Raw genomic sequence first — 56,458 nt, 5'->3', positions numbered from 1 at the left:
CCCGTTCGTGAGCCGTACATCCTTGCGATCGAGATCGAGGAAAAGCACTCTTCCTCCCAACCGCGTTGCCGCCAGCGCCAGGCTCCATGCCAACTCGGTCTTGGCATCGTCCTGGATGCTGGACGTCACGAGAATGATGTGCGGCGGCTGCCCCTTGCCTTGAGTCGGCGCCGCGGCCACGAGCAGCGATGTCACGGCCCGGCTGAACGGCAAATTCTGCTGGCTCAAAACCAGATGCCGCAGCTTTTTCGCATGAAGTCCCGAAACCCTGGGAAGCAGTCCTATGCACGGGATCCCAAGCTCGGCTTCGGCCTCGGCTTCACTGCGCAAGGTCTGATTGAAGGCGTTTCGGACTAGAATGAAGACCGCCCCCATCAGACTAAACACGATCATGCTGGGGGGAATGAGGAAAATTGGCGGCAAAGTGATGGGATTCGACGGCGGCCAGGCAGTCGAAAGGATCGCCACGCCTGGCGAAGGAGCGGCGATGCGCCGTGTCAGGTCCTGCTGCCCGCTCAGGAGCTCGTTGTAGTGCTGCGTCACGATGGCAACCCGCGGCTCAAGGGCTCGCAGCCCGGAAAGTTGGTTCGCCGTGTCGGCTACGGCCGCGTCGAGCATCGCTTTGCGGCCCTCGAGAGCCGCAGCCTGCGACCGGTAGACATTTGCCTCGGCAGCGATGCGGGCAATGCTTTGCTCGATTTCTAGGGTGATCGCGTTGCGCAGATCGCCGTCGGCGGCGGCACCCGACTGGCGTGTCACAAGGTCCGTCAACACGGGCGATCCGATTTCTTCAGCGATGGCCGTGACGGGGGCGCCCGCCTTACGCAGGTCCTCGATACGGCGAAGGCGCGATTCCGACGCGGAAAGACTGGCTTTCGACAAGAAGATCTGCCGGCCGAGCTCCGCAGTCTCACTGGCTGCGTTGTTGGCCCCAGTCTGATCGACGGCGCCATGCGTGAGCCGGTATGTTTCCAGCCGATCCGTCGCTTCGACCAGATCCCTTTGTACTTGCGGAAGGCTGGCGACTATCGAATCCAGATGAACCTGATCCGATGCCCGGCTCTTTTGTATGAGATCTTGAATGTAGACCTGGGCAAACGTGTTCGCGACAAGTGCCGCACGCGCGGGACTTGGATCGGTGAAGCCGATGGTGATGACGCGCGATCGCAGCTCTTGTCCGACCCTCATTCCGTTGCGGAGCGCCTTCAGCTCGGGCGCGTCCGCTGCGTCCGGACTTTCCGCAACTATCTTACCTTGTCTCCAGGCCCTGCTCAGGAGATCGCTGAGGAACGAGCCAGCCGCGGGCGGGACGGCGCTGACGCTCTTTCCGGTACCGTCGACTGTTTGGGCCTTGCGCAGTGCTGCCAGAATCCGACGCAGGTGGCCTTCTGAGGAGAGCATCGTCAGATGATCATCGATGCTCGATTCCAGCGAGTCCTGGGCGATTGCCATGCCGCCCGAAGCACTGCTGCTCGGGGCGTCGATAATGACCTGCGTCGTTGCCTCGAACAGCACCGGGCGGGTGAAGCCTGCCAGTCCGGCCAGGATGCCGCCCAAAAGGGCCATGGCAAGCAAGAACCATTTTCGCGTCGTCAGGATGATGACGAGCTGGTGGAAGGGTGACGATTGCGTTGGCTCGCGTGGCGGCCGCATCAAGCGCAGATTGGTTTCAAGTGTCCCAACTTCCATCTGCTTGGCGCGCGGACGCCGGGCGCGGTTGGCTATGGAACCTTCCATTTCAATCCCCTGTCAGTTCGATATGGTAAGAAGGGTGCGTGGCGGCCGTCGATGGCCGCATGGCTTCGTTGCGCCACGCCTGAAACATGAGCACCGGCCACAGGTCGCGCAAATTATCTTGGCTTCCATGCAGATGATTGCGCCAGCATGCGTCAACCTTCTCACGGTCGATGACCCCGTCCCCGGAGCGGCCGATCGTGGCAATGATATCGGTTGCCCAGCCGCGCAAGGGCCCTTTCAACCAAGTCCCGACCGGAACGTCGAACCCTTGCTTGGGCCGGTCGACCAGTCGGCGTGGTACATAACGATCGAGCAGTCGGCGAAGCAACCATTTGCCCTTCCCGTTTCGGACTTTGGCACGGGCTGGCAAGCGCCAGGCGAATTCAACGACGCGATGGTCCAGGATCGGGCATCGCCCCTCGAGGCTGTTGGCCATGGTGGCTCGATCGAGCTTCACCAAAATGTCGCCCGGTAGATAGCCTGTCATGTCGGCGAATAGGAGACGCGAGAGCAGGCCGTCGAGCTTTGTGGTGTCGGTAGCTGCTGTCGACGGCTTGCGATGAACAAGGTCGTTGGCTGAAGATCTGGTCAGTTGCAGAAGGAGTTCGTCCTCATCTCGCGCCGCGAGCAGGCGGGCAAGGCGAGCCAGGCGGTCACCGCGCAAGCCATGCCGCATATTCGCCGAAAGCGGCAGATTGCCGAAGATATCTTTCTGAGAGGCTTGGGCCAGCAACCCAGCCCCCGATGCCAACAGCCGGCGAAAGGACAATGGTAGCTCATGCTGCTTTGTGAGGCGGGTTACCAGGAAGTGTCGAGAATAGCCTGCGAAGCACTCGTCGCCACCATCTCCTGAAAGCGCCACCGTTACGTGTTGCCGCGCGAGGCGCGACACCAGCAGCGTCGGTATCTGCGATTCATCGGCAAACGGCTCGTCCCAAATCCGGGGCAACTCCGGAATGACCTCAAGCGCGGCGGCCGGCGAGAGATGAAGTTCCGTATGATCGGTGCCCAGATGCCGAGCCACCGCGGCCGCATGGGGAGCTTCATCAAACCCACCTTCGCCGAAGGCTATGGTGAACGTACGAACGGGGTTTCGGGACTGTGCCTGCATCAGGGCGACGACAGTCGAGCTGTCGATTCCGCCCGACAGAAAGGCGCCCAGCGGCACGTCTGCAACCATTCGTTCCTTGACGGCCAGGCGGAGCAGGCTGTCGAGCTCGGTCGCGAGGTCCTCGTCGCTGGCGGCTATCGGATCGCGCTGTCCCTTGCGGGCGACATCGGCCAGCGACCACCAAGGGTGAATGCGATGCGCAAGCGAACCGGTGCCTCGGGCGTTGGCGAATTGCGCCGCAGTGACCGACAGGACTGAACCAGGCGGCAGCTTGAACACGCCCTGCCAAATGCAACGGTCATCCGGCACCCAGCCTTTGGAAACCATAGTCGTCGCCGCATCGACATCGAGTTCCGGGGTGAACCCTGGGAAGCAAGTGATCGCCTTCAGCTCCGAGGCGAAGACAAGCGCGTCACGTGTCAACGCGACATAGAGTGGCTTCTTGCCCATTCGGTCGCGGGCAAGCTGAAGCGTTCGGTTCTCCAGGTCCCACAGCCCGAAAGCGAACATGCCAGCGAAGCGCGCGAGGGCTGCATCAAGGCCCCAGCTTTCGATCGCGCACAGCATGACCTCCGTGTCACTGGCGCCGCGGAAATGATGGCCCGCCCCTTCCAGTTCACGGCGCAGATCGCGAAAATTGTATATCTCGCCATTGAAGGTGATGACATATCGACCGCTCGCGGAGCGCATTGGCTGGCGACCCGCTTCGGACAGGTCGACGATGGCCAGTCGCCGGTGGCCGAAGGCTACCCCCCCTTCACGGCTCACCCAGAAGGCCTCACCGTCAGGTCCGCGATGACGAAGGGCGGAGGTCATCTGTCCAATTGCCCTGAGCGACCTCGTATCTGCGGCGTTGGGTGCCAGGAGAATTCCAGCGATCCCACACATGCTAGCGCCCTCGCTCCCGAATGGGCGCCGAAACCGCCCCGGCTGGAATTCGCCTGGTCAAGGGCGCGATCCTGCGCGTCAGGAAAAATTCGCCCGTTCGCAATCCCGGACCGGGGGGCTGCGTCGCATGAGACATCGCGACGGCCAGCGCCGATATTCCCTCGCGGGTCATTGCCTCGCCTCATCCAACCGTCGGCTTCCTTCCTGCGCCATCAACACAGCGGGCGCCGAATGTGAAGCACTGCTGTGCGTCCGGCCGTCAAGAACACTCAGATACAGATCGCAATAACGGTCGACGACGCGCGACAGCGCAAATTGCTCCCGAACAAATCCGATCGAACGTTCGCCCATGACTTTTGCGAGGGCGCGATTGGACAGAACTTCGATTATTCTGGATGAGAGGGCTGCCACATCGCGCGGCGGGACGAGATAGCCGTTCCATCCGTGTTCGACCACGTCGTTGCAGCCGGGCATCCTCGAGGCCACGATAGGCAATCCAGCCAAACCGGCCTCCAGAAGGACGCGCGGGACGCCCTCGCGATACCGGGTGGGAAAGGCGAACAAGTCTGCCATGCCGAGGAGCGCTGGAACGTCTGGCCTCGGGCCCAGGGCGATTACATGAGGAGAGTATCGGTCGATATCCGCTTTGTGGACGGCAAACGGGCCTTCCGATTGCCACGGGCCGACAAGCACGAAACGTGCGTTCGGCCTCTCGCGCAGGACGTGTGGTACCGCTTCGAGGAGAGCCGGGATTCCCTTCTGGCGGGTCAGTCTGCCCACAAAGATCACGACTTCGGCCGACTGGAGCCCAAGTTCTTCGCGCATGGCCGTTGCGGAATGACCGCGATCCCGCGCTCTCGCAAACGCATCGGGGTCGATTCCAGAACTGCGGATCAGCCGCCCCTTGCCGCGTCCGACCAGCCGGTAACGCGCGAAGAAAGCCTGGTCGTCTCGGTTTTGGAAGACGGTCGCGGCTGTCCAGAATGAGGCCAGTCCCTGAAGGCAGCAGAAAATCGGACGCAGGGCCAACGCTCTCGGCTCTAGCGAGGAGAATGTCCAGCCAAGCCCATTGATGGTGCGGACGACCGGAACCTGCCCTCGTAACGCAATGGGTGTCAGGAGATTCGGCTTGGTGTCGAAACTCTGAATAATGTCTGGCCGGATTTTCAACAGCAATTTGCGTGCCGCGCGCAAAGTGCCCCACTCTGCGCTGCCGCTGGCAAACCGGTCGAAACTCAATTGGTGATGTGGAATGCCGTGAGGCGCGAATGCGGCACCATCACCGCTCGACACAGCCGTAACCCGGAAGCCCCTTTCGCGCACGGACAGCAGGAAGGGAATTCTCAGGAGGTGATCCTCACCTCCGACGCAAACCAGGTGAGGTTTCATGCCGCCCTTCGGGAACATGCGCGGCATCTCGGTCGCGCAATGTTGCTGGCTTTTGGAGTCTTCTTTCACAGCCTCGGCTTCATCTTTTTTGCTCGCAGGACGAGAAGCCAACGCTAGGAGGAGGCCTGCCTGCTGTCCTCGTCTGTTCGAATGAAACAAGCCGTGTTCTGGCAACGAGCCGGCGTGCCGAAGGTCAGATACCTACGCACCGTTTAAAATGGTCCACACTGCTTGGTTACCCAAGCACGAGAGGCCCACCGATCTATCCCGCGGCACATTTTCTTTCATGTGCTCCCGTTGGATTGCGGTCTAAGTTCTTCGGCTCGGGGCACTGGGGTTGACCGCCCTGCAGGTGATCGCTCGCGCCTCCGATCTCAGCATAATCGGAATGCCGTCGCGGATCGGGTAGGCAAGTCCCGCGGCTTTCGATATGACTTCATCGTTGTCTGAATCCCAGGCAAGCAAGCCCCTGGTCATTGGACATACCAGCCAGTTCAATAGCCTGAGATCGAACGAGGTATTTTCTTCCTCTCGTCTGTCGGCGTCCATCTGCTATTCCTTTCCCGGCCAATGTACTAACGCTCAACCCCGAAGCGAGCGCGCTTCCCGACATAGAAGCGATCGCTCGAGATTCGCGTTGCTGCTGTAGTTCGTGAACTCTCTGCAAAGAGGCAAATGATCAGGACAAACCACACGATCGGATGGCGTATGATCAAATGCGGGATGCTGAAGATGACGATCGAACCCAAAAGCGCTAGCAGGGCGTCGAATTTCGCGCGCCAAGCGGATACGGCGGAGGAAATGATGATCCACACCAGCGCCAGAACTGCAACAAACCCGCCTTGACTGTACAGATCAAGAAATGTGTTGTGCGCTTCGAATGGGCGGGGCAGAAATTGCTGATCGCCGACAGGGGGGCGTTCCATGTGCGGACCTGGACCCAACCCCAGCGATCCCGATCTTAGGCCCTTGTCCACTGCTTCAGCCCAGAGATAAAGGCGAAGCTCGACAGTATCCTCGGTTGCTTGACCGCCCTTGTCCTTCGTAAGGCTCTTGGCGAACGCTTCGGCGCTGTCGAACCCGGTGAGGATATAGGGACTCATTGCCATTCCCAGCGGCAGTAAGCCGATAATGAACAAAAGGCCGATTTGGCGGGAAAGACTTGCATTTCCATCGCCGGTCTTGAGCCAGGTCCGCGCCCGCAAACCCAGGAACATCAGACCCGTCACGATCGTAGTATATAGATAGGTATCACTCTTCGTCAGCCTGCCGACATAGAAAGGCAGGATCAAGGCGCACAGCCCCAAGAGCCTTCCCCAGCGGCTGTCGGAGGTCGTTGCAAGATGCAGAGCCAGAGGTCCAAAGACCGCGCAGTAAAGCGCAAGCTGGTTTGGATTGTCGGACCAGCCGCAGAAGCGATCCCAGTACCAAGGATTGACGCCGGACTGGCTGATCCACCCCCAGCCAAGTCCCACTTGAATAGCAAGGCCAACATTGGCGATCGCAACAATCCACCACGCACAATCGCGAAGATGGCGACCGGCATCGGGCTCAGCGGCGGCCAGGCAGGTGACGCTGGCCAGCAAAAGGTAGGCTGCCAGGTCGTGCAGCAACGGGGACAAGTACAGGACGGTGCTCAGATATCCAACGACGGCGCCCATGCTCAGAGCAAACGCCATAAGCGCCCAAAAGCTCGCCAGCATGGCGAAGACGGATGAGGCTTCCATGCGGCCGCCGCCCAGGATACGTCCAATCGAGAGCAGTATCCAAAGCACGAGGAATGTTTCGCCGTAACCGGCGTGCAATAGCGGTACGGTGAGTTGTGTCGCGTATGACATCACGACGCCGCAGGCCAGGAGCACATTTCGGATTACCATCTGAGCCGTCCAGGCGAAGTGAATAGTTCCATATCTCCAATCTCAGACATGATGGTGGGGCGCCGTTTGATTGAAAGCCGAGTCTCTCTCAAGACCCGTGACGAGGAACGTTGCCTGTGACACGTGCCGTCTTTCGCGCACCTGCTGTGCAACAGCTTCGGCAGCGGTTGTGAGGCCACTTCGGTCCAAGCTTTCGACGCAAATCATGGGAAGTCGGCAAGATTCAAGCTGCTCGACTACGAGATTGACCTGATCAATGTGATCAAGGCTGCTCTGTAGATCGACCTCGAGAAGCTGTTGGATGATGCCAAGGGAACGGCGGCGTTCCCGAAGGCGCGCCTCCAGAACTTCTCTCGGCGCTTGCAATCGGATGAGCAGGTCCGGTTTAGGCATCATGTCAAGAGCGCGCGCCAAACTCGCGCGATCGGTTATGCCGCTTAGCAAGACGAGTGAGGAGACGGATTGAACCGTTCCCTGGTCGAAAATTGAAATTACGTCATCGGACGCCTGAGCTATGCTCCAAGCTTTGATAAGAATCTCAAGATGCCACTTCAGACGAATGGCCCACAGTTTGTTCCTAGGCGGAAAAATAGCAAGCATGGCTGCAATCAGGGAGCGCTGTTCAATCCATCTCAAATACAAGCTTGAAAATAGCTTGAGGGCCGCTCTTTTAATCGGATGCCGGCGGTCGCCAAGCTGTAACACGACGGTGTATCCCTGGCTTTGAAGAACGTGCACCAATTCGGCAGCGAAGGTCGTCTTGCCGGCAGCAGAAGGCCCAAATAACTCAAGGATCATTGTTCAATCCAAACCAGAAGATAGCCTTCAACACGAACAACATCGTACAGATTTCGTTCCTAGATAGTCTTATTTCGGATAATTCCTCTTTCCGTCGCGTTGATCGGCCATCACGCCTTCGCGTACATTTCTAATCGCCCAGATCAATCCGGGGTGAATACCTAACCGGGAGCGGATATAGACCGCCTGACAAATGCTCAAGAAAACCACCGTGGCGCTGGTGGCAATGGCTGCTCCAACCGTGTCGTCCAACGAAATACCCAGGATGCAACCCGGGACATTAATGATCGCCGCGATGGACATCATTATAGCGGAGGCGCGCTCGTGGCCTGTCATTGTCAAAAGTTGCTGCTGCGGCCCGACAGCGGCCGCGGATAGCTGCCCAACTACCAGAATCCGAGCTATGAGCACCCCCGAGGTGAATTCACTGCCAAATGCACGCAACACCGGTTCGGTAAACACAAGGAGTGGGAGCGCCAGCGCCACGCCACCCGCAAAGGACAATATGGTGGCTCTTGCGAACAATGCTTGGAGCCCTGTCATGTCCTTGCGCGCGAACAGGCGCGAGATAGCGGGGGCGAATGCGGTGCTCACGGCCACCCGCGGCAAAGTGAGAAGCAACGCGATGTTCGACCCGACCGCGAATATCCCGGCCCCCTTTATGAACCCGATCTTTCCGAGCAGCATAACCGCCGTGCGGTTCATCAGGACGTCCACAAATGTCATGATCATGATGGGAAGAAGCGAAGGCCACCAATCCCGGAAGGCATAGGTCGGCGGCGCGGCACTCAAGCCGGAGGGCCACAGGCGCCAGACACTGAAACCCGTTATCATGGCTGCGACGGCTGAACTGATCAGCAGCATCCACATCACAGTCGTCGCGTCCAGCCGCCACGGCGTGAACAAAACCGCGAGGCCGAGCAGGGTGAGCATAAATCCGTCGCGTACAATGCGTTCGGGAAGGAGCGCGGAAATTACGCCTCCAAAGGCTCGCACGACACCTGCACCAGTGAGATAGATTGTGATCAGCGGAAGCGTCGCCAAGCCTATCAACACACTGATGGCAAGTTCCGGATCCAGATGGTGAGGCCACCGAATCACGATCAGCGCGCCAACAGCCGCGATCAGAAATGCCACTGTGATGCAGGCCCTGGATCCAAAATGGATGAATCCAAGCGCCATCGGAAATTGGTTTGTTGCCTCGTACGCAGGCACGAATCGCAAAACTGCCACGTGAAAACCGAGAGTGGAGCCATAAGACAAGAGTGTGATCCACGCGAACACGTACGTGAAAGTTCCAAAGCTCTCCACGCCCACCAGGCGAGCGATGACGATCTGGGTTACGAAGGTCAACCCGGCACCCGCCGCGTAAATAAACAAGGCCCAAACGCTTGCGTGAGAGAGCCGTCGGGTCAAACCACGGCTGCCGGTGCTTCCCTTGGCGGACGGTTGCTGGCCAAGTGGCTCGAAAATCCCTTTGAAGCCGTTCAGCTCGAAATCGTCAGGCGCCAAATCGTGGAAAATGGGTATTGCTGACGTCGCGCGCTGGCGTTCCAATCGCATCGTCTCCGTCACCGCCTTTCTGGATTCGTCCCCCATCCGCTTTCCGTTCCTCCCACTTCCGACAAGGCCGATCGGGAGCTCGCCGCGGTGCATCTGTGAGGGGAGCACGGTAACGTCACCTTCGGGTAAGTCTTCATCCATTCGAGGGATGCAAAACGTTGCGACGTCTGGAAGCCTCGCTTTCGCGATGGACGCGTTCGGTCGGATGAACTTCCGAGCCGCGAACGGTCGTTTGGACTTTGGCTAAGCAGTTACGAGTTCCGGGCAAGTGAAGACAAAAGCGAAAGTGAGCCGATGACCGCGGATTTGAAGATTGCTCAGGCCGTATCGAGGGCACCGACCATTAAACCGATCGATCACGACACCGACGTCGCGGCCTATGAGAGCGCGACAAAATACAGGTATCAAAATCCGAGCTTTGCGAGCCGATACCTTGATGGATATGCGGGTCGCCTCAAGCTGTCGACGTTAGCATCCTATGTCATCGCGCGACGGGAGCAGAATTGCATCGCCAAGGCGCTGGAAAGGTGCTCCCCGCTTCCGGCTCGGGTGCTCGATATCCCATGCGGAACCGGGAAGCTGGCGGAAGTGTTGGGTCGGCACGACTGTCAGGTTCTTGCCGCGGACATCTCAATTGAAATGATGGCCTTGGCCAAGACAGCATATGAGAGCCAGTCTGGATTTCGGGGTTTCATCCGGTGCGACGTGACCCAGTTGCCGTTCGGCGACGAAAGCTTTGACACGGTGATCTGCCTACGCCTAATGCACCTCATCCCGCCACATCTCAGGCGTGACATCATCAATGAACTGGCGCGCGTTGCCAGCCGGCGCCTAATCGTTTCCTACGGCCTTGCTTCCCGATTCCAGAGAATACGATTAAGGCTGCGAAAGATGATCACCGGAAAGATGTCAGCGCCTCATCCGGTCAATTTCAATGTCGCACGACAGGATTTCGCGGAGGCACGGCTCAGCCTGGTAGGTTCTTTCAGTGTACTCCCCATCCTGTCTTGCGAGCACTTGTTCATACTCGAGAAGACAACGGCCTAGCGTGGAATTTTAGCATTACTGATTGGCGCGCCAAGGAGTGGCCCGAGAGGCGACAATGGAACTTATCAGCAAGGTCAGTTCGTCACGCATGGCATCACTTGACCTGCTGCGCTTGATTGCAGCTCTGGCAGTCGTGCTCTATCATTACCTTTTCCGCGGCGCGATAGCCGGAAATCTCGACGTGAGTTACCCTGCCGCCGAGCCATACGCCATCTATGGGAACCTCGGTGTCAATCTGTTTTTTCTGATCAGCGGTTTCGTCATCGCCTGGTCGGCCGAAGGCCGTACGTGGCAGGAATTCGCGGTCGCGCGTTTCGCCCGGCTTTATCCCGGGTTTTTAGTCTGCATGACAGCAACGTTTGTTGTTCTCGTCATTGCCAATGACCAGCGTCTTCCAACCGATGCAACGACCTACGTCGCCAATCTCTCCATGTTCGCCCGTATCTTCGGCAGGAAGTCCATGGATGGCGTCTACTGGTCGATCATGCTCGAGATCCTGTTCTACTGCTGGGTTGCGGTGCTGATGCTGGCGGGTGCCTTTCAGCGCTGGAAACTACCCATCGCTGCCGCATGGCTCGCAGTTTCGGTAATCAACGAGTTCTTCTTCGGGAGCACGGTGATACGCCTTGTCTTGATTACAGACTACGCACCCTTTTTTGCTGCCGGCATCCTCACCGAAGACATCGTGGCAAGAGGCCGCTCGCCACTTGCGTTCCTTCTTCTTGCCTTCGCGTTCGGGGTGTCTTGCCGTACGATCATGCTCCCCCATGCGTGGATGCAGGAGCACTATGGAACAGCCATTTCGTATCCTGCTCTTTTCACGGCTAATTTGGTGGTCTTCGGAATCTTCGTCGGCTCCATACTGCTTCGCTACGTTGTCGCACCTTCCAAGACTGTCTTGATGCTCGGTGGATTGACCTATCCGCTTTACCTTTTGCATCAGTACATTGGTTACGTTTCGCTAAACGCGTTGGCGCCGCATGTCGGCAAAAACCCCGCATTCTTCGTCGTGTTGGCTGGGGTTCTCTTTGCCTCCTTTCTCATTTGGCGTTTCATCGAAGCCCCGATACGCAAGCCGCTCATCCGCGGCTTGACGTCCGCAATATATCGCCTCGCGCCGGCCTCGCAGCACATGCGGCCGACCTCGCCCGCACATTAGTTCGACCGCGCTGCATGGGTCTGCTGGGCTCTGATGCAATGACGCAAGCAGAGCCCGGCGCTCAGTGAAGACTCTTTGTCGCGGCTGCGTCGAACGGCGCGCTGTGCGTACAGCGACGATCAAAAAATCTCTCAGGGGATGCATGTATGTGATTTGTCGCTAATGTGTCCCTCAAGTACGTAAACGAGGGGGGAGGCGTCGAACCATTTGAAGGAACGCGCATGACAACTCTTCACTACACGTCGGGTGGATCAGGCGCGGACATCGCGACGGCCGGCTTCAATCTGGCTGATGTTTCATCCGTTGACCAGCTCAATGCACTGCCGGCCGGCATGAAAGGCTTGGTCTGGCTAGACGAGGTCAACGGGGCATCCTCGTCCTTTATCCAGAAAGTCACGCCTTTCATCGGGAATTCGAAAGTTTTTGGTTTCTTCCTCGTTGACGAGCCGGACCCGACCGGGAAATGGGGTACCTACGCCAGCGCCGCCAATCTGAAGGCGGAATCCGACTGGATCCATTCTCATGTGCCGGGGGCCAAGACCTATATCACCATGATGAGCTTGGGGACGTCCGCGAATCCTGATTTTACCAATACGTACAATCCCGGCAACACGCATATCGACTATTACGGGGTGGATGCCTATCCGGTGCGCACTGGTGGCGTCGCCGACTACAACATGATCGACCGGTACGTCGCTGCCGCCAAGGCTGCGGGCATTCCGGTGAGCCAGATGATCCCTGGCTACCAAGCGTTTGGCGGCGGCAACTACAAGACCGACACGGGTGGCCAATATGTCGTACCAACGGCGGCTCAGGAACAGACCATGATGGACCATTTTGCCAAGCTGATTCCATCACCGGCCTTCGACTACGCCTATGCTTGGGGCTCCCAGCAGGGCGATACCGCGCTTGGAAACTCGCCGGCGCTGAAGGCTTTTTTCCTGCAGCACAATCAAAGCGCTGCAAGCGTGCCGCCGACCGGCGATGGCACGCCGCCCAGCAGCGTGCCGCCGACCAGCAGCGGACCCCCGCCCAGCACCGTGCCTTCGATGACCCACCACATTTTCTACGGCACGGGTAGCGCGGATGTACTTCACGGCACCACTGGCGCGGACACGATGAACGGCCGGGGCTATAACGACACCTATTATGTCAACAACGCCGGCGACAAGGTGGTGGAACTGCGGCACAGCGGCAACGATAGCGTGCTGGCATCGGTCAGTTACGCGCTGTCGGCCGGTTCGCAGATCGAGCATCTTGCGACCACGAGCAAGTCGGGCACTACCGCCATCAACCTCACGGGAAACGAGTTCGCCCAAACCATTGATGGCAATGCCGGGAGCAACACTATCAACGGCGGTGGCGGGAGAGACGTCCTGACGGGACATGGCGGCAACGACGTCTTTGTCTTCAATTCCGCTCTCAAGGTCGGCAATGTCGACAAGGTCACCGATTTCAACGTGGGCCAAGACAAGATCCAGCTCGACCACACTGTGTTTGCCGGTCTGCATACCGGCGCCCTTCCTTCTTCGGCATTCCATGCCGGCAGGGCTGCGCATGACAGCAGCGATCACATCGTCTACAACAGCACGACCGGTGCGCTTTCTTTCGACAGCGATGGCTTGGGCGGCGCACATCATCAGATCCAATTTGCCACTCTATCTCCGCATCTGGCTCTGACGGCGTCCTCGTTCATCGTAACGTGACCTCGGGAACTTCAGGCCTGATCCAGACGGCCTGACGTTCTCTTGAATATAGCTCGATGGAACCAACAAGCCCCGCCGAGCTTGTACTTGGTATGAGCGCGCGCGGCATCGAATTCCTGCAGAAATGGGTGGAAGATAAGATCCCGCTCTACACCAAGGCCGATCCGGCTCTGGCAGCGAAACTTGCGGACCAGGCAACGGCGGATGCCCTCAGGGCGGGAATCCGCCCCGAGGAAATCTCCGAGGAAGTCGGAAGCATGTTGACGACCATGCTCGAAGTGCTCGATCAGCGCGATACGACATGATTGCGCGTTTTGCGGCAGATGCTGCCCCAGCTTGGCGCCAAACGTAATGCACAATGCGTCATGGGTCAGCCGGGGCTGCATTCCGAACATGCTCTCCCAGGACGCGCGCGATGACCCTGTCCACGTCGTGAGCTTCAGCATCATTGACTTGTATCAAGGGCCATCGGTCCTGGCGCAAGCACTCGCCGACCTCTCTTGAGATCTCGGCCTGCCGCAATCCCCTGGCCACGCCGAGTTCGAACAGGATAACCTCGAGGAGCGGTTGATGCGCATACCGCTCCTCGAGACGGCGGCGCAAAGTTTCCTGAGGCGCGTCGAGCTGCACGACGAGGTCCGGCCGCGGCAGGAACGCCAGGCACTTGCGAACCGCGTCGAGCCTTGGAGTTCTAGCCAGCACGCCCAGCGCACACAAAGCCTGAATCATGCCCTCTTCGAAGATGAAGCAACCGGACGACTCCCGCGCTTGGCGCCAGGACTGGCACAGTTGGGCGATGTCGACCTTCATGCGCCATGACCACACGCGGCTTCGAAGAGGGATTGATGTCAGAAGCCGGGCCGCGACACTGTCCTTTGGCAAGGTCGACAGCAAGACAGGAGCGGATGTGGCAATTTTTTTGCCAATTCGCCCTATGCCGTGGCGGATCTCGGGACCGTCATCCTGAGCTGATCCATGTTCAATCAGACGGTACCCGTTCACTGTCTTCACGTTGATACCGTGTTTCGCCAGGCCCTGGCAGAGGCCGCGAAGAAGCGTGGTCTTGCCGGCACCAGGCGGTCCAAACAGCTCGATGATCATAGCGGAATGCCTAAGCGCCTTCGAAAGAGCAGTCATTCACCTGCGGATCAAAGCTTATCCAGATTTCAGATCACACCAACGTTCATTTGAATGACCGTTCCAGTCGTGAATATATGGGCCCCGGATCCTCGCGGCGCCTGCCGATTCATCGCGATTGCGCTAGGTGAGCCGTTGCAAAACTTCTGAAGGACGCTCGGGAAGCGCTGGCTAGGCAAGATCGAGGCATCATCCGAATGATTGATGAAAAGATCTCGGCGGCGAGCGATGTTCGACCGTCAGCTTGGCGGGGCCCTGAATGTCCTCAGCGTGTTTGCATTCGGAAGTGGCAAATCAAAACCTGCAGGTGGATCTGCGACCCATCCGAAGGTGGTCAGTCGTTCCCGAATATGATCTTGACCAAGGGGGGCCAGTCTGGCGCCGTTACCGACAGATGGGTGCCCAATTTGCGGACATTCCAATCTTCGACCACCTTGGAGATGTCGCCAGCCATTATCCTGACAAGCTCGCAATCAGCGACGGCGCCAACCGCCTGACTTTTTCTGAGCTTTTCCGGGCGGTCGAGACGCTGGCAACTCATATCGCTGCCGTCGTCCCCGAAGGGCAGGCCATCGGCATCCTGCAAGCAAACTCCGCTTGGTATCCCGTGGCGATGTTGGCGAGCATGACGGCGGGACGGCCTTCGGTTCCGCTCAACACAAGAGATCCCGCCTCTCGCATTTTCGATATAGTCAGTGCCGCGCGGCTCGGCGCGATTATAGGCGCCGAAAATGTTCGCCCCGTCGAACTGGCCCAAGAGATCGTCTGGATCGATATTGCCGCCGCCGTGGCGCCCAACGATCAACACCCAGAACAGCAGCCCAAGCCCCCTATCGTTTCGGTCGATGCGCCTGCATTGGTGCTTTACACTTCAGGTAGCACCGGGCGCCCCAAGGGAATCGTCAACAGCCAACGCAGCCTGCTCTGGCGGGTCGGGCAATATGTTGATGCGTGCCATATCAGCGCGGATGACGTTTTCCTGCCGCTGACCGGGCCAGCCACGATCGCCGGTTGCCGGGAGATCTTTGCGGCGCTGCTGACGGGCGCCACATTGCATCTTCTCGAGGTGGAGGCTGTCGGCCTGCGCGCTACGCGCGCTCGATTGCAGTCCGAAGGTGTGACGATCACCTATCTTGTGCCGGCACTGCTTCGAGCCCTCCTGGCCGAGGCGCCCGCCGACGCTTCCTGGCCGCTCAGAGTGGCCCGGATCGGTGGGGAGAAAGTGTCATGGACGGACATCGCTTTGCTGCGCAAAGCCGTTTCGGACCAGTGCCTGATCCAGATCGGCTACTCATTGACTGAAACCATCGGTTCGCAATGGTTCTTGCCGCCTGACTGGCCCGAGCAAGACGCGTCGGTTCCCGTCGGCAGGCTGCTCCCTGGTATGACATTCGCTATCGTCGACGAAGCCGAGTGCAATGTAGGGCCAGGCGAGAGTGGAGAGCTTCTGATCAAGAGCCGCTATGTCCTGCTTGGTCATTGGGAGAACGGTGTGGTCGTTCCCGCGCAGCCGGACCCCGACGATCCCGAGGCTCGGCTTTTTTCGACCGGGGACCTCGTTCGGCTGGACGATGATGGCATCTTGAGGATCGTCGGCCGCAAAGGGCGCCAGATCAAGATCAATGGTCGACGCATCGAGCCCGCCGAACTCGAACGGGTCTTGCGTTGCGCGCCTTCAGTGGCGGATGCCGTAGTGATCGTGACGGCCGCGCAGGAACTCATCGCCTTCGCGGTCCCCCATCGCTTCGCGGGCGGCGCTTTTGCAGACGACCTTCGCCAGCTCCTCAGAATGACGTTGCCGGCACCATTGCGTCCCTTGCGATTGCACACCGTTGACGCAATCCCACGCCTGTCGGGAGGTAAGGTCGATTTGGCAACACTGGCCGAGATAGATCGTTCGGACGGAAGGAGGGCGCGAGCCGCCCGGTCGTCTACTCTCCATGCTCCGCCCGCCGGAGGAGCAATGGACACGCGTCAAATAGTGCAGCACGCGTGGATGCAGGTTCTCAACACAGGCACTGCCACGGGAAACTGGGATGATGCTGGAGGAGATTCGCTGCAGCTGCTGCACTGCGTCATGGCGATCGAAAACGCCATCGGGCAAGAGCTGGGCCTAGAGGCATTCACCGTCGGCATGAGCTTGGACCAGATGGTTGAGGCGGTCGTCTCTGCACGGTCGGGCGAAGGGCGCGAAAAGAAGCACCACCCCCCGGTTCTTTTCCTGTTTCCAGGGTCCGTTGGCTATGGTCCGAGCCTGGCTGCGTTCGCAGCCGCCATGGGGAAAGTCGCCCGTGTAAACCCCATCCGATATCCGAGCCTTGCGGCGATACTGGACGGACACAACACCCTCAGCGCCATGGCTGGCGCCGCACTCGAGCAGATAAGCCGCATCCAACCTGCGGGCCCCGTGCGACTTCTCGGCCATTCTCTGGGTGGCGCGGTTGCATTCGAGGTTGCCGCCCGGCTCATGAAGGCCGGGCGAACGGTGCGGTTCCTGGGCATCCTCGACACGAGCCTTCTGGACGAGCCGAGCAACCATTGGGAGACACTTACCCGTACGTTCTATCGTATTCGCACCAACCGCATATCCGCGCACCGGATGGCTTGCAGAGCCCTTGCGAAGATCACCGTCGCCGTGGGCGGCGAAGCGCGTCTGGCCAGGATTCTGGACAGATTTGCCAATGGAGAGTTCAACCCGACGATCTTCAGGACCAAACTGGAACTGCAGGAGGTTTTAAGGGCGAAGTCGTTCTTCCAGTGGCTTGAGGCACCCAAACCGGCTCTGCCCCTCTCCGGTACCTTGTTCCGATGTCGCAGGGAGGGAATGCCGCGGGCCTTGGGCTGGGACAGCGTCTTGGCACACCTGGACGTCATCTCGATCAAGGGCAGCCACATCGACCTTGTCGTCGAACCAAACCTTGCCACCAACCGTCCGCTTATCGAGACGGCCATCGTGCAGACCTATTCCACCGCCGAATCTCGCAAAAGGGAGGATTTGTCATCGACATAATTCCGGAATTCAGCAAGGACATGCTGACGCTCGATGCCCGCGCGGAGGTCGATCGCATCGTTCACACCTTGCGCACTCAGGTTCTCGGCACCCTGCATCGTCGCGGCGTGGTTGTCGGTCTTTCCGGCGGTATCGACAGCTCCGTCGTCGCGACCTTGTGCATGCGCGCGTTCGGGAAAGACAAGGTCCTGGGACTGTTCATGCCGGAGCGGGATTCTTCCGGTGACTCCCTGAGACTTGGCCGCCGCGTCGCGGCACAGCTTGGCATTGAAAGCGTCCTGGAGGACCTAGCACCGGCACTGGTGGCCATTGGCGCCTACCGCCGGCAGATCGAGGCGATCCAGACCGTCGTTCCCGACTATGGGGAAGGGTGGAAATGCAAGCTGGTGATCGCGTCGGTTCTGGAGAGCAGCGGACTCAACATAACCCGCCTCACGGTCCAGGATCCGCAGGGTAAAGTAGATACCGTGCGTCTGCCGCCAGCTGCCTATCTGCAGATCGTTGCTGCGACAAACTACAAGCAGCGCCTGCGCAAGATGACGGAATACTATCACGCCGACCGCCTCAAATACGCGGTTGTCGGCACTCCAAATCGCCTCGAGTACGACCAGGGCTTCTTTGTCAAGCAGGGCGACGGAGCCGCCGACGTGATGCCGATCGTTCACCTTTACAAAACCCAGGTTTATCAACTCGCGGAATATCTCGAGGTGGATGATGAAATCCGGCAGCGGCCACCGACCACCGACACCTTTTCCATGACCCAAAGCCAGGAAGAATTCTATTTCGCGCTGCCCTATCACCTGATGGATCTATGCCTCTACGGCCTGAACCACGGGGTCGCCAGCAATGAGCTCGCGGCGGTTGCTGGCCTCACCGAGCCCCAGCTTCAGAAAGTGTTCAAGGACATCGAAGCGAAACGAAGGGCGGCCCACTATCTTCACGCGCGGCCTTTGCTGTCCGCGGAAGGCGGAGATTGACCGAGCATGTGCGGCATCGCTGGAATCGTGGCGCTGAATGCCACAGCGGCTTCTCCTTCGCGGCAGGCGCTGATGCAGATGATGGGCGCGCTGGCGCATCGCGGCCCCGACGGGCGCGGTCTCTACCGGGACAGACGCGCGGGGCTGGCGCATGTGCGCCTGTCCATCGTCGATCTTTCCAGTGGCCAGCAACCGATGGCGGACACAGGCGATACGACGTGGATCGTGTTCAACGGCGAGATATTCAACTACGTCGAATTGCGTGAAAAACTCACGGCGCTCGGCCACCGCTTCCGAACCCGCAGCGACACGGAGGTCGCGCTGCACGCCTATCGTGAGTGGGGAGAAACGGCCTTCGAGCGGATGAACGGCCAATGGGCAATTGCGATCTGGGATTCAGTGGCCAATCGTCTCGTATTGTCGCGCGACCGCTTCGGCATTTGCCCGCTGTATTTCAGCGAGCATGCGCACCGGCTTTATTTCGCCAGCGAAGTGAAAGCCATTTTCGCGGCCGATCGAACCATCCCTCGCGCCTTTGATCCCGCCGGCATCGATCAGACGTTCACGCTCTGGACGGTCGTTCCGCCGCAAGGAGTTTTCCACGGAATCAACGAACTCGAGCCGGGTCGTGTCCGCATCTATCAGGATGGCACCGTTCGTGAGCGGATTTTTTGGCAGCCTTCCTATCCCGACAATTTCGGATCGCGGCAGGGCGAGTTCCCCGGGTCCTCCAACGACGCGGTGGACCGCGTGTCTAGCGCTCTTGAGGCCGCGACGGCGCTCAGAATGGTGCGCGCCGACGTGCCTGTCGGGTGCTACCTCTCCGGAGGGCTGGACAGTTCGCTTGTGGCCGCGCTCGCGAGGCGCTTCGCGGGCGATCGCTTCCAAACCTTCTCCTTGCGTTTTGCCGACGCCGAATATGACGAGACCCGCTTCCAGCGAATGGTTGCCGAGACGATCGGCAGTGAGCACCATGAAGTGGTCGTTTCGCGCAGAGATATCGCCGGAATCTTTCCGGAGGTAATCCAACACACCGAGCGCCCGATACTGAGGACTGCCCCGGCGCCGCTCTTCCTGCTCTCGCGCCTGGTGCGCGAGCGTGGCATCAAGGTCGTGCTGACCGGCGAAGGCGCTGACGAAATGTTCGCCGGCTACGACCTGTTCCGCGAAGGCAAGGTCCGCCGCTTCTGGGGGCGCCACCCGACATCGACACGCCGCTCTCGGCTCCTGGAACGCCTTTACCCCTATCTCACCCGCTCGCCGGTGCAACAGCAGGCGATGGCGCGTCAGTTCTTCGGGCGAAATATTCAGGCTTACGACGCGCCGGGCTTTGCTCATGAAACACGCTGGCGAACCACCAGTGCCATCAAGCGCTTGTTTACGGCCGATATGCGGGCTCGAACGCAGGGCCGCGACGCCGTGTCCGAGTTGCTCGCCCGTCTGCCCGCGCAGTTTGCCCGTTGGAGCCCCCTTGCGCAGGACCAGTATCTCGAGGTGCAAACACTGATGTCGGGCTATCTGCTCTCCTCGCAAGGCGACAGGATGCTGATGGCTCACTCCGTCGAGGGGCGCTTCCCGTTCCTGGACGATGAACTTGTGAGGCTCGCGAATTCGCTGCCACCCTCCTTCAAACTCCGCGGCCTCGACGAGAAGCACGTGCTGAAGCGCATGGCGGCACCCATCCTGCCCTCCGAGATCATAGCCCGCAAGAAGCAGCCCTTCCGTGCGCCCAACGCGCTTTGCTTCGTCGGCGCAGACGCTCCGGATTACGCTCGCGAGGCGGTTTCGCAGACGGCCCTGCGCGAGGCGAATGTCTTCGATCCAAAGGGGGTCACGCACCTGCTTGCCAAATGCCAGGCCAGAACTGGCGATGGCGACCTGTCCAATGCCGACAACATGGCGCTGGTCGGCGTGTTGTCGACCCAACTTCTTCATCAGCAGTTCGTCGCGGCGGGTTGTCCCAGTGCAACGCTCGAATGCACGCTCAGCGTCGACGTCGACTGCGAACATCGGGAAGAGCGCCTGTATGTTGCATGATGCCGTACCATTGCTGCATGACTACCTCGCCCATTCCGCCGTCCGACACGGAAGTAAGGTGGCGCTGGTGTGCAACAGGCAGCGTGTCACCTACCTCGAACTCGAAACGCGAGCCAACGCGATCGCCTGGGACCTGTCCGCATCCGGAGTCGTTCGCGGTGATCGCGTGATGATCTTCGCCGACAACACCGTCGAGACGGTGGTTAGCTTCTGGGCGGTGCTAAAGGCGAATGCGGTGGTGTGCATCGTCAACCCGCTCACCAAGAGCGACAAGCTCGATTATCTGCTCAACGACTGCCGGCCGACGGCGCTCATCACGGACGGCCATCTGCAAGCGATCTTCCGCGAGCCGGCGCGCGGCTGCCCGTCACTTCTGCGGGTGATCGTATCGGGACCTATCGACGACGTCGAACTCGCCCAGCTGCCGTTTGCCGTGCGCTGGGACGCCGCCCTCGCCAATGGCGCGGATACGCCGCCGGCACGGCAGTGCATCGATGTTGATCTGGCAGCCATCATCTACACGTCCGGGTCGACGGGCGAACCCAAGGGCGTGATGCTGACGCACAGAAACATGATGGCCGCGTGCGCGTCTGTCGCTTCCTACCTGGCGATTGCCGAGGACGAGGTGATCCTCAATGTCCTACCCCTCGCCTTCGATTATGGACTGTACCAGATGATCATGGCTTTTCGTACCGGCGCCCGGCTGGTGCTCGAACGCTCGTTCGCTTTCCCGGCACAGATCCTCGGGTTGATCAGGCAGGAGGGAGTTACGGGCTTTCCCGGCGTGCCCACAATCTTTGCCGCACTCTCCGAACTCAGGTCCCTCAAAGACCAGGATTTCTCGAGCATCCGCTACGTCACAAACACTGCGGCAGCCCTACCCCTCAAGCATATTTTCATGCTTCGCGAGCTGTTTTCGGGTGCACGCATCTATTCGATGTACGGTCTCACCGAATGCAAACGTTGCACCTATTTGCCGCCAGAGGACCTCGAGCGAAAGCCATTGAGCGTAGGGATCGCAATCCCGAATACGGAGATGTGGATCGTTGACGAGCATGACAGGCGGATAGGCCCAGGCGTTGTCGGCCAACTCGTCATTCGCGGCGCAACGGTGATGAACGGGTATTGGGGCAAGCCCGAGGCAACGGCCAGGAAACTCAAACCCGGCCCGCTGCCCGGTGAGCAGGTCCTATACACCGGCGACTACTGCCGGATGGATACGGAGGGTTACCTCTACTTCGTTGGCCGTGGGGATGAGATCATAAAGTCGCGAGGCGAGAAGGTGGCGCCAAGGGAAGTGGAAAACGTACTGATGGACATTCCAGGAGTCCGAGAAGCGGCTGTCATCGGTGTTCCCGACGAGCTCCTCGGGCAAGCGGTGAAAGCTTTTGTGGTGATGGAGCATGGAAGAGCCATTGGCGAAAGGGAACTGCAGAAGGAGTGCCAGAAGCGTCTGGAAAACTTCATGGTCCCGAAATCCATCGTCGTTGTGGCGAACCTGCCGATGACGGACACGGGAAAACTCAAGAAAACGGCGCTGTCATGATACGGGGCCAGAACCAAGTCGCTGATTTAATGGTGACGCCACGGAGGACGAATTCATGTTGACCATCAAGGAACGCACCGGAATCTACAGCGAGCAGATTCGTAGTTTCTTGGTTTCGAATTTCTACGTCAGCGACGTCAAGGCATTGCTGGATGACGCATCCTTGCTCGATCAAGGCATTGTCGACTCGACGGGTGTGCTTGAGATTATCGGCTTCATCGAGGAGACCTTTGGCATTACCGTCGAGGATAGCGAACTTCTGCCTGAAAACCTCGATTCCATCCAGGGGATCGAGCAATACATCATCCGCAAAATGAACTGATGGGTAAGCGTAACGCCCAGAGCAGCCCCGTATTTGGTCTGATTGTCGCAGGATTCATGCCTGCGTCTTGACTTGCCCCAGAACCACCCGGCCCTCGCCCGCTTCGTTCGAGACCGAACGGATGTTCTCGAATGCCTTGCTGCGTTCCAGCAGACCCGCTACCTGTCGGTCTTGGCCAAGCCCGACCTCGAAGAGCAGGATGCCGCCACGCCGCAGGTATCGCGGTGCGTCTTTCAGTACGCGCATATGAATGCTCAGGCCGTAAGGGCCGGCTGCAAACGCCTCGCGCGGCTCAAGCTCGATCAGATGGGCGCGGTCGCCCTCGAGCCGCTTTTCAGAAATGTAAGGCGGATTGCAGACGATTACGTCGATAGTTCCGTCTAACCCAAGGCCGATGAGAGAGTCGAACAAGTCGCCCTGAAGCACCGAAAGACGCTCAGCCATGCCGTGATGTGAGGTGTTGCGGCGTGCCGTTTCGACGCATTCATCGGTGAGATCGCTTGCCCAGACAAGGGCGCTGGGCACATGGTAGGCGATCGCGCACGCCAGATTCCCAGTGCCGCAGCACATATCAACTATGCGCGGAGCCGGCAGGTTCATCTGATGCAACACACCAAGCGCGGTCTTGCCGAGCAACTCGGTCTCAGGTCTGGGGACGAGCGCACCGGGCGAAACCAGCAGTTCAAGTCCCATGAACATGGCGCGGCCGGCGCCATAGGCATCAGCTACACTGAACTCTTTGCTCATGGCCGACCCCATCGCTTGATCTCCCCAGTATAGATCTGCGGCGCTCATGCGCCAGCCAAACCTGCTCCGAAATCATGAATTCTCAAGCCTTTCCTTCGAAAAACTGCAGGCACAAACTCGGTGCATCGCACTTCTGACGCTCATTGACCGATTGCAATCTCAGGTCGCCAAAGATGGAGAGAGAGGTGCTGCTCATGCTTTGAAGAGCCAATGGCGCGGTACGGCGGCTTTTAGATTTTGTGGATCGTGGAGAGGGGTAAACGCCTATCCAACTCTGATGGAGCGGAGGCGCGGACCGCAGCTCCATTGACGCGCTAATCTTCGGCTCCGGTAATTCAGCAAGTGGTCGGTGGAAGCGCCTCCGCTCCAGCATCAGCCTCACCTTGCTGCATGGAGAGGTTACCTATAGGTTTGCGGACATGTCGAAACAACTGTCCGAAGGTCTCGGATCGACATCTCATTTCCGGTCAATCGCAGAGAGGGGCCGTGAGCGAAAGCGTGAGTGTTCTGATTGTTGAGGATCAATGGCTAGTCGCGCAGGACACTGCCGCGCGGCTGCGTCGCGCCGGTTATCAGGTGGTCGGACCTGTGCCGTCGGTATCCGCCGCTCTGCGTCTTGTCGAATCGGACAAGATCGACGTGGCGTTGCTAGACATCCAGCTGAACGGTGAAACGGGTCTGCCGGTGGCGAGGATATTGCAGGCGCGAGGCATCCCCTTTGCCTTCTTGTCGGGATTTGGCCCCGCCGACGTTCCCGCGGCTTTCCGCGACTGCAGATTCCTGCCGAAGCCGGCAACCGATGCTGTCATCCTTGCTGCTGTCAGCGAGTTGGCGTCCCTGCGCACAGCTTCGCGCTGACATTCGCTCCGCCGCATTATTACCGGAGTTGCGCCCTGGCGACCTGGTAGGCCGGACGAGGTCAGTCTCACAAAGGGCAACATTGGCGCTTTGGCCATGAGGACGGCGGACTACGACCGGCGAGGACGGAAATTCAGCGTTCAAAAAGCATCCGCCGGGTTCCACTTCTCGGCCTGTTGGCGGCGATTTGGACTTAGGTCCGATCCCGTCGCCAGAGGTCGGATTGCGGAACATCTGCCAAGGACCCACGTTCGGGGCTTGAGCACGGAGGTGCCGGCCGATCTCGAAGCGCAAGTTTCACGGGCAACTGTTGGGGAGTGTCGTAGTGCCGATTTCAAACGATATGGGGGACGAGTACCTGGAACTGGAATGTCCAAACTGTTCTCATGTCATCATAAAAAAGGGATCGTGGTTGAAGGTGATATCCAACTTCAACTGCACCCAATGCCATGCAAAAATCAGAATTGGTTATATGACCAAGCTCGCGCTTTTCGAGAAAAAAAGGCAAAGCATGAACCCGGCTGCGCAGTGAGCGTCCTGGCGGCCCGACAGTCGTTTGGGGTGGTGCGTTGAACCGTCGGGCCTGACCGGCCCGATGGCGGGGGAGCCAGGCCGGCTGGGTGAATCGTATACATTAGATCATGCTTATCAAGCCCAAATACGCGGCGCGACATCGCCTGGTGGAGCAACGGTGAACCCCGCGCCCATATACGCGCTAGCAGGAACGTCGGCGGTCAACATGCCGCTCATTCGTAGAGAGTGCGAACAGCTTCATCAAACAGCTCCACCTCGGCTTCAACCTTTTCAGCCGCTTTATCGACCTTCTCGAAACGCTTCAGCATTCGGTTGTGGAGCATGGACAAGCGTGCGGCATGGTAGACCACACTGCGCTTGTAACCTTCAGAGTCGAGTGGTTCGAACAACATTGTCATGGCAGCAATCCTCAATGTTTTCCGTCCTGCAATCCTTCCCTAGTAAATCGTCAATTAACTCTTTCGTTCCGCTGGTGATGCGAAGGCGCCCGAATGAATAACTCGTTGCGCTGTCTCCAGACTGCACGAGCGTGCTTCGTCTGTCTGAGGTTAGGCCCCAAGGCTTGCGCTTGCCTCGCCTGTTCGGCTCATGCTGCGTCAGTCACGACATCGACGGCCAGCTTCAGTTCAATCGCTTTGGGCGTGAGTTGAATACCGGCGCTGCCAAGAATTGCCGAATGATCATCCTGCTGTGGTGGGACCGCCGAACCCGTCAGGAGCGACGAACCGAGCCGGCTTGGATAGTCGCCCCACCGCAAGGACGCGAGCGGATCGAAGATCACGTCGGCAGGTGCTCTGCCCTCTCTGGGAAGCCGGCGCCGCGCGCACTTACTGAAAAAACCCAAACAGAATAAGAGCGAGAAAGGCAAACAGCAGCGCTGCAGCCGCTAGCAACACACCTTTGTTGGAGCCCCGCCGAGGTTGAGGGTCAGGCACGAGTTTTTTCCGGTTTGGGAGTTCATTCATTGGACATTAATTTGCGGCTGCAAATTAGGTTCCGCTCATGCTTGAATGCCTACAATGCCGCCCCACAGCGCCCTACAGGCGCACGACCTTCGCTAGCCCTAGGCGTGTCCGCTGGCCTTCTGCAAAGGACAACGCGAACGATTCCTGATTGAATGACCGGGCAATTTCCTGATCTTTCTCAACCACGCGGACGAACCATTCGCCGCAGGTTTCTGTCACTTCGACGCAAGGCACGGCCTTGCGGAATGGAACCACGTTATCCATCACAGCCGACCTACGAGCAATGGCAACATCGGTCTTATAAGGCCACCGAATTCGGGATTTCAATAAAAAAGTCGGTACGTGATCATGTAATTTACGGGATCAAGTATTTAGTGAGCAGCGGATCGCATTTGAAGTCCGCTAACGATCACCTATGTGCTCACCGAAGCATTGGGGCTCGGCCGACACGGTGATTTTGAACGCCTACGGCAATTCCTTCTCGGAGAGGTCGCTGACCGGCATGATGGCGCACTGGAGCAAGATGGCGAGCATGGGGCCCGGCTGCACGCTGCATGGACTTCGGAAGACGCTGGGGAAGTACCTGGCCAAGGAGGGCGCGACCCCGAAACAATCGGCAGGCATTCTCGGCCACGACGACCTGGACCACGTAGAGCTTTACAGCAAGGACGGAGCAGGAGCGGCTCGCCGTGGAGGGCATGGCGAAGCTTCTGAAGCGGTTTGTCTGACCGACTGTCTAACCAGGTTGTCTACCCTCGACGCAAAGCCTTGTGCACCAAGGCGACTGGTGGGCCCGGAGGGACTCGAACCCCCAACCAAGCGGTTATGAGCCGCCGGCTCTAACCATTGAGCTACAGGCCCCACGCGCGCTGGATTAGTGTTTTTCCTTGCGCGGCACAAGGCTTTCCGGACGGGCTGGCCGAGATCGCCCAAATCAGCCCATATTCGCGCCCTAGTCGACAGGCGCGACTGGATCGCAGACCGAGGAGATTTTCATGACCAGACATATTTTGCCGCTCGCACTTGCCGCCGCGATCGCTTTTCCGGCGATGGCAAGCGCTGCCGATTCGCTGCCCCCGCCCCGCATCATCGTGTCGGGTGAAGGCCAGTCGACCGTGGCGCCTGACCTGGCGCTGCTGACGCTCAGCGTCATGCGCGAGGCCAAGACCGCACGCGCGGCACTCGACGCCAACAACGACGCCATGGCCGCCGTGATCGCGGCAATGAAGTCGGCGGGGATCAAGGACCGCGACCTGCAGACCGCCGGCATCCAGATCAACCCGCGTTACAACTACACCAACAAACCGGACGGCAGCCAGGAAGCCGAGCTTGTAGCCTACCAGGTGACCAACACACTCTCGGTGCGCATCCGCGACATCGACAAAACAGGTGAGATTCTCGACAAGGCTGTGTCGCTCGGCGTCAACCAGGGCGGCGGCATTTCGTTCTCCAACGAAGACCCGAAAGCTGCCGTCACCGAAGCCCGCAAGAAGGCGGTCGCCGATGCCATGGCCAAGGCCAAGACGCTGGCCGAAGCCGCCGGCGTCAGCATCGGCCGGGTGCTGGAAATCACCGACCAGAACGTTGCGCCGGCGCCGATGCCGATCAATGCCAAGGCCTTCGATGCGGCAGGCGCCGCGGTTCCCGTGCAGGCCGGCGAGAATGCCTACGCCGTGCAGGTAACAGTGACATTCGAGCTCAAGTAGCAGGCCGCCGGGCCGGCCGCGGTTCTGCTGAACCCGTCGGCCGGAACCGCAGATTTCCGACATGAAAAACCCCGGAGGACTGTCCTCCGGGGTTTTTTCGAGCCGCACCTTTCCGCGGAGGGAAAGGGGCTCCTGGCTGACCCTAGAAAGGGTCATGCCGCTACTCCAGGCTGATCCTCGCGGAGGAACATGCCTCCGGATCGACCTTCGCAGAAGGTCGTATCCCAGACTGATCTTCGCAGAAGATCAGTCTGGTTCTCTTAGCGATAGATAACCGGGCAGCCGCGCTCATTGGCGAACACGACCACTACGCGATCGCCATACTGGCGGCCGGCGACCTTCACCACGCGGCGATTGACATCGACGATGCGGACGCGGTGCAGGCCCATGCGCTCGGCCTTGTCGAGGGCGCGGTCCGGCGAGCAGCGGCGCCAATTGCGGTCACGGCGAAAGCCGTCCTCATCGTCGCCGGTGTAGACGCCGACGCGGCGGTCATGGTTGTTGCCGAAGCCGAGATAGATCGAGTCCGCCTGGGCGGGCACTGCGGCAAGGGTGCCGAGAGCTACGAGACCCGAAAGGGCTGCCGTCTTGAATGAGTTGAACATTGTCTTCTCTCCTTGTTGAGGGCTTGCGCCCGTCTTGGTCGAACCGATGGGGGGAGAATGCTCCTTGCAATCTGAACTCTTCGCGAACCGGCCGTTCATTTTCGGTTAATCTGCCCGACAGGTCAAAAGCAACCGCCCCTTCCACCGCTGCAAACGATCCTGACCGTCAAAAACGTCCAATGGCGCGGAACGCCCTATGGCAACGTCCGTTCCAGAATGCTCAGGGCTCGTCGTCGAGCATATAGTCGAAATAATCGTCCGGCTCGGCCAGATCGGTCTCACTGGCGCGGACGCGGCCGCGCATGGAGATGCCGGCATCATGAACGGTCTCGGCACTTCCCGACACCAGCCTGTGCCACCAATAGAGGTCGTGCCCCTCGGCAACCAGCCGGTAGGCACAGGTTTTCGGCAGCCACGTGATGGTGCGCACATTCTGCGGCGTCAGCCCGACACAGTCCGGCACGCGCGCCAGCCGGTTGGCATAGTCCGAACAGCGGCAGCTTTGCCCATCGAACAGCCGGCAGCCGACTGATGTCCAGTAGATCTCGCCGGTATCCTCGTCCTCGAGTTTAGACAGGCAGCATTTTCCGCAGCCGTCGCACAGCGATTCCCACTCGGTGGGCGTCATCGCTTCCAGCGTCTTGGTCTTCCAGAACGGCGTTTCCATTATGGGTCGAGATGTGGCCTCCGCATGCGGCAAGGTCAAGCTGTTGTGTGACTTCAAGTTCCGGCCGCACCATAGGAAAAACATGAAGTTGCCTTCAAAACGCCGGTCAATCGTCCTTGGGTGCGGGTAATGCCTGCAAACCGGAACCAATCCGGTCAAGGACAGTTTGGGCAGGGATGGGACCCCACAAGGAGAATTTAAGATGAAACGCCAACCACGGGTACTGGCAGGTACGGCACTTGGCCTGCTTATGGCATCCGCGCCGTTGGGCGCATCCCCGTTGCAGGGCAACGCCGTTTTCGGCCCCTTGCAGCACACGGCCGCGCCACTGATCCTGGTCCAGGACGACCCTGCTGCAGATGGTCAGCAGACCGACCAGGAACTGCCGCGCAAAAAGAAACGCCAGCAGGCCGAACAGGCAGCGCCGGCCGCCGAGCAGCCTGCACCGGCTGCAGAGCAACCCGCCCCTGCCGCCGAGGAACAACAGCCGCGCAGGAAGAAGCGGGATCAGCAGCAGACCGAGCAGGCCCCGGCCGAACAGGCCGCACCTGCCGCCGAGGAACAGCAGCCGCGCAAAAAGAAGCGCAATCAACAGCAGCAGATCGAGGCGGCGCCTGCGGACGAGGGCGGCGCCCAGGCAGCGCCGGCGACCGATGAGCAGCCGCTCAAGCCACGCAAGAAGAAGCGTGACCAGCAGCAGATCGAGGCAGCACCGGCTGAACAACCGGCCGAACAGGTAGCTCCGGCAAATGAAGAACAGCCGCTAAAGCCACGCAAGAAGAAGCGCGACCAACAGCAGATCGAAGCGGCGCCCGCTGAACAGCCGGCCCAGCAGCCTGCCGAGCAAGCAGCGCCCACCGAACAGGTGGCGCCGGCAAACGACAACAAGTCGGGCAAGAAAAAGCGCAAGCAGGATCAGCAGATCGAGGCCGCGCCCGCCGACAAAGCGCCAGACGTCAAAGTTGCGCCTGCCGGAGAGCCCGCGCCGCAGGCCGAGCCGATTCAGCCCCCGGCCGATCAGCAAGCGGCTCCCGCCGAAGGTGAACAGCCGAAGGATCAGGCGAAAAAGCACGGCAAAAAAACTGTCGGCGAACAGCCGGTGACGGGCGAACAGCAGCCTGCGACCGGTGAACCACAGCCTGCGGAGCAACCGGCCAATGCCGAGCAGCCCGCGCAAGGTGAGACGCCGGCGCAAGGCGAAGCCACGGCCAACCCCGACGAAGCACCCATCCTGGACAGCCAGAAGGATGCCAGGCGCAAGCACCGCAAGGACCAGGGCGGCAACAGCCAAAATGGGAACGGCCAAAATGGGAACGGCCAGAATGCTGGCGGCCAGACGGGCGAGCAGCCCGCGCAGGGCGGCACCGAGGCGCAAGCCCCGAAGCCGGCTCCGGTCGACCAGGGACCGCCGCCCACCGACGACAAGTCAGCTCAGCAGGCAATTCAGCCAGAAAAGATCGCCCCGGTGACGGAGGAAAAAGGCAAACGCGTCGAGCGTGCACCCGATGAGAACGTCCGCGACCGCCGGCGTCCGAAAGGCGTCGACGTCGTCAAGGAACTCGGCGACCGCGTCATCCTGCAGTTCAACAACCAGACGATCGTGGAAAGCAATGACGCTCCGCGCATGCACCGCGGCGCCAGGAATGTTTACTATGAGGAACTGTCGGGCGATCGCTCTCGGGAAATCGTCGAGCGCGACAATGGCATCCAGATCGTCACCATCCGCAACCGCAATGGCGACGTCATCAGGCGATCGCGCATCACGCCGGATGGGCACGAATATGTGCTGAGCTATGTCGACGAGCGCAGCTATGACGACGACAATGACTGGCGCGATCCCGGTGACGACCTGCCGCCGATGCGGCTCACCATCCCGCGCCGCGAGTACATCCTCGATTCGGAAGATGTCGAAAGCCCGGACGATTATTACGAGTTCCTCGAACAACCGCCGGTGGAGAAGGTCCAGCGCCTCTATTCCATCGACGAAGTGAAGCGTTCGGCGCGCGTGCGCGACATTGCCCGTCGCGTCGACCTCGACACATTGAACTTCGAGTTCGGCTCGGCCTCGATATCCGACACCGAAGTGCAGAAACTGGAAGGCGTCGCCACGGCCATGGAGAAACTGTTGAAGAAGAACCCGGCCGAAACCTTCCTGATCGAAGGCCACACCGATGCGGTTGGCACGCCGGAGGCAAACCTTGCTCTGTCCGACCGGCGCGCTGAGTCTGTCGCCGAAGCGCTGACCAATGCCTTCGGCATCCCGCCGGAAAACCTGACCACTCAGGGCTATGGCGAGGAATACCTCAAGGTCAACACCACGGCGCCCAACCGCGAGAACCGCCGCGTCGGCATCCGTCGCATCACCTCGCTGGTGGCACCGGTGGCGAGTAACAATTGATCTGCTTTCCAATGGCTTGAGCAGCTTTCTGGAATCAGATCGACAACAAGGACCCATCCCGGCAGACCGGGATGGGTCGAGCTGCGGACAGCAATCCCGGTTCAACAAGAATTGTACTGGTATTAGAACCGGCTCATTGTATAGAGCGGCCGCCCTCCCCAGATTCAAGGCTGGGCGTTCCCTGCCCCGTCCCGACTCCAGCGGGATGCATTGAACCCCGCCGGCCCTCCCGGCGGGGTTTTTTTGCGTCGCAATTTGCCTTGCAAACCGCGGCAAGCTGATCGAAATACCCCAGTCGACATCAAAGCTGACCGGAACCGCTGCATGAAACGTCTCGAACTAGCCATCGAATCGATCATCCTCGCCTCACGCTGGCTGCTGGTGGTTTTCTATATCGGGCTGGCCCTGGCGCTCGCCGTCTATGCGCTGTCCTTCGGCAAAAAACTCTACGAGTTCGTCATGGTCGCCTTCACACTCGACGACACCGACACCATCCTGAAGATGCTCGGCCTTATCGACGCCGCACTTGTCGCCTCGCTGGTGGTGATGGTGATCATCTCCGGCTACGAGAATTTCGTCAGCCGTTTCGACGACCAGGATGGCGGCGTACACTGGCTGGGTACCATCGATGTCGGCTCGCTGAAGGTCAAGGTCGCCTCGACCATCGTCGCTATTTCCTCGATCCACCTGCTGCAGGTGTTCCTGAATTCGTCTTCCTATACGATCGACCAGCTGATGTGGCTGACCATCATCCATCTCGCCTTCGTCGTCTCGGCGCTGATGCTGGCCTATATCGACCGGCTGATGGGACTGAGCAAAGGCAAGAAGGGCGAGGCGTGATGAGCCCCTTTCTCCCGTTCATGGGGAGGTGAGGCTGGTCCGCACAGCGGGCGAAAGGCAACTGCTTGGTTTTTCGAACGACCAACGCCGGCAGGTGGATGAGGGGCAGCGCCGGCGGCCCGTGATTTCCGTCAATAGACGCTTTTGACGTTCGTCGGCGAATTGGCAAATACCGCGTCCGGCACGAAAAAGTCGCCGGCCAGCGGCCCGGTCGCGCCCGGCGCATAGACCGCGAAATCGGTCACGCCCTCGGCGCGCAGCACCTCTTCATCGATGTAGAAATTGCCCGATGTCTCGCGCGATGGCCGCAGGAAGATGGCGTGTGCGGCATCGGCCATGATGTCGGGTAAGCGGCTCATCGCCGCCACCGTCGCGCCGCCGAGCAGATTGCGCACCGCAGCCGTGTCGATGGTCGAGATCGGCCACAGCGAATTTACCGCGATGCCGTCCTTGGCAAACTCGGCGCTCATCCCCAGCGTGCACATCGACATGCCGAACTTGGCCATGGTGTAGGCGACGTGGTTCTTGAACCATTTGGCCTTCATATCGAGCGGCGGTGCCAGATTCAGAATATGAGGATTCTCAGCCAACTTCAGGTGGGGAACGCACTTTTTCGACACCAGGAAAGTGCCGCGCGTGTTGATCTGGTGCATCAGATCGTAGCGCTTCATGTCGGTCTCCAGCGTGCCGGTGAGCTGGATGGCGCTGGCATTGTTGACGCAGATATCGATGCCGCCGAACTTTTCGACGGTCTTGGCAACCGCCTCGGCCACCTGCGCCTCCTCGCGGATGTCGCACAAAACAGGCAGCGCCTTGCCGCCGGCCTGCTCGATCTCCTCAGCTGCCGAGTAGATCGTGCCCGGCAGCTTCGGATGCGGCTCGGCGGTCTTGGCCGCGATCGTCACATTGGCGCCGTCGCGCGCCGCCCGCAACGCTATCGCCAGCCCGATGCCGCGCGACCCGCCGGAGATGAACAGCGTCTTTCCCTTGAGCGACATGTCTTGGCACCTCCCTTGCTACATCACTGACGCGAACCATTGCGCGGCGGCAATGCACTGCGCAAGGCCTCGGCAGCCTGCAACGGGTTACGCAACGTAGGCTCAAACGGATAAGGGGGTTAGACCAGCACCAGGCCCTGCCGCATCGCGATCGCGATGGCATCCGTGCGGTTCGCAGCACCCAGCTTGATCAGGATCGCGGCGACGTGGAACTTTGCCGTGTGCACGGAGATGTTCAGCCGCCGCGCGATCACCTTGTTGGGCGCGCCTTCGGCCAGCAGCGCCAGCACTTCGGCCTCGCGCGGCGACAGCGCCGGACGGGCGGTAGCGCCATCGTCCAACGGCTCCTCGCCGAACAGCCCGCTATGGCTTCCGCCGTTGGCGGCGCCATCGAAATCGTCGTGGCGAGCGGGCGTCGAACGCCCATCCCTGGACACCCGGTAGCCGGCCGCCGCCAGTCTGACGGCAGCCGCGATCAGATTCGCATCCGACGCCAAAGGCAGCACGGCAAGCACCCGGTTTTCCGGCCGGCCAGCGCTCGCGGATAGCAGCACCCGTGGGATTGCGCTGTTGCCACCATCGGCTCGATCGAGCCAGGCCGCACTGTTCGCAACAGCGTCATCGAAGACAGCGACGTCGGCAATCCCGCTGCCGGCTACGACCGGAAGCAGATCGTCCGCCATGGCAAGCGAAGCTGACAGGCGCTCGGCACGCGCGGCATCGTGCAGCGCGATCAGCACCACGAGCTGGCGTCCGCCGCCCGCCACCTCCGGCCGACCCACCTCCGGCCCACCCGCCTCCGGCCTTGTCAGCGTGTCGCTTTCCATCGGCCCTCTCAGCTCAGCGGTTTTTCACCGACGGTCAGCGCGACGTCGCGCTGCTCGCCGCCGCGCACCACGCCGAGCGTCACCGCAGCGCCCGCGCTATCCGGCCCAAGCTTTCGGATCAGTTCGCGCGGGCCGTGCACGGCCTCGCCATTCCACGCCACGATGATGTCGCCCAGCGCAAGGCCGGCGGCTTTGGCCGGACCGTTGTCGTCGAGGCTCATGACCATGGCGCCGCGCGCCGCGCCGTCACGGATCGGGTGCAGGCCGGCGCCGAGATAGCCGCGCGCGACATGGCCCTTTTCACGCAGCGTCGCCACGGCCCGCTCGATCGTCTCATAAGGCATGACCAGCGCACGACCACGTGGCCCAAACAGCAGCATGCCGATCAGCGCGCCCTTGGCGTCAAGCACCGGCCCGCCCTCGAAACGGCCGCCGGCATTGACGGCGAGATTGATGCGCCGATCGATGGTGCCGCCGCGCATCGAGCGCCAGGCGGGGCCGACCTCGCCGACCGAGCCCGAGACAGCCAGCGCCGAGCCCGGACTGCTGCCGACAGCGATGGCGACGTTGCCCGGCCGCACCCCATCCGCCTTGGCGAGCGCAGACGCCGCGGCCGCGCCGGCCGGCTTCAGAAGCGCTACGCCGGTCGACGGATCGCGACCGACCAGTTCGGCCTTCACCGCTTCGCCCGAAGCCAATGTCAATTCGATCTCCTCACCGGCCTCGACAGCTTCCTCGGCGGTGACGAAATAGCCGTCACGCCAGTGGAAGGCGCTGGCGGTGCGATGGTGATGGGTGGTGAAACTTGCCGTTGCCGGCGCAGCCTTGGCGGCGAGATCGGCGATGGCGTCGGAAAATGCATTAAGGTTGAAGTCACTCATGATGATCTCCTGGGTTTTCTCATGCCCCAGATATCGCTCGGCAGTGCGCCCGGAGGTACTCGTCTGACGGCTAGTTACTGGTGTGACTGGCCATCTGGTCAGGTCGCGGCAGTTCGAGCCGCTCCGCACATATAGTCATCATCGCGCCTGAAAACACGGAGCCCCGCCAATGGCCCTCGCCGCCCACAAATTCGAAACCGACGACACACTGCTCGACGCCTATTCGACGACAGTCGCCGACGCCGTCGACCGCATCGGCCCGGCCGTCTGCCGCATCGAGCGCGTCGGTGGCCAAGGTGGCCATGGCTCCGGCTTCGTCATCGCGCCGGACGGGCTGGTCGTTACCAATTTCCATGTCGTTGGCGATGCCAAAACGGTGCGCGTCTCTATGCCCGACGGCGCCTCCAGCGAAGGCAGCGTGCTAGGCCGCGACCCTGACACTGACATCGCGCTGGTGCGCGCCGATGGCAGCTTCACCGAAGTCGCGCCGCTCGGCGATTCCAAGCGGCTGCGGCGCGGCCAGATCGCCATTGCCATCGGCAATCCGCTCGGCTTCGAATGGACCGTAACGTCAGGCGTGGTCTCCGCACTTGGCCGTTCGATGCGCGCCTCGACCGGGCGGCTGATCGACGATGTCATCCAGACCGATGCCGCGCTCAATCCCGGCAATTCCGGCGGACCGCTGGTGTCGTCGGCAGGCGAAGTCATCGGCGTCAACACCGCCATGATCCACGGCGCGCAAGGCATCGCCTTCGCGGTCGCTTCCAACACCGCCAACTTCGTCATTTCGGAGATCATCCGCTTCGGCCGCGTGCGGCGCGCCTTCATCGGCATCTCGGCCGACACCACCAGTTTGCCGCGCCGCGCAGCGCTCCTGTCGCAGGTGACCACCAGTACTGCGGTGCGGCTGCGCAGCGTCGAGAAAGACGGACCCGCGGCGAAGGCCGGCCTCAGGGAAGGCGACATCATCGCGGCGATAGACGGTCGCCCGGTCACCGGCGTCGACGACCTCGTGCGCATGCTCGACGCCGAACGCATCGGCCGCGAGACGCTATGCACAGTGGTGCGCCGCACCGGCGTCAGCCAGGTGACGGTGACGCCGGTAGCAAGGGCGAGCTGAGCCTTTATCGAGGCTTGAGCACCCGCCCGAGCAGCGACACCAGCAGTCGCGCAAGGTCACCGGTCGGGTCGAGGTCGGGATCGTAGATCGTCATGTCCAAGCCGGTGCAGCGCTGGTCCGCTGCCAGCGCCGACAGAATGGCAACGAGTTCATCGGGGTCGATGCCGGGGCTGCCGGGCGAATCCACCGCCGGCATCACCGTCTGGTCGAGCACATCGACATCGAGATGCAGCCAGTAGGGACAGCCGGCGCGCGCCAGCGTCGCTCTTGTCTTTTGCAACACTCCAGCCGCGCCGAGTTCCTGCGCGGCAAAGACGTCGATGCGCGTCACGGCGGTCGCATTGATGTCGGGCCAGGCAAAATCGGCATCGCGGCTCTCGCGTTCGCCGATCTGAACCACCGCATCGTCGGTGACGAGCGGACCGACAACACCTGGCCATTGCGCCAGCAAAGCCTCGCCGCGTCCGGTGGCAAGTGCCAGATCCATGCCGGCAACCGAGCCGAGTGAGGCATTGACATCGTAGTTGCCGGGATGGCGGAAATCGCTGTGGCCATCGAAATGGATCAGGGCGACTGCGCCCGAGCGCCGCGCGGCGACCAGTGCGCCAAGCAGGATCGAGCAGTCGCCGCCGATGATCAGCGGGAACTCGCCTTGCCCAAGCGCACCGGTGACGATCTCGGCAAGATCGAGGTTGAAGCGGCGGATCGCCGGACCATTACGCAGCCTAGTGCCCGGTTGCGGTTCGGTACTGTAGGCGGGTCTGTCGAGATCGACCACCCGCCCCGGCGCCAGCGACTCGATCAAACCAGCTTCGCTCAGCGCCTGCGGCGCACGCCAGGTGCCGGGCACATGGCCCGGCTCCAAGGGCCGAAGGCCGAGATTGGATGGCGCACGAACAAGGCAGATGTCACGCATGCGGCAGGCCCAGCTTCAACATCACCAACATAGACCGCATGGTGCGGGTCCGGCCACAGCGGCCGGAGCCGCTGCCGACATTTGCTGCCATCGTTCAGGCGCCCGCCGCGCCCGCCGCGAATTGCGCCTGAAATTCCGGGCTGAGCGGGATCGGCTTGATGACGTCGATCAGCACGCCATTGGGATCCCTGGTGATGAAATGGCGCTGGCCGAAGGGTTCGTCGCGCAGCGGGCACAGGATCGGCAGGCCGGCCGCAACGATCCGTTCATAGACAGCATCAGGATCCCTCACCTCGAAATTGATCAGCAGCCCCGATGTGCGGCCGCGCCCCCCCTCGGGGATCGTCTCGTGGTCGCCCTGGACGATACCGAGATTGACCCGGCGATCCTCGGCAGACTGCAGATGCACATACCAGTCGCTCGCAAACAGCGGCTTGAAGCGGAAGTGATTGATATAGAAGGCTTTTGTGCCGGCTACGTCGCCCGTCATCAGCACCGGATAATAGCTCGTCGTCTTCATCTTTCTTTCTCCCGTCAGCCAACATACAGTTTGCATGTAATTCGAAATAACATACAGGCTGCATGTATGCAACGAGAAACCCCGCGCCGCTCCAACCGCGACCGCACCGAAGCGACGCGCGCCGACCTGATCGCCGCGGCGCGCAAACTGTTCATCGAAAAGTCCTATGCCGAGACCGGCACGCCGGAGATCGTTGCGGCCGCCGGCGTCACCCGCGGCGCGCTCTATCACCACTTTGCCGACAAGCAGGCGCTGTTTGCCGCCGTGGTCGAGCAGGAGGCGGCGGCGGTGGCGCAAGAGATCGAGCGCGCCTCGCCGCCTTCTTTGTTTGCCCGCAATGCGCTGATTGCCGGCTCGGACGCCTATCTCGCCGCCATGCGCGCGCCCGGCCGCACGCGGCTTTTGCTGCTCGACGGGCCGGCCGTGCTTGGCCGCGCCGCCATGGATGCGATCGACAATCGCCACGGCAACCGGTCGCTGCGCGAAGGCCTGGTTGCGGCGATGCGCGAACAGTCGATGACCAGACTGCCTGCCGATGCGCTGACCGCTTTGCTCGCCGCCGCCTTCGACCGCGCAGCACTTGCCGTCGAGGCCGGCGCCTCGGCCGAAGACTATCGCGCCGTGCTCATGGCTCTGATCGATGGGCTGTCTCCGGCTCGCCCTCAGGCAGGTCGTCCGGTTCGAACTCGTTGAAGCAGCCGAGCTGGCGTTTGAACTGGTCGATCAGCCAGGCCGCCGCCGGTTTCGGGCTGCGGTCGGCGCGGTGCATGGCATAGAGCGATGAGCGCACCTCGCTAAAAGGTTCAAGGTCGAGTTCGACCAGCCTGCCGCTGGCCAAATCGTCCGCGATCAGCCAGCGCGGCAACCCGCCCCAGCCCAGCCCCTCGCGCATCAACGTATGCTTGATACGCACATCTGTCAGCCGCCATGTACGATAGGCAAAGACGCCGAAGTCGCGTCCCTTGGTGCGTTCCGACTGGTCGCTGACAACCAGCTGGGTGTGCTCTCGCGCATCCTCGAGCGCCACCGGTTTCGGCAGCAGTGCCAGAGGGTGGGTGGGGGCGGCAGCCAGCACGATCGACATGAAGCCGATGCGCACGAGATGCACGTCGACCTCGCCCAGCAAGCCACCGATGCCAAGATCCGACTGTCCGCTGACGACATGGTCGGGGATCAGACCGAGCGTGCCGATATGCAGTCGCATCATCACGGTCGGGAACTGCGCCTCGAACGCCTTCAGCACCCGCACCAGCACTGGCGAGGGCAGCGCCGCGTCAACCGACAGCGCAACTTCAGCCTCCAGCCCCTGATGGTGACCGTCGGCACGCGAACGGATGCGCTGCAGCATGCCGACCATGCGCCGGGCGTCCTCCAGCATCGCCCGGCCGATTTCGGTCAGCTGCGGCTCGCGCGTGCCCTCGCGCTCGAACAGTTTCAGGCCAAGCTGCGCTTCAAGATTGGCGATGCCGTAGCTGATGACGGACTGCGCGCGGTTAAGCTTGCGGCCTGCGGCTGAGAAGCTGCCGGTGTCGGCGACCGCAACCAGGATCTGCAATTGGTCGAGCGTCGGATTGGGCTGCACGGTATACCTACTTTATGGATGGATCATATAGATAATATACCAGTTTTTTGAATGGGTCGGTAGGCCCATATCAGTCGGGAGAAATCAATTCCCACTGGAGAGAACCGCTATGTCTATCCTGCTTGTAACCTCGAGCCCGCGCGGCGCTGCCTCGCACTCGACCCGTATCGCTACCGAATTCGCTGAAAAGCTCGTCGCCGCCGACCCGTCGAATACGCTCGTCGTACGCGACCTCGTGGCCAACCCGCTGCCGCACATCGACACCGATTATGCGACCGGCATCTACACCCCCGTTGAAGCCCGCACGCCGCGCCAGGCCGAAGTCGTCGGCGTCTCCGACATCGTGCTTGACGAACTGTTCGCAGCCGACACCGTGATCCTGGCCACCGGCTTCATCAACTTCAACATCTCCTCAACCCTGAAGTCCTGGGTCGATCACATCTCCCGCTCCGGCAAGAGCTTCTCTTATGGCGAGGGTGGTCCCAAGGGCCTCGTCACCGGCAAGAAGGTCTATATCGTACTCGCCTCGGGCGGCATCTATTCCGAAGGTGCGGCCGTGCAGTTCGATCACGCCATCCCCTATCTGCGCGGCGTGCTCGGCTTTCTCGGCATGACCGATGTCGACGTCATCCGCATCGAAGGCGTCGGCATGGGCCCTGATGCCGTCACCGCCGCACTTGCCAAGGCGACCGCCAAGGTCGATGCCGTGGTGGCCAAGACCGCGAGCGCGCAAATCGCCGCGTAAGCACACCCCGTCATTCGCATTGAAAAGGCAGGCGCTTCGGCGCCTGCCTTTTTCCTTGTCAGGCGGCGCGATAGGTTGCGTGTCGAAAACGGATCTATCGCGTTACTAGATTGCCGCGCAACGCCATTGGTTATTCGGCCTGTCTGCGTTATCGGTCGCTGATGTTCCTTTCCGTCGCGACAACCCATCATCCAGCCACAGATCTCGGCTTCTTGCTGCACAAGCATCCCGAACGTCTGCACGAGACTGACCTATCCTTCGGCAAGGCCTGGCTGTTCTATCCGGAGGCGACCGATGAGCGTTGTGAGGCTGTGCTTCTGCTCGATGTCGATCCGATAGGGCTCGTTCGGGGCAAAGGCCAGGCAGAGGGCTTGCTGGATCAATATGTAAACGACCGACCTTATACGGCATCGTCATTTCTGTCTGTGGCTTTGAACAAGGTACTGCGGACAGCGATGACCGGCATCTCGAAGGAGCGCCAGCAACTGGCCGATAGCGACCTCCCGCTCGAAGCTGTGGTGACCCCGCTGCCGATGCGTGGCGGCGAGGCCCTGGTTCGAGATCTATTCGAACCGCTGGGATGGACCGTCAACCTGGCGCCGGTCGAAACTGTCGGATCTGGCGCGGGTGGACCACGATACGGTCATCTGAGGCTGACTGGCACCGGGCGCCTAAGCAGCCTGCTCAACCACCTTTATGTCCTGATCCCGGTGATGGACGACACCAAGCACTACTGGGTGGGCGAGGCCGAGATTGACAAGCTGCTGTCCAAGGGCGAGGGCTGGCTGGAAAACCACCCAGCCAAAGACCTGATCGTGCGCCGTTATCTGCGCAACCGAGGTGCGTTGGCCCGCATCGCCCTGGAGCGGCTGGCTCCGGAGACGGCCAATGAGGTCCTACCCCCCGAAGCCCGGGCTGCACCTGAGCAAGCGCTGGAGGCGCCCATCCGGCTGAACGACCTGCGCATGGACGCCGTGGTGCAAGCCATTCGGGCGACCGGAGGGGCCAGTGTTGCAGATTTGGGGTGTGGCGAAGGCAAGCTGCTCTATCGGCTCGTGCGCGAAAAATGAGTCCACAAGCTGTTCGGGCTCGACCCCGCTATTCGTGAACTGGAATGGGCCGCCAAGCGTCTCAAACTGAACGAGTTCGGGGGGCCGCCTGAAGACCGGGTCACGTTGCTGCACGGATCGCTGACATATCGCGACAGCCGATGGGCGGAAGCCGACGTCGCTGTGCTGGTCGAGGTCATCGAACATCTCGACGAAGACCGGCTGCCAATGATCGAGCGTATTATCTTCGGCGAGACAGCGCCAAAATTCGTGATCGTGACTACGCCGAACGCTGACTACAACCCCTTGTTCCCCAGTCTGGCCGCCGGCGCTTTTCGCCATCCGGATCACCGTTTCGAATGGGGCCGGGTTCGGTTTGAAGCCTGGGCGGTCAGGATCGGCGAGATCTATGGCTATAGCGCCGCCTTAAGTGGCATCGGAGCCGTGGACCCCGTGCTCGGCGCGCCGACGCAGATGGCGGTGTTCACCCGATGAGAGAGCCAGACAAGACCGACCTCACCATCCCTGACTTCGCCCTCGTCGTGCTGATCGGCTCGACGGGATCGGGCAAGTCGACCTTCGCCGCCAGGCACTTCCTGCCGACCGAAATCATCTCGTCGGATCGCTGCCGCGCGCTCGTCAGCGACAACGAGACTGATCAGGATGTCTCGGCCGACGCTTTTGATTTGGTGCGCGAAATCGCCGGCAAACGGCTCAAGCATCGAAAGCTGGCCGTCATCGACGCGACCAATGTGCGACCCGCTGATCGCAAGGCGTGGGTCGAGCTGGCGCGCAAATGGCACGCTTTGCCGGTCGCCGTGGTCATCGATCCGGGTGTTGATGTTTGCGTCGCCCGCAACGCGCTACGAGCCGATCGTCCCTTCGGCGTCGGCGTTGCCCAGCGCATGACGAACGAAATTCGCAAGGGCCTCGGCGGCCTGCAACGCGAAGGTTTCCGTCAGGTCTGGAAGCTCACCGGCGAGGCCAGTATCGACGCGGCCAAGGTCTCGCGTCAGCCATTATGGACCGACAAGCGCGACGATTGCGGTCCTTTCGACGTCATAGGTGATGTCCATGGTTGCGCCGACGAACTTCAGACCTTGTTCTGTCAGCTCGGTTACAGCATCGCCTGGTCCGACGGCCATGGTGATCGGACCGTCACTGTAACGCCGCCAGAAGGCCGCAAGATCGTCTTTGTCGGCGACCTCGTCGATCGTGGTCCCAACGTGCCCGACGTCTTGCGCATCGCCATGAGCATGGTCGCGGCGGGAACCGCCTACTGTGTCCAGGGCAATCACGAACGCAAACTCAGCCGCTGGCTGGAAGGCCGCAAGGTCACGATCGCCCACGGCCTGCAGCAAACCATCGACCAGTTGGACGCTCAGGATCGCGGCCTGCGAGAGGCTTTGCCGGCCTTCCTCGACAGCCTGCGCAGCCACGTCTGGCTGGACGGCGGACGCCTCGCCGTGGCACATGCCGGACTCAAGGAAGAGATGATCGGGCGCGGTTCCGGCGCGGTGCGCGAGTTCGCCCTCTATGGCGAAACCACGGGCGAAATCGACGAATTTGGCCTGCCCGTCCGTGCCGACTGGGCAGCCGCCTATCGGGGCAAAACCAGCGTAGTATACGGGCACACGCCGGTGCTGTCGGCGGAGTGGGTCAACAACACGCTTTGCATCGACACCGGCTGCGTGTTCGGCGGCAAGCTGACTGCCTTGCGCTGGCCGGAACGCGAACTGGTCGACGTGCCGGCAGTCGAGACCTGGTCCGAACCCGTGCGTCCCCTCGGTGGACCGGGCCTTGGCAAATCGGCACAGGCCGATGCCGACGGCGTGCTCGACTATCAGGATGTCTCTGGGCGACGCTGGATCGAGACCGAACTGAAAGGCAGGGTTGTCGTGGCCGAGGAGAACGCGTCGGCGGCACTTGAGGTGATGAGCCGCTTCGCGCTGTCGCCGCAGTGGCTGGTATATCTGCCGCCGACAATGTCGCCATCCGAGACCAGCAGCCAAGCCGGCTGGCTGGAACGCCCCGAGGAAGCTTTCAGTCATTTCCGCGAGCGTGGCGTCACCCAAATCCTGTGCGAAGAGAAGCACATGGGTTCGCGGGCAGTCATCGCTCTGTGCCGAAACGCGCAGACGGCGCGCGACCGGTTCGGGGTATCTGGCGACGAGACAGGCGCGATCTGGACCCGGACCGGACGCTCCTTTTTCAGCGACAGCGGCATGACGGAGCGCCTGCTCAATCGCCTGCGCGCCAGCGTCGACGCTGCGGATCTATGGCAGGAATTGAACAGCGACTGGTTGCTGCTGGACACCGAGATCATGCCATGGTCGGCCAAGGCAAGCAGCCTGATTGAAAGCCAGTACGCCCCAGTGGCAACGTCTGCGGCCGCTGGGCTCCAGGCCAGCCGCGAAGCGCTGGCCCGTGCGATGGCACGCGGCGTGGATACGGCCGCGCTCAAGGCTCGCATTGAGGACCGCGCCGCGCGTGCCGCCAGATACGCCACTGCCTGGGCGCCTTACGTGTGGCCGGTCTCGGGCGTCGACGACCTGAAGGTCGCGCCGTTCCACCTGCTGGCAAGTGAGGGATGCGTCTGGTACGACCAGAACCACGTTTGGCACATGACGCTTGCGGACCGTCTAGCTGCCGGGGGCGGCGTGGTAACGCGAACGCAATGGCGGATGGTTGACCTGGCCGATGCCGGTTCTTGTGCGGAGGCCGTCGCCTGGTGGGAGACGCTGACCGACTCAGGCGGCGAAGGGATGGTAGTGAAGCCGCACGACTTCGTCAGCCGAAACAAGAAGGGGCTCATGCAACCGGCGCTGAAAGTGCGCGGCCAGGAGTATCTTCGCATTATCTATGGCCCCGAATACGATGCGCCGGACAATCTCGTGCGCCTGCGCGAACGAGGCTTGGGTGGCAAGCGCAGCCTGGCGCTCAGAGAGTTCGCGCTCGGTCACGAGGCACTGAAGCGGTTTGTCGCCAAGGAACCGCTGCGACGTGTTCACGAGTGTGTTTTCGGCGTCCTGGCGCTGGAGAGCGAGCCAATCGATCCGAGGCTGTAGGCTACCCGAACATCCTCTCGCCTTGCTCGTCGACCAGTTGCATGCCCTTCTTGATCGAGATGTCGACGGCGTCGCCCAGTCCGGCAAAGCGATCGGCGCGGATGAATTTGTGTTCCTTCATCACGCCGTCGACTTCCTTCGAAACCACGCCGCAGGTCTGGTATTGGCCCCCCTCCGCCTTGTAGGGCGTGGCGCTGATCAAAAATCCCTTGTGCTCAACCTGCTTTGCCGGTGCTGCGCTCTTGGGCTCGCCCGCCTCACCGCCGCCACCACCGAAAAGACGTTTCAGAAAAGACATGGGGCTTCCTCCAACGGCAATCATCCTGCACCACGTCTCGCGGTGCAGGATGATTTTCAGTACCGTTCCTCAGTCGAACGGGCAAGGGTTCTCGCCAGGGGTCAACCGCGCGATAGCGCTTCCAGGGCTTCAGCGGCGGCTTCCAGGACTGCAATCGCCTCGGCCTGCTTTTCAGCCGGCGCGTCGACGAGATCGCCGAGCGCGGCACGCAGCCGGTGGCGCACGGCGCGGAACTCGTCGCGGGCTTCCGAGCGACCCCGTCCACCACGCCGTCCGCCTTCCTCGCCGTCGTCGTTCCAGCCGAACCAGTCCCGCGCTTTCGCCATCTTGCGGCCGAAGCGCTCCAGATGCTCGAGCACGCCGTCGATCATCTCGCGGTTCTCGGCGAGATGCGCCTGCCCCGCCTCGGTGATCGAAAACACCTTCTTGTTGCCGTCCGCGGCTGAAGCCGCATAGCCGGCCTCTTCCAAGAAGGTCAGCGTCGGATAGACGACGCCCGGGCTCGGGCTGTAGATGCCGCTGGTGCGCTCCTCCAGCGCCTTGATGATGTCGTAGCCGTGGCGCGGCGCCTCGGCCAGCAATGACAGCGTGATCAGCTTGAGATCGCCGTCGGCCAGCATGCGCCCGGCACGAAACATGTCGCCCGGGCCGCCGCGTCCACCGCCACGTCCGCCGTGGCCGAACGGACCAAAGCCGCCGCCCCCTCTTCCACCAAATTTGCCTGCCATGTGCAGGAATGCGCGCTCGGCGCGCTCGCCAAAGGGATGATGTCTGTGCATGAATTGCTCCTTGAGTTAAATCTTACGATACATCTTAATTAGGCTTGCCCCGCCGATGAGTCAAGATATATCTTACGATGTATCTAAAGACGGCGCCAGAAGGTTGATTTCGCCGCCGCCGGCAGCTAGAAAGCGCGTGAGGGCCAAAACCTCTCCGTAAGCGTCTGACGTCAAGCAACGCATCCAACCCCGGTCTTTCCGGGCAGTTCCGCCGGAAACCCGGCGCAATGGATGCCAAATGCGACGGACCGGATGTTTCAGGAAAATCCAAAAATGACCACGACCCGTAAGCGCGGCAAGCTGCCGGCGCGCTATGCCGCGATCGTCAGTCCGCTGGTGCTGTCGCTCCTGATGACCTTCATCGTCTCGTTCATATCGACGCTGAAAAGCCTTGGACTGCAACCTGATTTGCCGGCTGTCTGGCTCACTGCCTGGGGCCTGTCCTGGCTGGTAGCGTTCCCAACGTTGCTCATGGTGCTGCCGGCGGTGCGCCGCATTGTCGGCTGGCTTTGCGAGCCGGCGTCCCGGTAACGCCCATGACAGTAAGGCCCGCAGATATCTTTGGGCCTTGCCTCGCTACCAGCGGCCCTTGCGCCGGTTCCAGGCATAGAGAAGATCGGCGAAACGATCATAGGCCAAGCGCGTCAGCGGCAGCGCGACCGGATTGCCGAAGAGCGTCGCCAGCCAGCCCTCGCACGGCGTCGCCCGCCAGACGGCAACCGCGACATCGGCGCCGACCAGCAGCCTGCCTTCGGCATCGGTGGCATGCAGCCGGCGGCGTATGTCCTCCAGCGAGGCGCTGTAGCCAGAGAGCGCCGCCGGTTCGAGGTTGATGTCGCGGAATTCGATCCGCCCGGCCTTGATCGCCTCGATCAGCCGCCGTTTCTGCCGGGTGATGCCGCCATCGCAAACCGGGCAGCGTGTGTTGTACCAGACGGTCAGCGCAGGCTTGGACATGGCGCGACTATCACCCTGACGGCACGGCCCCGCAATATGACGCCGAGCCGCACGGACCCGCGCCCAGCGCTATCCAAGCGAAGTGACGATCTCGCGATAGGCAAATTCCGGGAAAGCCTTGAGCGTTCGCGTCTTGACGCTGCCACCCGTTGCCAGCATCAGGGCGAAACGAGCAAGCACAGCATCGTCGGGCGCCTCGATAATCGCCACCATGTCATATTCGCCCATAGTCAGGTAAAACGCCTTGAACGAGCCGCCCATGTCGGCCAGTTGCTTCTTGGCGGCATCGAGCCGCTTCGGCGACTCTCGGATGTTTCTGGCGCCCTGTTCCGTCCAGTTCATCAGCAGGATGTAGGTTGTCATCACACACCTCTCTCCGGCGCCACGGAGCACGGCTGAGGACATCAGCCGGGGCGGACATCCGGTTTTTCGCCCAGAACATGCATCCGACCAGGCAAGTATCCTCCCGACGGAGATGGGCGACAAGAGCCTTCACCCGGCAACAAAAAGGGCGCCATCGGCGCCCTTTTCGAATGCTGGTCTGTTGCCGGTATCAGCTGTCGAGGAAGCTCCTCAGCTTGCGGCTCCGGCTCGGGTGCTTGAGCTTGCGCAGCGCCTTGGCTTCGATCTGGCGGATACGCTCGCGCGTCACCGAGAACTGCTGGCCGACTTCTTCCAGCGTGTGGTCGGTGTTCATGCCGATGCCGAAGCGCATGCGCAGCACCCGCTCCTCGCGCGGCGTCAGCGAGGCGAGCACCCGCGTGGTGGTCTCGCGCAGATTGGCTTGGATCGCCGCATCGATCGGCAGGATCGCCATCTTGTCCTCGATGAAATCGCCCAGATGCGAATCCTCTTCGTCACCCACAGGGGTTTCGAGCGAGATCGGCTCCTTGGCGATCTTCAAGACCTTGCGCACTTTTTCGAGCGGCATTGCGAGCTTTTCTGCCAGTTCCTCCGGCGTCGGCTCGCGGCCGATTTCATGCAGCATCTGGCGCGACGTGCGCACGATCTTGTTGATCGTTTCGATCATGTGCACCGGGATGCGGATGGTGCGCGCCTGGTCGGCAATCGAACGCGTGATCGCCTGCCGGATCCACCATGTCGCATAGGTCGAGAACTTGTAGCCGCGGCGGTATTCGAATTTGTCGACCGCCTTCATCAAGCCGATATTGCCTTCCTGGATCAGGTCGAGGAACTGCAGGCCGCGATTGGTGTATTTCTTGGCGATGGAAATGACGAGGCGCAGGTTGGCCTCGACCATTTCCTTCTTGGCGATAGCGGCTTCGCGCTCGCCCTTCTGCACCTGGTTGACGATCTTGCGGAATTCCAGGATCGAGATCGCCGTCTCGGTGGCGAGGTTCTGGATTTCCGAACGCAGATCCTTGATCGCGTCCTTCTCGTTCTTGGTGAATTCCTTCCAGCCGCGCGAGGTCAGGTTGCCGATCGAGCGCGTCCAGTTCGGGTCGAGCTCGGAGCCCTGATATTCCTTGAGGAATTCCTCGCGGCGCACGCCATAGCTTTCGGCTAGGCGCAGCAGCTTGCCTTCGTTCTGCACTAGCCGCTTGTTGATGTCGTAGAGCTGCTCGACCAGCGCCTCGATGCGCGCCGTGTTGAGCGACAGCGACTTCACCGCCTTGATCAGCTGGTCCTTCAGCTCCTTCAGGCGGCGGTCCTGGCTTGGCGACAGCGTGCCGGTCGCGGCCAGACGGTTCTCGACCTGCTGGTCCTGCAGCTTGCGCAGCTTCTTGTAGGTGTCGGCGATGACGTCGAGCGTCTCCATCACCTGCGGGCGCAGTTCCGCTTCCATCGCCGCCAGCGACAGGCTCGCCTCGTCCTCGTCTTCCTCGTCGTCATCGACCAGGCCGCGCGTGTCGGCGCCGACATTGGTGATGTCGTCTTCCTCGTCGCGTCCACGCCTCGGCTTGTCCTCGGCCTTGGGCGCCTCCTCGATGCGCTCGACCACCGGCGCCTGCTTGGCTTCGGGGCCGGCATAGGTGGCTTCGAGGTCGATGATCTCGCGCAGCAGGATCTTGGATTCGTTGAGCTCGTCACGCCAGATGATGATGGCCTGGAAGGTCAGCGGGCTTTCGCAGAGGCCCGCAATCATCGTCTCGCGGCCGGCCTCGATGCGCTTGGCGATCGCGATTTCGCCCTCGCGCGACAGGAGCTCGACCGAGCCCATCTCGCGCAGATACATGCGCACCGGGTCATCGGTGCGGTCGGTCGGCTCTTTCTTGGTGGTCGTGGCGGCGACGGCGGTGCCGGTCTGCTCGGCCAGTTCGTTGGCGTCTTCCTCGGCGTCGGCATTGCTGTCGGCGGCCTCGGGCTCCTCGCTCTGATCGTCGTCCTCGACCACGTTGATGCCCATGTCGGACAGCATCGCATTGATGTCTTCGATGCGATCCGGATCGGTCTCTTCCGACGGCAGCACCGCGTTCAGTTCGTCGAGAGTCACATAGCCGCGCTTCTTGGCGGCCTTGATCATCTTCTTGACAGCATCATCGGAAAGGTCGAGCAGAGGCCCATCGGTGGCGCCTTCACGTTCGGTCTCGACCTCTTCCTTTTCCTTTGTCGCCATAGTCTCTATCTTCTCCTAGCGGCCGAGCATCGAAGCCGCGTAGCTGCCGCACCGGTCAAACTACATGCGCTGGTGGCGCTTAACCGGGCCGGTAACCGAATCAACTCTTTTGTTTGTTCATATCGTGCCCCCAAAACCGGTTTTCACTTTTGGGCGATATGCATTAAGTCCAGATTAACCCTGATATCTGTGGCAGGCTGACAGCCTGTCCAGTGATCAGCACCTCGCGTCAGTGCATTTCCATCGACGCCGGCGCGGGTTAAGGTTTCGAATCGTCCTGATTCCGTCATTCTGCCAGAAGGTCAAGCGCCTCTCGCATGATTCGCATCAAAAAAGCGAATCAATTACCCGACTTAGAGGCGTCGATTCGACGCGCAGCACGTACAACATTCATTCTTGCGCAGGTTTCGACCTAGACGCGCCCACCCCTGCCCGAGGATACCCCGAACCCTTCGATCAGCGCTTCCGTTGCTTGTACATCACGGAATTGCGCCTGAATCTCGATGAGGTGCCGGTAGTTTTCGTCAGTGGGATCGCTGGCGAGCGCTGCTTCCGCCTGTTTCAGCTCCTTATGTAAGGTGCGCGCGCTGCGCTGCAAGTGCAGCGCCTGGTTGAAGGCGTCGCGGGCATCGTCAAGCGCTGCGGTTTCCAGCGCGGGCCATTGCCTGGCCCGTTGGATGAGCGCCACGGCGCGCGCCCAGATATCGCTGCAGCCGGCACGTTCGATGGTGGCGATCACCGCGCTACGGTCATTGGCCATGTCGTGCGCCATCGCATCGAGGATGGCGGCGTGCAGCCGCTGCAGATCGGTGTTGGCGAGATCGAGGAACTCGACATGGGCGAAGTTCTCGTCGATCAGCGCCGGATGGTTGACGAGGGCTACGATGATCGTCGCCTCGCGCACCGACATCATCTCGCCACCGCGTTTGACCATGGCGGAGCGGCCGAGGCTTTCGGTGATCGCGGCGCGCGCGCCTGCCCCGCTGCCTTTGGCGAACTGTCCGCCGGATGCGGGCGTTTTGCCCTGCCCCGGTTTCCAGTCCTGGCGACCTTGCCGCACTTCGCGCTGGGCGCTGAAGAAGGTCAGCTCCCGCTCGCGCATCCACTGCTGGTAGTGGTAGCGCTGGCTCTCGTCGCGGATGCGGCTGGTCAGTTCGCGCAGCGTCTTTGTCAGCCCCGCCCGCCGCTCCGGCGTGTCGAAGACGCCACCGGATGTCTCACGCATCCACAACAAATCAGCGAGAGGCCGCGCTTCCGCCAGCACGGCACGAAACGCGTCCGGCCCTTCTGCCTTGACCAGATCGTCGGGATCCTTGCCCTCCGGCAACAGCGCAAAGCGCACCGACCGCCCGGCCTGCACCGACGGCAGCGCGAGATCCGCGGCGCGCCACGCCGCCTTCAGCCCGGCCTGGTCGCCGTCGAAGCACAGCATCGGCTCAGGCGCCATGCGCCACAGAAGTTCGAGCTGGTTTTCGGTGAGCGCGGTGCCGAGCGGCGCCACGGCATTCTCGAAGCCGGCCTGCGCCAGCGCAATCACGTCCATATAGCCTTCGACGGCAATCACCGTGCCGCCTTTCGCCAGCGCTTTGCGGGCGCGGGCGAAATTGTAGAGCACGTTGCCCTTGTGGAAGAGCTCCGTGTCGGGCGAATTCATGTATTTGGCCAGCGCATCGGGCGCCAGTGCGCGGCCGCCAAAGGCGATGATCTTGCCGCGCGAATCGGGGATCGGGAACATGATGCGATCGCGGAACCAGTCATAGGAGACCGGAATGTCGTCGCCATGACGCACAAGCCCGCAGGCTTCGATATCGGCCTTGGGCACGCCCTTGGCGGCAAGATGCTCCTTCAGCGCATTGCGGCTGTCGGGCGCAAAGCCCAGCCGGAACGATTGCTGCGTCGCCGGCGTCAGCCCGCGATCCCTGAGATAGGCGCGGGCTTTTGCACCCTCCGGTCCTTGCAGCCGCTCCTGGAAGAAGGCAGTCGCCATCTCCATGACATCGGTCAGACTGGCGCGTTCCTTCTCACGCTGTTCTTCCCGCTCGTCGCGCACCGGCATCGGCACGCCGGCCATGTCGGCGATCTTCTCGACCGCTTCGGGAAAGCTTAATCCGTCGAGCTCGGTCAGGAACTTGAAATGATCGCCCGACACCGAACAGCCGAAACAGTGATAGCGGCCCTTCTTGTCCTCGCAGTGGAAGGAGGGGCTCTTTTCGCCATGGAACGGACAACAGGCCCAATAGTCGCCGCGCGAGGCGTTGGTCTTCTTCCTGTCCCATGCGACGCGCTGGCCGATGACCGATGAAATCGGCACACGGTCGCGTATCTCATCGAGAAAGGCGGGCGGAAAGCGCATTGGGGAACTCGTTTGTCCCTCATATAATCATGCTCGCGGAATCCGACGACCCTTATTGCGGACCATACCCGGTTTCCACAGCCAAAAAGCCCGGTTTCTACAGCCAAAAGAAAGGCGGCCGTTTCGGGCCGCCTCCTTTCAAGTCTCTGCATTGCGCCGGCGAGGCCGGGCTTAATGCGCGGCAATGGCGCCGAAGATGATGCCGGACAGGACGCTGACCAGCACATAGTCGTTGCCGACGCGGATCCATTCCTGGCCGGGGCCGGGGCGATGCAGGCCATAGCGGCCATAATCGCGGATCGGCTGGTGCCGCTTCCAGCTGGAATATTTCCGGCCATTGCGCCAATGGCTGCGCTTGACGACCACCGTCTTCTTCACGACGCGCTTCCTGATATCGACATGCTTGCCGGGCCTCTGCCAGTCGACCTGCGTGTAATTCGACTGCGGTGCGACCGGTGCGTTCACCGGTGCGGCCTGGCCGGTAAGCGAAGTGGCGGCCAGCATCGAGAAAGCGAGGGCGGAAAGAACAATACGTTTCATAGCGGGGCTCCTTGGTTGTCGATGCCTAGGGAATAGCCCCCGAAGGATGAACCGAAACTGAACACTAGCATTACATTTACGTAATGAAATCCTGTGCTTATCCTGGATATTTGAACATCATCGCAAAGGCGATTGCCGGGAGTCCGGCAAATCGGGACGATCCGCTCCCATCGCCAGGGATCCGCCATGCAACCATTTGCGCATCCGTCCATTTTCCGACACGCCCTGTCGCGCCGCGACGGCTCTTGAAATCGACAAGATTTTATTACCCGGCTAAAATATTCCGGATATTGTTCAAGACTGTCATGACCATGATTCGCAGCCCCGTTTTCATCCCTGCACTGCGCGCCCTCCGCGTCGCGGTAGCTGTCTGCGTGCGGGTTTCGAAATGAGCGGCTCCGTCGTCCTGCTGCATCTGGCGGGCTCGGTGGCGCTGATGCTGTTTGCCACCCGCATGGTCAAGACAGGCGTCGAGCGCGCCTATGGCGACGTGCTGCGTCACCGGCTGCGCTCCACCATGCGCAATCCGATCATGGCGGTGCTGGCCGGCTGCGGCCTGTCCATCGCGCTGCAGAGCTCGACCGCCGTCACGCTTCTCGTCGGCTCCTTCGCCGGCGCCGGCATCGTCTCGGGCATGTCGGGCCAATTGGCTGTGCGCGGCGCCGAGATCGGCTCGGCGCTGGTGGTCAAGCTCTTGACCTTCGATCTGACGCTGCTGGTGCCGATCTGCCTCGTCGCCGGCACGGTCATGTTCATGGCCACCGAGCGGCGCGACTGGCGCCAGTTCGGCCGCATCCTGGTCGGCATCGGCCTTCTGGTACTGTCGCTGGAGATGATCGGCCAGGCCTCGGAGCCGCTGCGCCAGAGCACGCTGATGCCGCTCATCATCGAATATTTCTCCAGCGACTACGTCACCGCCTATCTGCTCGCCGCGCTCGTTACCTGGTTGTTCCATTCCTCGATCGCCGCGGTTCTCTTGATGGTCACGCTGGCCGGCCGCGGCTTCATCCCGCCCGAACTGGGCATCGTGCTGGTGCTCGGCGTCAATCTCGGCTCGTCGATCATTGCGCCGCTGCTCACCCGAAGTGCCGAACCTGGCGTGCGCGTCGTGCCGATCGGCAATCTGTTGATGCGCGGCATGGGCTCGCTGGTGATGCTGATCCTGTTCATGACGCTGAAGCCGCCGGTGGCCTTTCTCGGCGCCACCGTGCCCGACCAGATCGTCAACGCCCACATTCTGTTCAATGTGCTGATCCTGCTCGCTGGCCTGCCGCTTGCCAGCCTGATCTATCGTGCCTCTGAGAAGATCGTCGCAATGGGCACCAAGCCAGCGCCGGCTACAGAGCTCGATGTGGTCGAACTCTCCGCCCTCAACGACGGCGCGCTCGACGTTCCGAGCCAGGCGCTGGCCAACGCCACCCGCGAGGTGGTGCGCGTCTGCGAGACGGTCGAGATCATGCTCAAGCGCATCATCGAGCTGTATGAAAGCGCCGACGGCGACAAGATCAAGGCGCTGGCCGCCCTTGACGACCGCGTCGACAGGAAGCACGCGGCGATCAAGCTCTATCTGGCCAAATTGACCAGGAACTCGCTCACAGAGGACGAGGCGCTGCGCTGCCAGGAGCTGATAGGCGCCTGCGTCAAGCTCGAGCAGGTCGGCGACATCATCGTGCGCAACATGCTGGTGCATGTGAAGAAGAAGTTCGAGCGCGGGCTGGAGTTCACGCCCGAGGGCTGGAGCGAGCTGCTCGCCTTCCACACCTCGGTGCTGGCCAATGCCAGGCTTGCCTTCAACGTGCTGGTGTCGCGCGACCCTGAGACTGCCCGCCAGTTGGTGCTGGAAAAGGACCGGCTGCGCGACCGCGAAAAGGAAACCAGCGCCAGCCATTTCGTGCGCCTGCGCGACGGCACCGCCAAGAGCGTCGAGACAAGTTCCATCCACCTCGACACCATCCGCGACCTGAAGCAGATCAACTCGCTGCTGGCGTCGATGGCCTACCCGGTGCTGGAAGAGCGCGGCCTGCTCGGCGGCTCCAGGTTGAAGGCGAGCTGATCAAGAAAACCTAAACCGGCCGCAAAAATTTCTGCATTGCCGGCAAGCGCCATCCATGATTTGAGGCCAACTCATTCAAGGATCGCTTCCGCGCCATGCTTCCGCTCATTGCCCTGTTCATCGCCGCCTTCGCTTTCGGCACCACCGAATTCGTCATTGCCGGCGTGCTGCCGCAAGTGGCCGACGGCCTTGGCGTTTCGATCCCGACCTCCGGCTATCTCGTCTCAGGCTATGCCGGCGGCATCGCGATTGGCGGGCCATTGCTGGCGCTCGCCACCAAGGGCATTTCCCGCAAGACGCTGCTGCTTTGCCTGACCGTCGCCTTCACCATCGGCCAGGCCGCTTGCGCGCTGGCGCCCGATTTTACCTCGATGCTGCTCTTGCGCATTGCGGTCGCCGTCGCACACGGCGCCTATTTCGGCGTCGCCATGGTGGTGGCTGTCGGCCTCGTGCCCGAGGACAAGCGCGGCATGGCCGTGGCTGTGATCCTCTCCGGCCTCACCGTATCCAATGTCATCGGCGTGCCGGCCGGCACCGCAATCGGCAATCTCTGGGGCTGGCGCGCCACCTTCTGGGTGATGTGCGCGCTGGGCGTGGTGGCGTTTGCCGCCATGGCCGCCCTCCTGCCGCGCAAAACGGGCGCATCGAGCCCATCCACCAGCCTTGGCAGCGAGGTTCGCGTGCTGGCGCGCCAGCAAGTCTGGACCTCGCTGATCCTGATGCTGATGTTGATGATCGGCCAGTTCGGCCTGTTCACCTACATCACCCCGACACTGCTTGAGGTGAGCCATCTCGACGAGAGCCTGATCCCCTGGGTGCTGCTGCTCAACGGCGTCGGCGCCACGGTCGGCGTCTTTCTCGGCGGCAAGCTTTCCGATTGGAAGCTGATGCCGTCGCTGATCACCATGCTTGCGCTGCAGGCGGTGATGTTGGGCGTGATCTATGCCGTCAGCCCCTACCCCGTGCCGATGGTCATCGCCATCGTTGTCTGGGGTGGCCTCAACTTCGCCATAGGCACGCCGATCCAGACCCGCATCCTGGCCTGGACGGCGGACGCCTCCAACCTCGCCTCCTCGCTCATCCCCTCCGGCTTCAATGTCGGCATCGCGCTCGCCGCGTCGCTGGGCGCCGCCATGCTCAATGCCGGCTACGGCTACCGCAGTCTGCCGGTTGTGGGCGCTGCCGCCATGCTGGTCGCGGTGGTGGTGGCACTTGCCTCCTACATCTGGGAGGGGCGCAGCCGGGCAGCGCCGCCGCTGCCCGCACCGGCCGAATAGCGTCGGACTACAAATCGATCCGGAACAACAAACTCTCGGCGCCGCCATACGCGGCGTCCTTGATGAACGGACCGACCACACGGCCGCCATTGGCCAGCACCACCTTCTGCGAGGCCGGATTGTCGAGGTCGGTGGTGATCTCGACATATGGCAAACCAACAGCCCTCGCCTCGTCCAGCATCAGCCGCAGCGCCTCGGTCGCATAGCCTCGTCCGCGCTTCCACGGCACCACGGCATAGCCGATATGGCCGAGCACATGCGACGGCAGCGCGGCCGTACCCGGCTGCCAGCGAAAGCCGATCGAGCCGGCGGCCTCGCCGTCCCAGATCCAGCGCCGGAACCCCGGGAGCCGCGGCACGGTCGTGCCGTCCGGCAAGGTAATCGGGCCTCCTTTGGCCTCGGGATCGTCGAGGCTGGCAAGGAACGCCGCGGGATCCTCGTCGATCGCCGCAAGTTGCTCGCGCGTCGCTTCCATCAGCCGGACATTGTCCGGCGACCAGCCACGCTCGAGCGCCGCCTTGTAGGAGGGCAGATGTTCGAGCGTGGGTTTGACGATTTCGATTATGGTGGGGCTCTCCGGCAGGTCAAGGCTTGGCTCGCTTAAGCCGGTGCGTACCGTTTCTTGCCCAGAGGTGATGTCCCGCCCCCTGCTCTCCTTCGCCACTGAAGCGGTGTCGGCTCTTACTGCAGCAGGCCTTTGACGATGCCGCTAGCCTTGCCGAAATCCATCTGGCCGGCATATTTCTGCTTCAGCGCGGCGATCACCTTGCCCATGTCCTTTTGGCTGGCGGCACCGGTCGCAACGATCGCCTCGCGCGCCGCAGCTGTTACGGCGGCGTCGTCCAACGGCGTCGGCAGGAAGCCGCGGATGATCTCCATCTCGCCACGCTCCTGCGCCGCCAGTTCCGGGCGCTTGCCGTCCTCGAACGCCTTGGCCGATTCCTCGCGCTGCTTCACCATCTTGGCCAGGATCTGCAGGATCTCCTCGTCGCTGGCGGGGTCCTTGGCCGAGCCGCGATTGGCGATGTCGCGGTCGTGGATGGCGGCCTGGATCAGCCTGAGCGTCGGCAGGCGGTGCTTGTCCTGCGCCTTCATCGCGCTTTTCAGGGATTCAGCGATTTTTGCGCGCATGATGCTTTCTCCTTCGAACGGCGCGGACAATAACCGCGGCCCATCCGCAAAGCAAACGCGCCAAAGCCCTGATATCGTTTGACGAAACAAATGCTCGCCGTTTTGGCACGGCATCATTGACCGCTCTGGCGCCTTCCCCTATGTACTCGGCCTTGCATAAGACAAAGAATTGATGCGCGCAGGCTTGAGAGATCGGCCGCGCCGTTTGCTGCGCAGATGGCCCGCCATCGAAGCGCGCAGCGTGACAGGAGCGTCGCCATGGCCGAGATGACCCCCGAACTGACCCCGCCTTGGGCAACCGAAAAGCCGACCGCCGTCCTGGTGCTGGCCGACGGCACCGTCATCGAGGGTCGCGGCCTCGGCGCCACCGGTTCCGCCGTTGCCGAAGTCTGCTTCAACACCGCGCTCACCGGCTACCAGGAAATTCTCACCGACCCGTCCTATGCCGGCCAGATCGTCACCTTCACCTTCCCGCATATCGGCAACATCGGCACCAATGACGAGGACATCGAGGACTTGAACCCGGTCGCCCGTGCAGGCGCCGTTGGCGCGGTGTTCAAGGCCGATGTCACCAACCCGTCCAACTACCGCGCCGACACCGGGCTGGACCAGTGGCTGAAGAAGCGCGGCATCGTCGCGCTGTCGGGCATCGACACCCGGGCGCTGACCGCGCTGATCCGCGAAAAGGGCATGCCCAATGCCGTCATTGCGCACGCGCCCGACGGCATCTTCGACATCGACGATTTGAAGCGGCGCGCCGCCGCCTGGTCGGGCCTGATCGGGCTTGACCTCGCCAAGGAAGTCACCTCGGGCCAGTCCTCGGTCTGGCGTGAAACGCCCTGGGTATGGAACGAAGGCTTTGGCGAACAGGCCGAGCCGTCGATGCACGTCGTCGCCATCGACTACGGCGTCAAGCGTAACATCCTTCGCCTGCTTTCCGGCCTCGGCGCCAAGGTCACCGTGGTTCCGGCCGGCACCGGCTCGGAAGAGATCCTGGCCATGCAGCCCGACGGCATCTTCCTCTCCAACGGCCCCGGCGACCCGGAAGCCACCGGCGACTACGCCGTGCCGGTCATCCAGGACCTGCTCAAGACCGACATCCCGGTATTCGGCATCTGCCTCGGCCACCAGATGCTGGCCCTGGCGCTGGGCGGCAAGACCG

Annotated in this window: 54 protein-coding genes and 1 tRNA gene (2 of these 55 only partly in view); 25 read left to right on the top strand and 30 right to left on the bottom strand. The window is 61.6% G+C overall.

Features of this window, described 5'->3' with window-relative positions:
- The 7 genes from NKH54_RS04110 to NKH54_RS04080 form a co-directional block, all read right to left on the bottom strand.
- Nucleotides 1–1,737, bottom strand: the 5' portion of a protein-coding gene (locus NKH54_RS04110; protein WP_353027743.1) for a GumC family protein. It extends 462 nt beyond the left edge of the window; the window shows 1,737 of its 2,199 coding nt (coding positions 1–1,737); it begins with the start codon at nt 1,735–1,737; its stop codon lies off the left edge, out of view.
- A gap of 1 nt (nt 1,738) precedes the next feature.
- Entirely contained in the window at nt 1,739–3,736 is a 1,998-nt protein-coding gene (asnB, locus tag NKH54_RS04105) for an asparagine synthase (glutamine-hydrolyzing) (RefSeq protein WP_353027742.1), read from the bottom strand.
- A gap of 168 nt (nt 3,737–3,904) precedes the next feature.
- Nucleotides 3,905–5,284, bottom strand: a complete 1,380-nt coding sequence (locus NKH54_RS04100; protein ID WP_353027741.1) for a glycosyltransferase family 4 protein — start codon at nt 5,282–5,284, stop codon at nt 3,905–3,907.
- Between the two features lie 150 nt (nt 5,285–5,434).
- Nucleotides 5,435–5,674 carry a Trm112 family protein gene (locus NKH54_RS04095; RefSeq protein WP_353027740.1) on the bottom strand — a complete coding sequence of 80 codons (240 nt, stop codon included), beginning with the start codon at nt 5,672–5,674 and terminating at the stop codon, nt 5,435–5,437.
- A gap of 26 nt (nt 5,675–5,700) precedes the next feature.
- Nucleotides 5,701–6,963 carry an O-antigen ligase family protein gene (locus NKH54_RS04090; protein ID WP_353027739.1) on the bottom strand — a complete coding sequence of 421 codons (1,263 nt, stop codon included), beginning with the start codon at nt 6,961–6,963 and terminating at the stop codon, nt 5,701–5,703.
- 81 nt (nt 6,964–7,044) lie between these two features.
- A complete protein-coding gene (locus NKH54_RS04085) occupies nt 7,045–7,800 on the bottom strand; it encodes a nucleoside/nucleotide kinase family protein (protein ID WP_353027738.1) in 756 nt (251 codons plus the stop codon).
- 69 nt (nt 7,801–7,869) lie between these two features.
- Complete coding sequence (locus tag NKH54_RS04080; RefSeq protein WP_353027737.1) at nt 7,870–9,399, bottom strand: oligosaccharide flippase family protein; 1,530 nt, start codon at nt 9,397–9,399, stop codon at nt 7,870–7,872.
- A gap of 258 nt (nt 9,400–9,657) precedes the next feature.
- Here NKH54_RS04080 and NKH54_RS04075 point away from each other — a divergent pair, with 258 nt between their 5' ends.
- From NKH54_RS04075 to NKH54_RS04060, 4 genes are all read left to right on the top strand, one after another.
- On the top strand, nt 9,658–10,410 hold the full coding sequence (locus tag NKH54_RS04075) for a class I SAM-dependent methyltransferase (RefSeq protein WP_353027736.1): 753 nt from the start codon (nt 9,658–9,660) through the stop codon (nt 10,408–10,410).
- 55 nt (nt 10,411–10,465) lie between these two features.
- Nucleotides 10,466–11,569 (top strand): acyltransferase family protein, encoded by a 1,104-nt coding sequence (locus tag NKH54_RS04070; RefSeq protein WP_353027735.1) that lies wholly within the window; start codon nt 10,466–10,468, stop codon nt 11,567–11,569.
- A gap of 221 nt (nt 11,570–11,790) precedes the next feature.
- Nucleotides 11,791–13,275 (top strand): M10 family metallopeptidase C-terminal domain-containing protein, encoded by a 1,485-nt coding sequence (locus tag NKH54_RS04065; RefSeq protein ID WP_353027734.1) that lies wholly within the window; start codon nt 11,791–11,793, stop codon nt 13,273–13,275.
- A gap of 92 nt (nt 13,276–13,367) precedes the next feature.
- The gene (locus NKH54_RS04060; RefSeq protein WP_353027733.1) at nt 13,368–13,580 is read left to right on the top strand and encodes a DUF768 domain-containing protein; all 213 of its coding nucleotides are present in this window, start codon (nt 13,368–13,370) and stop codon (nt 13,578–13,580) included.
- A 58-nt stretch (nt 13,581–13,638) separates the two neighbouring features.
- Here NKH54_RS04060 and NKH54_RS04055 read toward each other — a convergent pair whose 3' ends face one another.
- A complete protein-coding gene (locus tag NKH54_RS04055) occupies nt 13,639–14,376 on the bottom strand; it encodes an AAA family ATPase (RefSeq protein WP_353027732.1) in 738 nt (245 codons plus the stop codon).
- 295 nt (nt 14,377–14,671) lie between these two features.
- Between NKH54_RS04055 and NKH54_RS04050 the strand changes: the two genes are divergently transcribed.
- From NKH54_RS04050 to NKH54_RS04030, 5 genes are read left to right on the top strand one after another with little or no spacing between them, the layout of a single operon-like run.
- Nucleotides 14,672–17,422 (top strand): AMP-binding protein, encoded by a 2,751-nt coding sequence (locus NKH54_RS04050; protein WP_502907453.1) that lies wholly within the window; start codon nt 14,672–14,674, stop codon nt 17,420–17,422.
- Nucleotides 17,419–18,399, top strand: coding sequence for an NAD(+) synthase (gene nadE / locus NKH54_RS04045; RefSeq protein ID WP_353027758.1), 981 nt, complete (start codon nt 17,419–17,421; stop codon nt 18,397–18,399). Before NKH54_RS04050 ends, nadE begins: the two co-directional genes overlap by 4 nt.
- A 6-nt stretch (nt 18,400–18,405) precedes the next feature.
- Entirely contained in the window at nt 18,406–20,436 is a 2,031-nt protein-coding gene (asnB, locus tag NKH54_RS04040) for an asparagine synthase (glutamine-hydrolyzing) (RefSeq protein ID WP_353027730.1), read from the top strand.
- The gene (locus NKH54_RS04035) at nt 20,426–21,982 is read left to right on the top strand and encodes a class I adenylate-forming enzyme family protein (protein WP_023830100.1); all 1,557 of its coding nucleotides are present in this window, start codon (nt 20,426–20,428) and stop codon (nt 21,980–21,982) included. Before asnB (NKH54_RS04040) ends, NKH54_RS04035 begins: the two co-directional genes overlap by 11 nt.
- A 55-nt stretch (nt 21,983–22,037) precedes the next feature.
- Nucleotides 22,038–22,304 carry an acyl carrier protein gene (locus NKH54_RS04030; RefSeq protein WP_023670883.1) on the top strand — a complete coding sequence of 89 codons (267 nt, stop codon included), beginning with the start codon at nt 22,038–22,040 and terminating at the stop codon, nt 22,302–22,304.
- A gap of 54 nt (nt 22,305–22,358) precedes the next feature.
- Here the strand turns inward: NKH54_RS04030 and NKH54_RS04025 are convergent, their stop codons facing one another.
- Entirely contained in the window at nt 22,359–23,051 is a 693-nt protein-coding gene (locus tag NKH54_RS04025; RefSeq protein ID WP_023689767.1) for a N5-glutamine methyltransferase family protein, read from the bottom strand.
- A gap of 486 nt (nt 23,052–23,537) precedes the next feature.
- On the opposite strand from NKH54_RS04025, the gene NKH54_RS04020 reads away from it, so the two are divergent.
- Together NKH54_RS04020 and NKH54_RS04015 are read left to right on the top strand one after the other, a co-directional pair.
- Nucleotides 23,538–23,909: a response regulator gene (locus NKH54_RS04020; RefSeq protein WP_023670881.1), complete on the top strand. Its 372-nt coding sequence runs from the start codon at nt 23,538–23,540 to the stop codon at nt 23,907–23,909.
- A 369-nt stretch (nt 23,910–24,278) separates the two neighbouring features.
- The gene (locus NKH54_RS04015; RefSeq protein ID WP_155921622.1) at nt 24,279–24,482 is read left to right on the top strand and encodes a hypothetical protein; all 204 of its coding nucleotides are present in this window, start codon (nt 24,279–24,281) and stop codon (nt 24,480–24,482) included.
- Between the two features lie 173 nt (nt 24,483–24,655).
- On the opposite strand, the gene NKH54_RS04010 is transcribed toward NKH54_RS04015, so the two are convergent.
- From NKH54_RS04010 to NKH54_RS04000, 3 genes are all read right to left on the bottom strand, one after another.
- On the bottom strand, nt 24,656–24,841 hold the full coding sequence (locus NKH54_RS04010) for a hypothetical protein (RefSeq protein WP_023697125.1): 186 nt from the start codon (nt 24,839–24,841) through the stop codon (nt 24,656–24,658).
- 188 nt (nt 24,842–25,029) lie between these two features.
- Nucleotides 25,030–25,224 carry a hypothetical protein gene (locus NKH54_RS04005; RefSeq protein ID WP_023714714.1) on the bottom strand — a complete coding sequence of 65 codons (195 nt, stop codon included), beginning with the start codon at nt 25,222–25,224 and terminating at the stop codon, nt 25,030–25,032.
- 256 nt (nt 25,225–25,480) lie between these two features.
- On the bottom strand, nt 25,481–25,672 hold the full coding sequence (locus NKH54_RS04000; RefSeq protein WP_023754523.1) for a hypothetical protein: 192 nt from the start codon (nt 25,670–25,672) through the stop codon (nt 25,481–25,483).
- Nucleotides 25,673–25,823: 151 nt separating this feature from the next.
- Here NKH54_RS04000 and NKH54_RS03995 point away from each other — a divergent pair, with 151 nt between their 5' ends.
- Nucleotides 25,824–26,237, top strand: coding sequence for a tyrosine-type recombinase/integrase (locus NKH54_RS03995; protein ID WP_353027757.1), 414 nt, complete (start codon nt 25,824–25,826; stop codon nt 26,235–26,237).
- On the opposite strand, the gene NKH54_RS03990 is transcribed toward NKH54_RS03995, so the two are convergent.
- Nucleotides 26,194–26,269: transfer RNA gene (locus tag NKH54_RS03990), tRNA-Ile, on the bottom strand. The genes NKH54_RS03995 and NKH54_RS03990 overlap by 44 nt on opposite strands.
- Nucleotides 26,270–26,403: 134 nt before the next feature.
- Here NKH54_RS03990 and NKH54_RS03985 point away from each other — a divergent pair.
- Complete coding sequence (locus NKH54_RS03985) at nt 26,404–27,114, top strand: SIMPL domain-containing protein (protein ID WP_023672467.1); 711 nt, start codon at nt 26,404–26,406, stop codon at nt 27,112–27,114.
- Between the two features lie 260 nt (nt 27,115–27,374).
- Here NKH54_RS03985 and NKH54_RS03980 read toward each other — a convergent pair whose 3' ends face one another.
- Nucleotides 27,375–27,719, bottom strand: a complete 345-nt coding sequence (locus NKH54_RS03980; protein ID WP_023672466.1) for a hypothetical protein — start codon at nt 27,717–27,719, stop codon at nt 27,375–27,377.
- 220 nt (nt 27,720–27,939) lie between these two features.
- Nucleotides 27,940–28,386 carry a YcgN family cysteine cluster protein gene (locus tag NKH54_RS03975; RefSeq protein ID WP_023672465.1) on the bottom strand — a complete coding sequence of 149 codons (447 nt, stop codon included), beginning with the start codon at nt 28,384–28,386 and terminating at the stop codon, nt 27,940–27,942.
- Between the two features lie 202 nt (nt 28,387–28,588).
- On the opposite strand from NKH54_RS03975, the gene NKH54_RS03970 reads away from it, so the two are divergent.
- Nucleotides 28,589–30,784, top strand: a complete 2,196-nt coding sequence (locus NKH54_RS03970; protein WP_023713888.1) for an OmpA family protein — start codon at nt 28,589–28,591, stop codon at nt 30,782–30,784.
- Nucleotides 30,785–31,108: 324 nt separating this feature from the next.
- Nucleotides 31,109–31,624, top strand: a complete 516-nt coding sequence (locus NKH54_RS03965) for a TIGR00645 family protein (protein WP_023733287.1) — start codon at nt 31,109–31,111, stop codon at nt 31,622–31,624.
- A 131-nt stretch (nt 31,625–31,755) separates the two neighbouring features.
- Here NKH54_RS03965 and NKH54_RS03960 read toward each other — a convergent pair whose 3' ends face one another.
- The 3 genes from NKH54_RS03960 to NKH54_RS03950 form a co-directional block, all read right to left on the bottom strand.
- Entirely contained in the window at nt 31,756–32,622 is an 867-nt protein-coding gene (locus NKH54_RS03960; RefSeq protein WP_353027729.1) for an SDR family oxidoreductase, read from the bottom strand.
- Nucleotides 32,623–32,741: 119 nt separating this feature from the next.
- Nucleotides 32,742–33,449, bottom strand: a complete 708-nt coding sequence (locus NKH54_RS03955) for a helix-turn-helix transcriptional regulator (RefSeq protein WP_353027728.1) — start codon at nt 33,447–33,449, stop codon at nt 32,742–32,744.
- Between the two features lie 8 nt (nt 33,450–33,457).
- A complete protein-coding gene (locus tag NKH54_RS03950; RefSeq protein WP_023713891.1) occupies nt 33,458–34,330 on the bottom strand; it encodes a S1C family serine protease in 873 nt (290 codons plus the stop codon).
- Nucleotides 34,331–34,499: 169 nt separating this feature from the next.
- Between NKH54_RS03950 and NKH54_RS03945 the strand changes: the two genes are divergently transcribed.
- Nucleotides 34,500–35,450 (top strand): S1C family serine protease, encoded by a 951-nt coding sequence (locus NKH54_RS03945; protein WP_023713892.1) that lies wholly within the window; start codon nt 34,500–34,502, stop codon nt 35,448–35,450.
- Nucleotides 35,451–35,454: 4 nt separating this feature from the next.
- Here NKH54_RS03945 and NKH54_RS03940 read toward each other — a convergent pair whose 3' ends face one another.
- A complete protein-coding gene (locus NKH54_RS03940; protein WP_023705830.1) occupies nt 35,455–36,366 on the bottom strand; it encodes an arginase family protein in 912 nt (303 codons plus the stop codon).
- Between the two features lie 94 nt (nt 36,367–36,460).
- The gene (locus NKH54_RS03935) at nt 36,461–36,886 is read right to left on the bottom strand and encodes a VOC family protein (protein WP_023705831.1); all 426 of its coding nucleotides are present in this window, start codon (nt 36,884–36,886) and stop codon (nt 36,461–36,463) included.
- 66 nt (nt 36,887–36,952) lie between these two features.
- Here NKH54_RS03935 and NKH54_RS03930 point away from each other — a divergent pair, with 66 nt between their 5' ends.
- Nucleotides 36,953–37,579, top strand: a complete 627-nt coding sequence (locus tag NKH54_RS03930) for a TetR/AcrR family transcriptional regulator (RefSeq protein ID WP_023691512.1) — start codon at nt 36,953–36,955, stop codon at nt 37,577–37,579.
- Here NKH54_RS03930 and NKH54_RS03925 read toward each other — a convergent pair.
- Complete coding sequence (locus NKH54_RS03925) at nt 37,512–38,468, bottom strand: LysR family transcriptional regulator (protein WP_023705832.1); 957 nt, start codon at nt 38,466–38,468, stop codon at nt 37,512–37,514. The two genes, NKH54_RS03930 and NKH54_RS03925, sit on opposite strands and share 68 nt — an antisense overlap.
- A 109-nt stretch (nt 38,469–38,577) precedes the next feature.
- On the opposite strand from NKH54_RS03925, the gene NKH54_RS03920 reads away from it, so the two are divergent.
- From NKH54_RS03920 to NKH54_RS03905, 4 genes are all read left to right on the top strand, one after another.
- Nucleotides 38,578–39,213: an FMN-dependent NADH-azoreductase gene (locus NKH54_RS03920; protein ID WP_023689756.1), complete on the top strand. Its 636-nt coding sequence runs from the start codon at nt 38,578–38,580 to the stop codon at nt 39,211–39,213.
- Between the two features lie 110 nt (nt 39,214–39,323).
- On the top strand, nt 39,324–40,283 hold the full coding sequence (locus NKH54_RS03915; RefSeq protein ID WP_353027727.1) for a 3' terminal RNA ribose 2'-O-methyltransferase Hen1: 960 nt from the start codon (nt 39,324–39,326) through the stop codon (nt 40,281–40,283).
- Between the two features lie 105 nt (nt 40,284–40,388).
- Nucleotides 40,389–40,757 carry a hypothetical protein gene (locus NKH54_RS03910; protein ID WP_353027726.1) on the top strand — a complete coding sequence of 123 codons (369 nt, stop codon included), beginning with the start codon at nt 40,389–40,391 and terminating at the stop codon, nt 40,755–40,757.
- Nucleotides 40,754–43,330, top strand: coding sequence for a polynucleotide kinase-phosphatase (locus NKH54_RS03905; protein ID WP_023705834.1), 2,577 nt, complete (start codon nt 40,754–40,756; stop codon nt 43,328–43,330). The genes NKH54_RS03910 and NKH54_RS03905 overlap by 4 nt, the downstream gene beginning before the upstream one ends.
- Before the next feature lies 1 nt (nt 43,331).
- Here NKH54_RS03905 and NKH54_RS03900 read toward each other — a convergent pair whose 3' ends face one another.
- Nucleotides 43,332–43,628, bottom strand: coding sequence for an HlyU family transcriptional regulator (locus NKH54_RS03900; RefSeq protein ID WP_023697084.1), 297 nt, complete (start codon nt 43,626–43,628; stop codon nt 43,332–43,334).
- Between the two features lie 101 nt (nt 43,629–43,729).
- Nucleotides 43,730–44,407 (bottom strand): PadR family transcriptional regulator, encoded by a 678-nt coding sequence (locus NKH54_RS03895; protein WP_023672450.1) that lies wholly within the window; start codon nt 44,405–44,407, stop codon nt 43,730–43,732.
- A gap of 273 nt (nt 44,408–44,680) precedes the next feature.
- Between NKH54_RS03895 and NKH54_RS03890 the strand changes: the two genes are divergently transcribed.
- Entirely contained in the window at nt 44,681–44,938 is a 258-nt protein-coding gene (locus tag NKH54_RS03890; protein ID WP_023672449.1) for a DUF2798 domain-containing protein, read from the top strand.
- Between the two features lie 45 nt (nt 44,939–44,983).
- On the opposite strand, the gene NKH54_RS03885 is transcribed toward NKH54_RS03890, so the two are convergent.
- From NKH54_RS03885 to NKH54_RS03865, 5 genes are all read right to left on the bottom strand, one after another.
- Entirely contained in the window at nt 44,984–45,364 is a 381-nt protein-coding gene (locus tag NKH54_RS03885; protein ID WP_023705835.1) for a thiol-disulfide oxidoreductase DCC family protein, read from the bottom strand.
- Nucleotides 45,365–45,433: 69 nt separating this feature from the next.
- On the bottom strand, nt 45,434–45,727 hold the full coding sequence (locus NKH54_RS03880) for a GYD domain-containing protein (protein ID WP_023672447.1): 294 nt from the start codon (nt 45,725–45,727) through the stop codon (nt 45,434–45,436).
- Between the two features lie 190 nt (nt 45,728–45,917).
- The gene (gene rpoD / locus NKH54_RS03875) at nt 45,918–47,942 is read right to left on the bottom strand and encodes an RNA polymerase sigma factor RpoD (protein WP_023672446.1); all 2,025 of its coding nucleotides are present in this window, start codon (nt 47,940–47,942) and stop codon (nt 45,918–45,920) included.
- A gap of 412 nt (nt 47,943–48,354) precedes the next feature.
- A complete protein-coding gene (gene dnaG / locus NKH54_RS03870) occupies nt 48,355–50,295 on the bottom strand; it encodes a DNA primase (protein ID WP_352510515.1) in 1,941 nt (646 codons plus the stop codon).
- Nucleotides 50,296–50,466: 171 nt separating this feature from the next.
- A complete protein-coding gene (locus tag NKH54_RS03865; RefSeq protein ID WP_023697079.1) occupies nt 50,467–50,835 on the bottom strand; it encodes an RcnB family protein in 369 nt (122 codons plus the stop codon).
- Nucleotides 50,836–51,223: 388 nt separating this feature from the next.
- Between NKH54_RS03865 and NKH54_RS03860 the strand changes: the two genes are divergently transcribed.
- Nucleotides 51,224–52,888 (top strand): Na/Pi cotransporter family protein, encoded by a 1,665-nt coding sequence (locus NKH54_RS03860; protein ID WP_352497543.1) that lies wholly within the window; start codon nt 51,224–51,226, stop codon nt 52,886–52,888.
- A gap of 95 nt (nt 52,889–52,983) precedes the next feature.
- A complete protein-coding gene (locus tag NKH54_RS03855) occupies nt 52,984–54,165 on the top strand; it encodes an MFS transporter (protein ID WP_353027725.1) in 1,182 nt (393 codons plus the stop codon).
- Nucleotides 54,166–54,172: 7 nt separating this feature from the next.
- Here the strand turns inward: NKH54_RS03855 and NKH54_RS03850 are convergent, their stop codons facing one another.
- Entirely contained in the window at nt 54,173–54,730 is a 558-nt protein-coding gene (locus tag NKH54_RS03850; RefSeq protein WP_023683792.1) for a GNAT family N-acetyltransferase, read from the bottom strand.
- 116 nt (nt 54,731–54,846) lie between these two features.
- Nucleotides 54,847–55,296 carry a GatB/YqeY domain-containing protein gene (locus NKH54_RS03845; protein WP_031195862.1) on the bottom strand — a complete coding sequence of 150 codons (450 nt, stop codon included), beginning with the start codon at nt 55,294–55,296 and terminating at the stop codon, nt 54,847–54,849.
- 258 nt (nt 55,297–55,554) lie between these two features.
- Here NKH54_RS03845 and carA point away from each other — a divergent pair, with 258 nt between their 5' ends.
- Nucleotides 55,555–56,458, top strand: partial view of a glutamine-hydrolyzing carbamoyl-phosphate synthase small subunit gene (gene carA, locus NKH54_RS03840; protein ID WP_352497545.1) — the 5' portion only. It continues 314 nt past the right edge of the window; 904 of the gene's 1,218 nt are visible here — the first part of the coding sequence; the start codon lies at nt 55,555–55,557; the stop codon falls past the right edge of the window.

This window comes from Mesorhizobium sp. M1004 (genome assembly GCF_040318795.1).
Classification (GTDB): domain Bacteria; phylum Pseudomonadota; class Alphaproteobacteria; order Rhizobiales; family Rhizobiaceae; genus Mesorhizobium.
This window is presented reverse-complemented; position numbering and strand designations above follow the sequence as displayed.

What these genes read in the sequence shown, in the direction of transcription:
- NKH54_RS03970 (WP_023713888.1), top strand. Translation starts at nt 28,589, where the DNA reads ATGAAACGCCAACCACGGGTACTGGCAGGTACGGCACTTGGCCTGCTT.
- NKH54_RS03920 (WP_023689756.1), top strand. Translation starts at nt 38,578, where the DNA reads ATGTCTATCCTGCTTGTAACCTCGAGCCCGCGCGGCGCTGCCTCGCAC.
- NKH54_RS03860 (WP_352497543.1), top strand. Translation starts at nt 51,224, where the DNA reads ATGAGCGGCTCCGTCGTCCTGCTGCATCTGGCGGGCTCGGTGGCGCTG.
- NKH54_RS03880 (WP_023672447.1), bottom strand. Translation starts at nt 45,727, where the DNA reads ATGACAACCTACATCCTGCTGATGAACTGGACGGAACAGGGCGCCAGA.
- NKH54_RS03935 (WP_023705831.1), bottom strand. Translation starts at nt 36,886, where the DNA reads ATGAAGACGACGAGCTATTATCCGGTGCTGATGACGGGCGACGTAGCC.
- NKH54_RS04070 (WP_353027735.1), top strand. Translation starts at nt 10,466, where the DNA reads ATGGAACTTATCAGCAAGGTCAGTTCGTCACGCATGGCATCACTTGAC.
- NKH54_RS03950 (WP_023713891.1), bottom strand. Translation starts at nt 34,330, where the DNA reads ATGAGTGACTTCAACCTTAATGCATTTTCCGACGCCATCGCCGATCTC.
- asnB (WP_353027730.1), top strand. Translation starts at nt 18,406, where the DNA reads ATGTGCGGCATCGCTGGAATCGTGGCGCTGAATGCCACAGCGGCTTCT.
- NKH54_RS03955 (WP_353027728.1), bottom strand. Translation starts at nt 33,449, where the DNA reads ATGGAAAGCGACACGCTGACAAGGCCGGAGGCGGGTGGGCCGGAGGTG.
- NKH54_RS04015 (WP_155921622.1), top strand. Translation starts at nt 24,279, where the DNA reads ATGTCCAAACTGTTCTCATGTCATCATAAAAAAGGGATCGTGGTTGAA.
- NKH54_RS03985 (WP_023672467.1), top strand. Translation starts at nt 26,404, where the DNA reads ATGACCAGACATATTTTGCCGCTCGCACTTGCCGCCGCGATCGCTTTT.
- NKH54_RS03885 (WP_023705835.1), bottom strand. Translation starts at nt 45,364, where the DNA reads ATGTCCAAGCCTGCGCTGACCGTCTGGTACAACACACGCTGCCCGGTT.
- NKH54_RS03980 (WP_023672466.1), bottom strand. Translation starts at nt 27,719, where the DNA reads ATGTTCAACTCATTCAAGACGGCAGCCCTTTCGGGTCTCGTAGCTCTC.
- NKH54_RS03965 (WP_023733287.1), top strand. Translation starts at nt 31,109, where the DNA reads ATGAAACGTCTCGAACTAGCCATCGAATCGATCATCCTCGCCTCACGC.
- NKH54_RS04090 (WP_353027739.1), bottom strand. Translation starts at nt 6,963, where the DNA reads ATGTCATACGCGACACAACTCACCGTACCGCTATTGCACGCCGGTTAC.
- NKH54_RS04080 (WP_353027737.1), bottom strand. Translation starts at nt 9,399, where the DNA reads ATGGGGGACGAATCCAGAAAGGCGGTGACGGAGACGATGCGATTGGAA.
- NKH54_RS03865 (WP_023697079.1), bottom strand. Translation starts at nt 50,835, where the DNA reads ATGAAACGTATTGTTCTTTCCGCCCTCGCTTTCTCGATGCTGGCCGCC.
- NKH54_RS03945 (WP_023713892.1), top strand. Translation starts at nt 34,500, where the DNA reads ATGGCCCTCGCCGCCCACAAATTCGAAACCGACGACACACTGCTCGAC.
- NKH54_RS04055 (WP_353027732.1), bottom strand. Translation starts at nt 14,376, where the DNA reads ATGATCATCGAGCTGTTTGGACCGCCTGGTGCCGGCAAGACCACGCTT.
- NKH54_RS03930 (WP_023691512.1), top strand. Translation starts at nt 36,953, where the DNA reads ATGCAACGAGAAACCCCGCGCCGCTCCAACCGCGACCGCACCGAAGCG.
- NKH54_RS03845 (WP_031195862.1), bottom strand. Translation starts at nt 55,296, where the DNA reads ATGCGCGCAAAAATCGCTGAATCCCTGAAAAGCGCGATGAAGGCGCAG.
- NKH54_RS04075 (WP_353027736.1), top strand. Translation starts at nt 9,658, where the DNA reads ATGACCGCGGATTTGAAGATTGCTCAGGCCGTATCGAGGGCACCGACC.
- NKH54_RS04010 (WP_023697125.1), bottom strand. Translation starts at nt 24,841, where the DNA reads ATGACAATGTTGTTCGAACCACTCGACTCTGAAGGTTACAAGCGCAGT.
- NKH54_RS03890 (WP_023672449.1), top strand. Translation starts at nt 44,681, where the DNA reads ATGACCACGACCCGTAAGCGCGGCAAGCTGCCGGCGCGCTATGCCGCG.
- NKH54_RS04035 (WP_023830100.1), top strand. Translation starts at nt 20,426, where the DNA reads ATGTTGCATGATGCCGTACCATTGCTGCATGACTACCTCGCCCATTCC.
- NKH54_RS03855 (WP_353027725.1), top strand. Translation starts at nt 52,984, where the DNA reads ATGCTTCCGCTCATTGCCCTGTTCATCGCCGCCTTCGCTTTCGGCACC.
- NKH54_RS04060 (WP_353027733.1), top strand. Translation starts at nt 13,368, where the DNA reads ATGAGCGCGCGCGGCATCGAATTCCTGCAGAAATGGGTGGAAGATAAG.
- NKH54_RS04050 (WP_502907453.1), top strand. Translation starts at nt 14,672, where the DNA reads ATGTCCTCAGCGTGTTTGCATTCGGAAGTGGCAAATCAAAACCTGCAG.
- dnaG (WP_352510515.1), bottom strand. Translation starts at nt 50,295, where the DNA reads ATGCGCTTTCCGCCCGCCTTTCTCGATGAGATACGCGACCGTGTGCCG.
- NKH54_RS04030 (WP_023670883.1), top strand. Translation starts at nt 22,038, where the DNA reads ATGTTGACCATCAAGGAACGCACCGGAATCTACAGCGAGCAGATTCGT.
- asnB (WP_353027742.1), bottom strand. Translation starts at nt 3,736, where the DNA reads ATGTGTGGGATCGCTGGAATTCTCCTGGCACCCAACGCCGCAGATACG.
- NKH54_RS04025 (WP_023689767.1), bottom strand. Translation starts at nt 23,051, where the DNA reads ATGAGCAAAGAGTTCAGTGTAGCTGATGCCTATGGCGCCGGCCGCGCC.
- NKH54_RS04085 (WP_353027738.1), bottom strand. Translation starts at nt 7,800, where the DNA reads ATGATCCTTGAGTTATTTGGGCCTTCTGCTGCCGGCAAGACGACCTTC.
- NKH54_RS03995 (WP_353027757.1), top strand. Translation starts at nt 25,824, where the DNA reads ATGTGCTCACCGAAGCATTGGGGCTCGGCCGACACGGTGATTTTGAAC.
- NKH54_RS04095 (WP_353027740.1), bottom strand. Translation starts at nt 5,674, where the DNA reads ATGGACGCCGACAGACGAGAGGAAGAAAATACCTCGTTCGATCTCAGG.
- rpoD (WP_023672446.1), bottom strand. Translation starts at nt 47,942, where the DNA reads ATGGCGACAAAGGAAAAGGAAGAGGTCGAGACCGAACGTGAAGGCGCC.
- NKH54_RS03975 (WP_023672465.1), bottom strand. Translation starts at nt 28,386, where the DNA reads ATGGAAACGCCGTTCTGGAAGACCAAGACGCTGGAAGCGATGACGCCC.
- NKH54_RS04065 (WP_353027734.1), top strand. Translation starts at nt 11,791, where the DNA reads ATGACAACTCTTCACTACACGTCGGGTGGATCAGGCGCGGACATCGCG.
- NKH54_RS03900 (WP_023697084.1), bottom strand. Translation starts at nt 43,628, where the DNA reads ATGTCTTTTCTGAAACGTCTTTTCGGTGGTGGCGGCGGTGAGGCGGGC.
- NKH54_RS04000 (WP_023754523.1), bottom strand. Translation starts at nt 25,672, where the DNA reads ATGGATAACGTGGTTCCATTCCGCAAGGCCGTGCCTTGCGTCGAAGTG.
- NKH54_RS03960 (WP_353027729.1), bottom strand. Translation starts at nt 32,622, where the DNA reads ATGTCGCTCAAGGGAAAGACGCTGTTCATCTCCGGCGGGTCGCGCGGC.
- NKH54_RS03895 (WP_023672450.1), bottom strand. Translation starts at nt 44,407, where the DNA reads ATGCACAGACATCATCCCTTTGGCGAGCGCGCCGAGCGCGCATTCCTG.
- NKH54_RS03940 (WP_023705830.1), bottom strand. Translation starts at nt 36,366, where the DNA reads ATGCGTGACATCTGCCTTGTTCGTGCGCCATCCAATCTCGGCCTTCGG.
- NKH54_RS03905 (WP_023705834.1), top strand. Translation starts at nt 40,754, where the DNA reads ATGAGAGAGCCAGACAAGACCGACCTCACCATCCCTGACTTCGCCCTC.